The organism is Comamonas composti DSM 21721 (genome assembly GCF_000429845.1).
GTDB classification, from domain to species: domain Bacteria; phylum Pseudomonadota; class Gammaproteobacteria; order Burkholderiales; family Burkholderiaceae_C; genus Comamonas; species Comamonas composti.
Genome location: NZ_AUCQ01000006.1, coordinates 171,996 through 228,057 on the forward strand (window position 1 = coordinate 171,996; position 56,062 = coordinate 228,057).

59 protein-coding genes and 1 tRNA gene are annotated in these 56,062 nt (G+C 62.6%); 17 read left to right on the top strand and 43 right to left on the bottom strand.

Going from position 1 to position 56,062, the window contains the following annotated elements; genetic code table 11:
* Positions 1-36: 36 nt before the first annotated feature.
* The 6 genes from G486_RS0105750 to G486_RS0105775 form a co-directional block, all read right to left on the bottom strand.
* Complete coding sequence (locus G486_RS0105750) at positions 37-843, bottom strand: spermine/spermidine synthase domain-containing protein (RefSeq protein WP_027014679.1); 807 nt, start codon at positions 841-843, stop codon at positions 37-39.
* An 8-nt stretch (positions 844-851) separates the two neighbouring features.
* Positions 852-1,391 carry a DNA-deoxyinosine glycosylase gene (locus G486_RS0105755; RefSeq protein ID WP_027014680.1) on the bottom strand — a complete coding sequence of 180 codons (540 nt, stop codon included), beginning with the start codon at positions 1,389-1,391 and terminating at the stop codon, positions 852-854.
* 65 nt (positions 1,392-1,456) lie between these two features.
* On the bottom strand, positions 1,457-2,362 hold the full coding sequence (locus G486_RS0105760) for a TatD family hydrolase (protein WP_084455069.1): 906 nt from the start codon (positions 2,360-2,362) through the stop codon (positions 1,457-1,459).
* A 111-nt stretch (positions 2,363-2,473) separates the two neighbouring features.
* On the bottom strand, positions 2,474-2,797 hold the full coding sequence (locus G486_RS0105765; protein ID WP_027014682.1) for a thioredoxin family protein: 324 nt from the start codon (positions 2,795-2,797) through the stop codon (positions 2,474-2,476).
* Between the two features lie 140 nt (positions 2,798-2,937).
* Positions 2,938-3,639, bottom strand: a complete 702-nt coding sequence (gene lolD / locus G486_RS0105770; protein WP_027014683.1) for a lipoprotein-releasing ABC transporter ATP-binding protein LolD — start codon at positions 3,637-3,639, stop codon at positions 2,938-2,940.
* Positions 3,632-4,885 carry a lipoprotein-releasing ABC transporter permease subunit gene (locus G486_RS0105775; RefSeq protein ID WP_027014684.1) on the bottom strand — a complete coding sequence of 418 codons (1,254 nt, stop codon included), beginning with the start codon at positions 4,883-4,885 and terminating at the stop codon, positions 3,632-3,634. The genes lolD and G486_RS0105775 overlap by 8 nt, the downstream gene beginning before the upstream one ends.
* Before the next feature lie 192 nt (positions 4,886-5,077).
* On the opposite strand from G486_RS0105775, the gene G486_RS0105780 reads away from it, so the two are divergent.
* From G486_RS0105780 to G486_RS21625, 12 genes are all read left to right on the top strand, one after another.
* Positions 5,078-6,082, top strand: a complete 1,005-nt coding sequence (locus tag G486_RS0105780; RefSeq protein ID WP_027014685.1) for a phosphoglycerate mutase — start codon at positions 5,078-5,080, stop codon at positions 6,080-6,082.
* 2 nt (positions 6,083-6,084) lie between these two features.
* Positions 6,085-7,803, top strand: coding sequence for a single-stranded-DNA-specific exonuclease RecJ (gene recJ, locus G486_RS0105785; RefSeq protein WP_027014686.1), 1,719 nt, complete (start codon positions 6,085-6,087; stop codon positions 7,801-7,803).
* 100 nt (positions 7,804-7,903) lie between these two features.
* Positions 7,904-8,584 carry a CsgG/HfaB family protein gene (locus G486_RS0105790; protein WP_027014687.1) on the top strand — a complete coding sequence of 227 codons (681 nt, stop codon included), beginning with the start codon at positions 7,904-7,906 and terminating at the stop codon, positions 8,582-8,584.
* Positions 8,581-8,946 (top strand): DUF4810 domain-containing protein, encoded by a 366-nt coding sequence (locus G486_RS0105795; RefSeq protein WP_027014688.1) that lies wholly within the window; start codon positions 8,581-8,583, stop codon positions 8,944-8,946. Before G486_RS0105790 ends, G486_RS0105795 begins: the two co-directional genes overlap by 4 nt.
* The gene (locus G486_RS0105800; protein ID WP_027014689.1) at positions 8,946-9,608 is read left to right on the top strand and encodes a DUF799 domain-containing protein; all 663 of its coding nucleotides are present in this window, start codon (positions 8,946-8,948) and stop codon (positions 9,606-9,608) included. Before G486_RS0105795 ends, G486_RS0105800 begins: the two co-directional genes overlap by 1 nt.
* 36 nt (positions 9,609-9,644) lie before the next feature.
* The gene (locus tag G486_RS0105805) at positions 9,645-10,508 is read left to right on the top strand and encodes a 3',5'-nucleoside bisphosphate phosphatase (protein WP_027014690.1); all 864 of its coding nucleotides are present in this window, start codon (positions 9,645-9,647) and stop codon (positions 10,506-10,508) included.
* Between the two features lie 55 nt (positions 10,509-10,563).
* Complete coding sequence (locus G486_RS0105810; RefSeq protein ID WP_027014691.1) at positions 10,564-11,208, top strand: L-threonylcarbamoyladenylate synthase; 645 nt, start codon at positions 10,564-10,566, stop codon at positions 11,206-11,208.
* 666 nt (positions 11,209-11,874) lie between these two features.
* Entirely contained in the window at positions 11,875-12,552 is a 678-nt protein-coding gene (locus G486_RS0105815; protein ID WP_034386747.1) for a site-2 protease family protein, read from the top strand.
* Positions 12,553-12,599: 47 nt separating this feature from the next.
* Entirely contained in the window at positions 12,600-13,904 is a 1,305-nt protein-coding gene (locus G486_RS0105820) for a tryptophan--tRNA ligase (protein WP_027014693.1), read from the top strand.
* A gap of 93 nt (positions 13,905-13,997) precedes the next feature.
* Positions 13,998-14,714 (top strand): response regulator transcription factor, encoded by a 717-nt coding sequence (locus G486_RS0105825; RefSeq protein ID WP_027014694.1) that lies wholly within the window; start codon positions 13,998-14,000, stop codon positions 14,712-14,714.
* A 17-nt stretch (positions 14,715-14,731) separates the two neighbouring features.
* On the top strand, positions 14,732-16,483 hold the full coding sequence (locus G486_RS0105830; RefSeq protein ID WP_084455072.1) for a FecR family protein: 1,752 nt from the start codon (positions 14,732-14,734) through the stop codon (positions 16,481-16,483).
* Positions 16,484-16,785: 302 nt separating this feature from the next.
* Positions 16,786-19,140: a CHASE2 and HATPase_c domain-containing protein gene (locus G486_RS21625; RefSeq protein WP_245587253.1), complete on the top strand. Its 2,355-nt coding sequence runs from the start codon at positions 16,786-16,788 to the stop codon at positions 19,138-19,140.
* A 26-nt stretch (positions 19,141-19,166) separates the two neighbouring features.
* On the opposite strand, the gene G486_RS0105840 is transcribed toward G486_RS21625, so the two are convergent.
* Together G486_RS0105840 and G486_RS21630 are read right to left on the bottom strand one after the other, a co-directional pair.
* Positions 19,167-19,243, bottom strand: a tRNA-Arg gene (locus G486_RS0105840).
* An 81-nt stretch (positions 19,244-19,324) separates the two neighbouring features.
* Positions 19,325-19,771 (bottom strand): DUF1090 domain-containing protein, encoded by a 447-nt coding sequence (locus G486_RS21630; protein WP_084455074.1) that lies wholly within the window; start codon positions 19,769-19,771, stop codon positions 19,325-19,327.
* 517 nt (positions 19,772-20,288) lie between these two features.
* Here G486_RS21630 and G486_RS0105855 point away from each other — a divergent pair.
* Genes G486_RS0105855 through G486_RS0105860 form a run of 3 tightly spaced genes read left to right on the top strand, consistent with a single transcriptional unit; the run spans position 20,289 to position 22,235 of the window.
* The gene (locus tag G486_RS0105855; protein WP_027014697.1) at positions 20,289-21,350 is read left to right on the top strand and encodes a diguanylate cyclase domain-containing protein; all 1,062 of its coding nucleotides are present in this window, start codon (positions 20,289-20,291) and stop codon (positions 21,348-21,350) included.
* 11 nt (positions 21,351-21,361) lie between these two features.
* Positions 21,362-21,571 (top strand): hypothetical protein, encoded by a 210-nt coding sequence (locus G486_RS24400; protein ID WP_211233754.1) that lies wholly within the window; start codon positions 21,362-21,364, stop codon positions 21,569-21,571.
* A 4-nt stretch (positions 21,572-21,575) separates the two neighbouring features.
* Positions 21,576-22,235: a mechanosensitive ion channel family protein gene (locus G486_RS0105860; RefSeq protein ID WP_027014698.1), complete on the top strand. Its 660-nt coding sequence runs from the start codon at positions 21,576-21,578 to the stop codon at positions 22,233-22,235.
* Positions 22,236-22,306: 71 nt separating this feature from the next.
* Here G486_RS0105860 and ppk2 read toward each other — a convergent pair whose 3' ends face one another.
* From ppk2 to G486_RS0106015, 31 genes are all read right to left on the bottom strand, one after another.
* Entirely contained in the window at positions 22,307-23,227 is a 921-nt protein-coding gene (ppk2, locus tag G486_RS0105865; RefSeq protein WP_027014699.1) for a polyphosphate kinase 2, read from the bottom strand.
* Positions 23,228-23,354: 127 nt separating this feature from the next.
* The gene (gene purT / locus G486_RS0105870) at positions 23,355-24,572 is read right to left on the bottom strand and encodes a formate-dependent phosphoribosylglycinamide formyltransferase (RefSeq protein WP_027014700.1); all 1,218 of its coding nucleotides are present in this window, start codon (positions 24,570-24,572) and stop codon (positions 23,355-23,357) included.
* Between the two features lie 181 nt (positions 24,573-24,753).
* On the bottom strand, positions 24,754-25,125 hold the full coding sequence (locus G486_RS0105875; RefSeq protein ID WP_051303189.1) for a hypothetical protein: 372 nt from the start codon (positions 25,123-25,125) through the stop codon (positions 24,754-24,756).
* A 9-nt stretch (positions 25,126-25,134) separates the two neighbouring features.
* The gene (locus G486_RS0105880; protein ID WP_027014702.1) at positions 25,135-25,743 is read right to left on the bottom strand and encodes an HD domain-containing protein; all 609 of its coding nucleotides are present in this window, start codon (positions 25,741-25,743) and stop codon (positions 25,135-25,137) included.
* A gap of 66 nt (positions 25,744-25,809) precedes the next feature.
* Positions 25,810-26,496 (bottom strand): TenA family protein, encoded by a 687-nt coding sequence (locus G486_RS0105885; RefSeq protein ID WP_027014703.1) that lies wholly within the window; start codon positions 26,494-26,496, stop codon positions 25,810-25,812.
* A gap of 91 nt (positions 26,497-26,587) precedes the next feature.
* Positions 26,588-27,649 (bottom strand): 6-phosphofructokinase, encoded by a 1,062-nt coding sequence (locus G486_RS0105890; RefSeq protein ID WP_027014704.1) that lies wholly within the window; start codon positions 27,647-27,649, stop codon positions 26,588-26,590.
* Positions 27,650-27,730: 81 nt separating this feature from the next.
* Entirely contained in the window at positions 27,731-28,618 is an 888-nt protein-coding gene (locus tag G486_RS0105895; protein WP_027014705.1) for an ABC transporter permease, read from the bottom strand.
* Between the two features lie 45 nt (positions 28,619-28,663).
* Entirely contained in the window at positions 28,664-29,446 is a 783-nt protein-coding gene (locus tag G486_RS21635; RefSeq protein WP_034386749.1) for an ABC transporter ATP-binding protein, read from the bottom strand.
* 279 nt (positions 29,447-29,725) lie between these two features.
* On the bottom strand, positions 29,726-30,694 hold the full coding sequence (locus tag G486_RS0105905; RefSeq protein ID WP_245587258.1) for an ABC transporter substrate-binding protein: 969 nt from the start codon (positions 30,692-30,694) through the stop codon (positions 29,726-29,728).
* 157 nt (positions 30,695-30,851) lie between these two features.
* On the bottom strand, positions 30,852-31,766 hold the full coding sequence (locus G486_RS0105910; RefSeq protein WP_027014707.1) for a TauD/TfdA dioxygenase family protein: 915 nt from the start codon (positions 31,764-31,766) through the stop codon (positions 30,852-30,854).
* Positions 31,767-31,905: 139 nt separating this feature from the next.
* Positions 31,906-33,075: a beta-N-acetylhexosaminidase gene (nagZ, locus tag G486_RS0105915; protein ID WP_027014708.1), complete on the bottom strand. Its 1,170-nt coding sequence runs from the start codon at positions 33,073-33,075 to the stop codon at positions 31,906-31,908.
* A gap of 161 nt (positions 33,076-33,236) precedes the next feature.
* Positions 33,237-33,638, bottom strand: a complete 402-nt coding sequence (gene acpS, locus G486_RS0105920) for a holo-ACP synthase (protein ID WP_027014709.1) — start codon at positions 33,636-33,638, stop codon at positions 33,237-33,239.
* A gap of 57 nt (positions 33,639-33,695) precedes the next feature.
* Positions 33,696-34,481: a pyridoxine 5'-phosphate synthase gene (locus G486_RS0105925; protein ID WP_027014710.1), complete on the bottom strand. Its 786-nt coding sequence runs from the start codon at positions 34,479-34,481 to the stop codon at positions 33,696-33,698.
* Positions 34,478-35,245, bottom strand: coding sequence for a DNA repair protein RecO (recO, locus tag G486_RS0105930; RefSeq protein WP_027014711.1), 768 nt, complete (start codon positions 35,243-35,245; stop codon positions 34,478-34,480). The genes G486_RS0105925 and recO overlap by 4 nt, the downstream gene beginning before the upstream one ends.
* A 143-nt stretch (positions 35,246-35,388) precedes the next feature.
* Entirely contained in the window at positions 35,389-36,426 is a 1,038-nt protein-coding gene (era, locus tag G486_RS0105935; RefSeq protein ID WP_027014712.1) for a GTPase Era, read from the bottom strand.
* Positions 36,423-37,106 carry a ribonuclease III gene (gene rnc / locus G486_RS0105940; RefSeq protein WP_027014713.1) on the bottom strand — a complete coding sequence of 228 codons (684 nt, stop codon included), beginning with the start codon at positions 37,104-37,106 and terminating at the stop codon, positions 36,423-36,425. Before rnc ends, era begins: the two co-directional genes overlap by 4 nt.
* Positions 37,107-37,469, bottom strand: a complete 363-nt coding sequence (locus G486_RS0105945; RefSeq protein WP_027014714.1) for a DUF4845 domain-containing protein — start codon at positions 37,467-37,469, stop codon at positions 37,107-37,109. It abuts the gene before it with no gap.
* Positions 37,470-37,523: 54 nt separating this feature from the next.
* Positions 37,524-38,501 (bottom strand): signal peptidase I, encoded by a 978-nt coding sequence (lepB, locus tag G486_RS0105950; RefSeq protein ID WP_027014715.1) that lies wholly within the window; start codon positions 38,499-38,501, stop codon positions 37,524-37,526.
* Complete coding sequence (gene lepA, locus G486_RS0105955; RefSeq protein ID WP_027014716.1) at positions 38,501-40,309, bottom strand: translation elongation factor 4; 1,809 nt, start codon at positions 40,307-40,309, stop codon at positions 38,501-38,503. The genes lepB and lepA overlap by 1 nt, the downstream gene beginning before the upstream one ends.
* A 417-nt stretch (positions 40,310-40,726) precedes the next feature.
* Positions 40,727-42,211: a DegQ family serine endoprotease gene (locus G486_RS0105960; RefSeq protein WP_027014717.1), complete on the bottom strand. Its 1,485-nt coding sequence runs from the start codon at positions 42,209-42,211 to the stop codon at positions 40,727-40,729.
* Between the two features lie 284 nt (positions 42,212-42,495).
* A complete protein-coding gene (locus G486_RS0105965) occupies positions 42,496-43,236 on the bottom strand; it encodes a sigma-E factor negative regulatory protein (RefSeq protein WP_027014718.1) in 741 nt (246 codons plus the stop codon).
* A 65-nt stretch (positions 43,237-43,301) separates the two neighbouring features.
* Positions 43,302-43,931, bottom strand: coding sequence for an RNA polymerase sigma factor RpoE (gene rpoE / locus G486_RS0105970; RefSeq protein WP_027014719.1), 630 nt, complete (start codon positions 43,929-43,931; stop codon positions 43,302-43,304).
* A gap of 103 nt (positions 43,932-44,034) precedes the next feature.
* On the bottom strand, positions 44,035-44,505 hold the full coding sequence (locus G486_RS21640; protein WP_156919910.1) for a hypothetical protein: 471 nt from the start codon (positions 44,503-44,505) through the stop codon (positions 44,035-44,037).
* Between the two features lie 126 nt (positions 44,506-44,631).
* Entirely contained in the window at positions 44,632-45,876 is a 1,245-nt protein-coding gene (gene fabF / locus G486_RS0105980; RefSeq protein WP_027014720.1) for a beta-ketoacyl-ACP synthase II, read from the bottom strand.
* A gap of 36 nt (positions 45,877-45,912) precedes the next feature.
* Positions 45,913-46,152: an acyl carrier protein gene (gene acpP, locus G486_RS0105985; RefSeq protein WP_003058049.1), complete on the bottom strand. Its 240-nt coding sequence runs from the start codon at positions 46,150-46,152 to the stop codon at positions 45,913-45,915.
* Between the two features lie 142 nt (positions 46,153-46,294).
* Positions 46,295-47,041, bottom strand: a complete 747-nt coding sequence (gene fabG / locus G486_RS0105990) for a 3-oxoacyl-ACP reductase FabG (RefSeq protein WP_027014721.1) — start codon at positions 47,039-47,041, stop codon at positions 46,295-46,297.
* Entirely contained in the window at positions 47,038-47,982 is a 945-nt protein-coding gene (gene fabD, locus G486_RS0105995) for an ACP S-malonyltransferase (RefSeq protein ID WP_027014722.1), read from the bottom strand. Before fabD ends, fabG begins: the two co-directional genes overlap by 4 nt.
* Before the next feature lie 50 nt (positions 47,983-48,032).
* Complete coding sequence (locus G486_RS0106000) at positions 48,033-49,010, bottom strand: beta-ketoacyl-ACP synthase III (protein ID WP_027014723.1); 978 nt, start codon at positions 49,008-49,010, stop codon at positions 48,033-48,035.
* An 8-nt stretch (positions 49,011-49,018) separates the two neighbouring features.
* A complete protein-coding gene (gene plsX / locus G486_RS0106005) occupies positions 49,019-50,059 on the bottom strand; it encodes a phosphate acyltransferase PlsX (RefSeq protein ID WP_027014724.1) in 1,041 nt (346 codons plus the stop codon).
* Positions 50,060-50,182: 123 nt separating this feature from the next.
* On the bottom strand, positions 50,183-50,365 hold the full coding sequence (rpmF, locus tag G486_RS0106010; protein WP_012207072.1) for a 50S ribosomal protein L32: 183 nt from the start codon (positions 50,363-50,365) through the stop codon (positions 50,183-50,185).
* Positions 50,366-50,578: 213 nt separating this feature from the next.
* Positions 50,579-51,121 carry a YceD family protein gene (locus tag G486_RS0106015; protein ID WP_027014725.1) on the bottom strand — a complete coding sequence of 181 codons (543 nt, stop codon included), beginning with the start codon at positions 51,119-51,121 and terminating at the stop codon, positions 50,579-50,581.
* A gap of 25 nt (positions 51,122-51,146) precedes the next feature.
* Between G486_RS0106015 and G486_RS0106020 the strand changes: the two genes are divergently transcribed.
* Both G486_RS0106020 and G486_RS0106025 read left to right on the top strand, forming a co-directional pair.
* Positions 51,147-51,746 carry a Maf family nucleotide pyrophosphatase gene (locus G486_RS0106020; RefSeq protein WP_027014726.1) on the top strand — a complete coding sequence of 200 codons (600 nt, stop codon included), beginning with the start codon at positions 51,147-51,149 and terminating at the stop codon, positions 51,744-51,746.
* Positions 51,743-52,519 (top strand): SAM-dependent methyltransferase, encoded by a 777-nt coding sequence (locus tag G486_RS0106025; protein WP_027014727.1) that lies wholly within the window; start codon positions 51,743-51,745, stop codon positions 52,517-52,519. The genes G486_RS0106020 and G486_RS0106025 overlap by 4 nt, the downstream gene beginning before the upstream one ends.
* 298 nt (positions 52,520-52,817) lie before the next feature.
* Here G486_RS0106025 and G486_RS0106030 read toward each other — a convergent pair whose 3' ends face one another.
* From G486_RS0106030 to G486_RS0106045, 4 genes are all read right to left on the bottom strand, one after another.
* Positions 52,818-53,864, bottom strand: coding sequence for a S49 family peptidase (locus G486_RS0106030; protein ID WP_027014728.1), 1,047 nt, complete (start codon positions 53,862-53,864; stop codon positions 52,818-52,820).
* 1 nt (position 53,865) lies between these two features.
* Positions 53,866-54,231 carry a Rieske (2Fe-2S) protein gene (locus tag G486_RS0106035; protein WP_027014729.1) on the bottom strand — a complete coding sequence of 122 codons (366 nt, stop codon included), beginning with the start codon at positions 54,229-54,231 and terminating at the stop codon, positions 53,866-53,868.
* 128 nt (positions 54,232-54,359) lie between these two features.
* Positions 54,360-55,031: an HAD family hydrolase gene (locus G486_RS0106040; protein WP_027014730.1), complete on the bottom strand. Its 672-nt coding sequence runs from the start codon at positions 55,029-55,031 to the stop codon at positions 54,360-54,362.
* Positions 55,028-56,041, bottom strand: coding sequence for an RluA family pseudouridine synthase (locus G486_RS0106045; RefSeq protein WP_156919912.1), 1,014 nt, complete (start codon positions 56,039-56,041; stop codon positions 55,028-55,030). Before G486_RS0106045 ends, G486_RS0106040 begins: the two co-directional genes overlap by 4 nt.
* Positions 56,042-56,062: the final 21 nt, after the last annotated feature.

Consider the following 56,062-nt stretch of genomic DNA (forward strand, 5'->3'; position numbering starts at 1 on the left):
GCGCGGCCCAACTCAAGGACACCGAGGAAGAGCCGCTCAGGGCGTGGATTTCATCGCCGGCCCGAACACCTTGGCCCAGCGCTGGGTCGGCAGATCCCAATAGGTGTTGACCTGGTCGCAGGCCGCCTGCAGCGCCTCGCCCTGCAGGGCTTTGGGCGTTCTCTGGGCCAGGACCACGGTATTGCCTTCGCGCGTGGGCCGAAAGTACCACAGCGCCTGGTTGCCAAAGGCCTGGGCCATTTTCTCCAGGCTGCGCTCGTAGCTGCTGGTGCGGCCGAACAGGTTGACGGTCATGATGCCGTCCTCGGTCAGCAGTGCGCGGCAGTCGGCATAGAACTCGGCACTGTCGAGCACGGGCGCGGCCGCGTCGTGGTCGTAGAGGTCCACGGCCAGCGCGTCCACCGTGCCCAGCCATTCGCTTTTGCGGATTTCCTGGGCTGCATCGGCCAGCACCACCTGCAGCCTGTCGCTGTCGGGCGGCAGCTTGAACCAGCTGCGGCAGACGGACAGCACCTGCGGGTTGAGCTCGATGGCCGTGGTCCGCATGCGCAGCTTCTTGTGGCAGAACTTGGTGATGGCGCCCGCGCCCAGGCCCAGTTGCATGGCATGGCGGCCGGCCACGCTGGCCGGCTCCATGAACATCAGCCAGCCCATCATGCGCTGCACGTATTCGAGTTCGAGCTCGAAAGGCTCGCGTATGCGCATGGAGCCCTGTATCCAGGGCGTGCCCAGATGCAGGTGGCGCACGTCGCCATCGTCGGAGACACTGACTTCGGGCAACTCGTTGACGGGGAAGGAGGATGCGGCTGCGGCCTTGGCCGCGCCTCTGGTTTTGCGTATCACGATAAAAATCAGATCAATTGGTTGGCGGCCAGCGCCTCGCGCCAGGCCTGCAGCTTGCGCTCGAAGGACCAGCTCGCATTCGCCGGGCTGGTGGAAGGCAGCTTGAGGGCGGCCAGGCCCAGGGCCTGGACACGGCCCGCGTGCTTGTAGCTTTCCGCACCGTTGTGCAGGCCCAGGCGCAGCAGCGGGCAGCGTTTGCGCAGGGCCGTGAAGTCGTTGACCTCTGCCGCGCGTATGGCGCTATCCAGACTGCCCTGGCGCTCGCAGCTCGCATACACATCCCACAGGCCCAGGCCGCGCGCCAGCAGCCATTCGCAGCGGCCCGCATAGTCGCTGCGCAGCGGCTGCACATGCGCGGGCCACAAGGCCTGGAGCAGCGGCCAGAACTTGTTTTGCGCATGCGCGTAGTACTGCTGCAGGTCCAGCGAGCGCTGCCCCGGGAAGCTGCCCAGCACCAGGGCCCGCGTGCGCGCATCGGCCACGGGGGCCAGCCCGTGCAGACGCACAGCGGTCGAGGGTTGCGGGGCAGAGCTTGGCATGGCCGGCATTGTCGCCCACCCGCTCGCACGGCGTTCGTGGCGTCTCCCATGCCCCGGAGCGGGGCTGCAGCTTTTCAGGCCGCAGGCAGGCCTTTCAAGGCCGCGCGCGCATTCGCCGAGGTGGCCAGGGCCAGCGCCTGGGGCGTGATGCCGCGCAGGGCTGCGATCTCGGCTGCGATGCGCGGCAGCTGGTCCGGCGCGTTGCGGCCCTGGGCCTGGCCTGTGGCGCGCTGCTCGGCCGTGGTGTAGAGCCAGTGCGGGGGAATGTCCGGGGCATCGGTTTCCAGCACCAGGCTGGCCAGCGGCAGCGTGGCTGCGAGCTCGCGCAATTTGAGCGCGCGCTCGTAGGTCACGGCACCACCAAAGCCGAGCTTAAAGCCCAGATCGATGAAGGCCCGGGCCTGCTGGGCGCTGCCGTTGAACGCATGGGCAATGCCGCCCGCCACGGGCCGCGCGCGCAAGGTCTTGAGCAGGCGGTCGCTGGACTTGCGCACATGCAAGATGACGGGCAGATCGAACTCGCGCGCCAGCGCTATCTGCTGCTCGTAGAACCAGATCTGGCGTGCCTCATCGAGGCCTGCATCAGGGCTTGCCCCCACGCTCGCCCGCTGCGCGTGGCTTGCTGCCCCCCGAGGGGGCTGCTCTTTGCCTTGGGGCGGCCCGGCGGCAAAGAAATCCAGCCCGATCTCTCCCACGGCCACCAGGCGCGGATCGCCACGGCGGCGGGCCAGTTCTTCGCGCAGGGCGGCAATGTCCTCCTCCCGGGCACGCGGCGTGTACAAGGGGTGGATGCCCAGCGCGTAGCTGTCGCCATGGCGGGCGGCGAGCTCGGCCACGCCGGCCCACAGCCCACGCTCCACGGCCGGAATCAGCAGGTGACCGACACCCGCAGCCCGCGCCGCCGCACGCACGGCATCGCGGTCAGCGTCGAACTCCGGCGCATCGAGATGGCAATGGCTGTCTATCCACATTAGAGACATAAGCAAGAGCGCTCTTAAAACAGATGCTGCTTGCGCTTGTCTGTACTGGATTTCAGATGCTTTTCGATCTGAAATGGCTTGAATACATGCGCTTGCAGCTATCAAAAAAAATCAGCCCATGCGCGCCAGCGCGGCCCGCATTTCCTCGCCGACCTGGGCCAGGCCAAAGCTGCGCCCATATTCCAGCACCAGCTTGCCCGCTATGAAAAAACGCAGCACGGGCAAGGTGAATACACCTTGCTGGGCACAGGCCGCGGGCAGGGCTGCGCAGTCCACCGAGGCCAGGGCCACTTCGGGAAAGCCATTCGCCACCATCTCCTGCAGCCTGGGTTTGAGCGCCTGGCAGACGCCGCAGTGCGCGCCGCCCCACAGCACCAGGGCCACAGGCCGCTGCAGCCATTGCGCCAACTCCTGTTCCGAACCGATGCCGTGCATGGCCACCTCCATCATCCAGAGCCTGCCTCATCACAGCCTCCAAAACCGGCGCTCCCCAGCCCAGAGACGCCGAGCAAGAGCCGCCCCGCGGCGAGGGCGCCGCCCCCCTTCCAGGGGAAGCGGCGCAGCCGCTCAGGGGGTCACACCAGCCTCCCTTGATCCAGCCTCACCACCCTGTCGCAGCGCGCGGCCAGGGCCTCGTCATGCGTGACCATCACAAAGGCCGTGCCCTTGTTGCGCGCCAGCTCCAGCATCAGGCCGAAGACCGTGTCCGCCGTGCCCCGATCCAGATTGCCCGTGGGCTCGTCGGCCAGCACGCAGGCCGGGGCCGTGACCAGGGCGCGCGCAATGGCCACGCGCTGGCGTTCACCGCCCGAGAGCTCGGCCGGGCGGTGCAGCATGCGCTCGCCCAAGCCCACGGCGGCCAGCATGGCTGCGGCGCTTTCCATGGCATCGGCCTTGTCCTCGCGGCGTATGCGCAGCGGCATGGCCACGTTTTCCTGAGCGCTGAACTCGGGCAGCAGGTGGTGGAACTGGTAGATGAAGCCCAGGTGGCGGTTGCGCAGCTCGCCCTGCCTCTTGGGACTCAAGCCGTGCAGGCTCTGGCCCTGGAGCACGACCGAGCCGCTGGTCGGCGCATCCAGCCCGCCCAGCAGATGCAGCAAGGTGCTCTTGCCCGAGCCCGAGGCACCGACGATGGCCAGGGTCTCGCCGGCCCGGACCTGCAAGTCCACGCCGGACAGCACCTGCACATCGATACGACCTTCGGCAAAGCGCTTGACCAGACCTTTGGCATCCAGCACCAGGGAGTTTGCGGCGGGCGCGAAATTCTTGTCATTCATAGCGCAAGGCCTCGGCAGGGTTGACGCGGCTGGCGCGCCAGCTGGGATAGATCGTGGCCACGAAAGCCAGCACCAGGGAGATCACGCCTATGGGCACGATGTCGCTGCTTTGCGGGTCGCTGGGCATCTTGCTGATCAGGTAGATGTCCTTGGGCAGGAAGTCGGCATGCAGCAGCTTTTCTATGGCCGGCACGATGACGTCGATATTCACCGCAATGCCCAGGCCCAGCAGCAGGCCGGCCAGCGTGCCGATGACGCCGACCATGGCCCCCTGCACCATGAAGATGCCCATGATGCTGGACGGCGAGGCGCCCAGGGTGCGCAAAATGGCGATGTCGGCACGCTTGTCGGTCACCGTCATGACCAGGGTGGAGACCAGGTTGAAAGCCGCCACGGCCACGATGAGCGTGAGGATGATGAACATCATGCGCTTTTCGAGCTGCACGGCCGCAAACCAGGTACGGTTCTGCTGGGTCCAGTCGCGAATCAGCAGGCGGTCGGTAATCGTGTGCGTCAGCTCCATGGCCACGGCCGGGGCCTCATGCAGGTCGCGCAGCTTCAGGCGTATGCCCGTCGGGCCTTCGAGACGGAACAGGCGCTGTGCATCCTCGTAGTGCATCATCACCAGGGCCGAGTCGTACTCGTAGTGGCCGGAGTCAAAGGTGCCCGCCACCTGCATCTGCTTGAGGCGCGGCACCACGCCCGCAGGCGTGACCTGGCCGCTGGGCGCGACCAGGGTCACCTTGTCGCCTTCGCGCACGCCCAGGGCGCGCGCCAGCTCCACGCCCAGCACCACGCGGAACTCGCCGGGCACGAGCTTTTGCAGCACCTCGCCATTCGCGGCCGCCACATCCGTGACCTCGCCTTCGCGCGCCGGATCGATGCCGCGCACCAGCGCGCCCTTCATGTCCTCACCGCGCGCCAGCAGCGCCTGGGCTGCGACAAAGGGCGCAGCGCCCAGCACATCAGGGTTGCTGCGCGCCTCCTGCATGGTGCGCTCCAGATCCGGCAGGGCCGCGCCGTTGGGCGCAAAGATTTCGATGTGCGAGACCACGCTGAGCATACGATCGCGCACCTCTTTCTGGAACCCGTTCATCACGCTGAGCACGATGATGAGCGCGGCCACGCCCAGAGAGATGCCCAGCATGGACACGCCCGAGATGAAGGAGATGAATCCGTTGCGCCGCGTGGCACGCCCGGCCCGGGTATAGCGCCAGCCCACGGCCAGTTCATAAGGAAATTTCATGGTGCCGCATTGTGGCACTGTGCGCCTGCTGCCCGGAAACAAGTGGCCGTAAGAACATGTTCACGATCTCCTCGGCGCCGCACCAGTGCAAAGGCCCTGAACACGTTCCGGCCAGCTTCAGAGATCAGGCCATCCCGCCCGGAATGCAACGCCATGCGCCCATGGCTTGCACATTGCCCGACAATAAGCCCCATGTTCTTGACTGCACCCCTGGTTTCCTCGGCCCATGTTGATGGGCGCAATCTGGACGAATACATCATCTGCTATGCGGGCGGCCCTTCGGCGAATGCCACGGCCGCCGCCCCGGCCGACGACCCGGCCTGGGCCGGTCTGCAGTTGCCCCACCTCCAGGCCTTGCTGGCCCTGCTGAGCCCGGACACCCTGGACTCGGGCAGCGAAATGGACTTTTCCCCCCCGCATGAGCGCGCCCTGGCACGCACCATGGGCCTGCCCCACGCGCCTGGGCTGATTCCCTGGGCCGCCTGGCGACTGGGCCCGCAAGAGGGCAAGGACCAGGCCTGCGCCTTCATCACGCCCTGCCACTGGCATATCGGGGCCGACCAGGTTCGCCAGGGCGATCCCGCAGGCCTTGAGATCAGCGAAGAGGAATCGCGCCAGTTACTGGCCCTGCTCTCGCCCTGGTTCGTGGATGACGGCATCACACTGGAATATCTGGAGCCCCAGCTGTGGCTGGCACGCGGCGCACTGTTCGAAGGTCTGGCAACCGCCTCGATGGACCGCGTCATAGGCCGCGATGTACGCCCCTGGCTGCCCACGGCCGAGCAGTCACGCAGCCTGCAGCGCCTGCAAAGCGAGGTGCAGATGCTGCTCTACACGCATGTCTTCAATGATGCACGTGCGGCCCAGGGCCTGGCACCCGTGAATGCCATCTGGATCCATGGCGCAGGCAGCCTGCCTGCACAACCGGCGGCACAGACCCGTGTCCAGTGCATAGAGGATTTGCGTGCACCGGCGCTGAATGCCGATACCCTGGCCTGGCGCCAGGCTTTTGCACAGCTCGATGCCACGCTCATGGCGGGCTTGCTGGAGCGCGTGCGCTGCGGTCAGGACCTGCGGCTCACGCTGTGCGGCGAGCGCAATGCCCAGAGCTGGAACAGGCAGCCTCTGGGCTGGCCTCAGAAAATAAAGCGCCTGATCCGGGGCAATCGCATGCCGGATCTGCGCAACACGCTATAAAAATGAAGATCATCGAACGCCAGATTCCCAGCGCGCAGGCCAGTGCCCTGCAACAGGCCGGAATCCACCCCCTGCTGGCCAGGCTGTATGCGGCGCGCGGCGTGTGCTCGGCCGATGAGCTGGACGAAGCGCCGAAGAACCTGCTGGCTCCCTGCGGCCTTCTGGGCATGGACCAGGCTGTGCAACTGCTGGCCGATGCCATCGAGGCCGGCAAGAAGCTGTGCGTGGTCGCCGACTATGACTGCGACGGCGCCACTGCCTGCGCCGTGGCCTGGCGCGGCCTGCGCATGCTGGGCGCGCAAAACCTGAGCTTTCTCGTCCCCGATCGCGTGGTCGACGGCTACGGCCTCACGCCGCCGATTGCTCAGCGCGTAAAGCAGCTGGGCGCCGATGTGCTGATCACCGTGGACAACGGCATTGCCAGCGTGGAAGGCGTGGCCGAGGCCAAGGCCCTGGGCCTGAGCGTACTCGTCACCGATCACCACCTGCCCGGCGAACACTTGCCACTGGCCGATGCCATCGTCAACCCCAACCAGCCGGGCTGTGGCTTCGAGAGCAAGTCCATGGCCGGCGTGGGCGTGATGTTCTACGTGCTGCTGGCCCTGCGCACCGAGTTGCGCACGCGCGGGCGCTTCGACAAGAGCAGCCAGCCCCGCCTCGAAAGCCTGCTGCCCCTGGTGGCGCTGGGCACGGTGGCGGATGTGGTCCGGCTGGACGCCAACAACCGCCGGCTCGTGGCCCTGGGCCTCAAGCAGATACGGCGCGGCCAGATGCAGGCCGGGCTACAGGCCTTGTTCAATGCGGCCGGCCGCAAATGGGCCGTGGCCGCGACCTTCGACTTCGGCTTTGCACTGGGCCCGCGCATCAATGCCGCAGGCCGCCTGGCCGACATGACGCTGGGCATCGAGTGTCTGATCACCGACGATGCAGGCCGCGCAGCCCAGCTCGCACAGATGCTGGATGCCATCAACCGCGAGCGCCGTGAGATCGAAGGCGGCATGCGCGAGCAGGCCTTTTTGCTGGCCGAAGGCCTGTGCACCGACGGCATGACGCCGCCCGCAGCCGTCAGCGTGTTCGACCCCGACTTCCATGAAGGCGTGGTCGGCATCGTCGCTTCGCGCATCAAGGACCGCATGCACCGCCCCTGCTTTGTGTTCGCAGCCAGCGCCGCACCCGGCCGCGAGCATGAACTCAAAGGCTCGGGCCGCTCCATCCCGGGCTTTCATCTGCGCGATGCGCTGGACCTGGTCTCCAAGCGCCATCCGGGCCTGCTGATGCGCTTTGGCGGCCACGCCATGGCCGCAGGCTGCACGATTGCCGAGGCCGATTTCTCGCGCTTCGAGCAGGCCCTGGCCCAGGTGGCCCAGGAATGGCTGGATGCAGCCACGCTCACGCGGCGCCTGGAAACCGACGGCCCCCTGGACCCCTGCTTTCTGAACCCCGAGATCGTGGAGAACCTCAACCTCCAGGTCTGGGGCCAGGGCTTTGCCCCGCCCACCTTCAGCGAGGAGATGCAGGTGCTGTCCCAGCGCCTGGTCGGCGAAAGACACTTGAAGCTGCAGCTCAGCCATCGGGGAGAGATGGTGGACGGCATCTGGTTCGGCCACACCGACCCTTTGCCCAACTCGGCCCATATTGCGTTTCGCCTGGACATCAACGAATGGCGCGGAGAACGCAAGGTGCAGTTTCTGATCGAGGGCATGCATTCCGAGAGCCTTTGAGGCGCAAGCGCTCAAAGGCACGCATGGCAGACGCGGTATTGGGCTCATGCCGTCTGACTCCATGCCTAGAATCCCGCCCAATCAAAAAAGGAATTTGGAAATGATTTGTCGCACCTGGACTTTCACCCTGGCAAGCATGGCACTGGCTGCCGGCCTCGCTGGATGCAGCACCACCGAACAGTCCAGAGCACTGGAGACGAGCAAGCCGGCCTCTGCCGCCAGCAGCTACCAAGGGCCGCGCAGCCCCATCTCCGTCGGCAAGTTCGATAACCGCTCGGATTTCCAGCGCGGCATTTTCTCGGACGGCGTGGACCGCCTGGGCAGCCAGGCGCGCACGATCTTGATCACCCATTTGCAGCAAAGCGGACGCTTCAGCGTGCTCGATCGCGACAACCTCTCGGAGACCAGGCAGGAAGCGGGCTTTAGCAAACAGGCCCAGAACATCAAGGGTGCGGCCTATGTGGTGACCGGCGATGTCAGCGAATTCGGCCGCAAGGTGGTCGGCGACCGCCAGTTGTTCGGCATTCTGGGCCGGGGCAAGGAGCAGGTGGCCTATGCCAAGGTCAGCCTCAACATCGTGAATGTGCAGACTTCGGAGGTGGTTTACTCGGCCCAGGGAGCGGGTGAATACAGCCTGTCAAGCCGCGAAATCGCGGGCTTTGGCAGCACGGCCAGCTATGACTCCACACTCAACGGCAAGGTGCTGGATCTGGCCGTGCGCGAGGCCGTGGACAAGCTGGTGGCCGGCGTGGAGAGCGGCGCCTGGCAGATCGCCCGATGAAATCCGTACTCGCCCGTGCAGCATTCGTGCTTGCCCCCTTGCTGCTGGCGGGCTGCGCCAGCCCCAGCCCGGCGCTGTACACCTGGGGCAATTACCAGACCCAGCTCTACAAGCATCTGAAGGATGACGGCAGCAGCCCCGAGGAGCAGTTGTTCCAGTTGGAGGAGATGCAGCAAAAGGCCAGGGCCAGCGGCCAGGCTCTGCCTCCCGGCTATCGTGCCCACATGGGGCTGCTGTACGCCAAGCTCGGCAATCACCAGCAGGCTGCTTTGCAGCTGTCCGAAGAAAAAAGAGCTTTCCCCGAGTCCGCAGTCTTCATGGACTTGCTGCTCAAGACCTTCACGCCCGCCAAGAGCCGTTAATGCGCACGCCAATCTCCACCAGACTTCTGACTGCGGCCTTGGCAGTCCTTGTGACGGGCTGCGCCAGTGCTCCCGGCTATGACTACTCGGCATTGCGCCAGGCCAAGCCCGCCTCCATCCTGGTGATGCCAGCGCTCAACCAGTCTCCCGATGTCACGGCCCCGGCCGGCGTGCTGTCCCAAGTCACGCTCCCTCTGGCCGAGGCCGGCTACTACGTGCTGCCCGTGAGCCTGAGCATGGACATGTTCGCGCAAAACGGCATGCATACGGCCGAAGATGCCCAGGCCCTGCCCATTGCCAAGCTCAGGGAGATCTTTGGTGCCGATGCAGCCCTGTACCTGGACATCCGCGATTACGGCACCAGCTATGCCGTGCTCTCGAGTGCATCCGTGGTCACCTTGAGCGCCCGCCTTGTGGATCTGCGCACGGGCCGGCAACTGTGGGACGGCAACGCATCGGCCTCCAGCGCCGAAGGCCGCAACACGGGCTCAAGCCTTCTGGGCCTGCTGGTCACAGCCCTGGTGACTCAAATCCTGGAGACCATGAGCGAAAGCAGCCTGGAAGTTGCGGCCATTGCCAATCAGCGCCTGCTGTCCCCAGGCCTGCCTGGCGGCCTTTTGCACGGGCCGCGTTCGCCCGAATACGGTAAACCTGCACCCTGAAAAACTCGGACACGGACCCAAAACTACAATGCTGGGGTGCACAAAACCTATTTGAATGCTGACCTGCATTGCCACTCCGTGATCTCGGACGGCACGCTGACTCCCGAGCAGCTTGCCAGACGGGCTGCAGACCGAGGCGTGCAACTGTGGTCCCTGACCGACCATGACGAAATCTCGGGCCAGGACAGGGCCATGGCTGCGGCCCGGGAATGCGGCCTGGACTATCTGACAGGCACGGAAATCTCGGCCAGTTTCGCCGGCAATACGATCCATATCGTAGGCCTGGGGTTCGATCATAGAAATCCGGCGCTGCTCGAAGGCTTGCACTCGATCCGCCACGGACGCGCGCCGCGGGCCAGGCAAATGGCCGAGGCACTGGAGCAGGCCGGCATACCGGGCAGCTATGAGGGCGCACTGCGCCATGCAGGCAACCCCGAGCTGATTTCACGCACCCACTTCGCCCGCTTTCTCGTCGAGGCAGGGCATTGCAGCGATACCTACGAGGTCTTCAGACGCTATCTGGCCGAAGGCCTGCCCGGCTATGTGCCCCATAGCTGGGCACGGCTGGGCGATGCCGTGCGCTGGATCACGGGTGCCGGCGGCGTGGCCGTGATTGCCCACCCCGCACGTTACGAACTCTCGGCCAATGAGGAATATGCGCTGTTCTATGAGTTCAAGACCCATGGCGGCCAGGGCGTCGAAGTCGTCACCGGCAGCCACAGACCCAGCGAATATGCGACTTATGCCGACATGGCCCGCGAGTTTGGCCTGGCGGCCTCGCGCGGCAGCGACTTTCATAGCCCCGAGGAGTCCCATACCGACCTCGGATCGCTGCCCGCCCTGCCCTCGCAGCTCACGCCCGTCTGGGAGTTGCTAGAGAAACGCGTGATCCGCGCCTGAGCTCCTGTGGACGACTCCTCCCGCTCATTTGCATCCACCCACTCCCCCACATGCCATGGTCCAACGCTTTGAAGTCCATCCCGAAAACCCCCAGCCCAGACTGCTCAAGCAGGCTGCCGACATGCTGCGTCAGGGAGCCATCCTGGCCATTCCCACGGATTCGAGCTATGCGCTGGCCTGCCACCTGGATGACAGAGCCGCCGTCGAAAGACTGCGCCGCATACGCCAGATCAATGACAAGCACCACCTGACCTTGCTGTGCAGGGATCTGTCAGAGCTGGCCAATCATGCGCGTGTGGACAATCGCCAGTACCGGCTGCTCAAGCTCGCAACGCCCGGGGCCTATACCTTTATTCTTGAAGCCTCCAAAGAGGTGCCCAAACGCCTGAGCCACCCCTCTCGCAAGACCATAGGCCTGCGCGTGCCCGAGCACAAGACGATCCAGGAGCTCTTGACCCAGTTGGGCGAGCCTCTGATCGCCACCACCTTGATCCCTCCGGGCGAGGTCGAGCCCTTGCATGATGCCGATGACATCCTGGCTCACTTCCCACATGAGCTCGATGCCGTGATCGATGCCGGCAGTTGTCCGGCCCAGCCCACCACGGTCATTGACCTTGTTCCCATGTCCCTGGGCAATGCCCCACAGGTGCTGCGCCAAGGCCGCGGCCCACTGGATGCTCTGGGTCTGAACCTGGATTGAGCGCGACTCTCGCCGCTCCAGACACCTTGCCTGGCCGTTCGACTTGAACCGGCCGAGGCAAGACATCTGCCCCCGATCTTCGGCTACCAGGTTGAACCGATGCCATCAACGGCGCCAGGCCCCTGAACAGACCTACTGACCAGGCCTCGATCCAGGCTGGACATGCTCCAGATCTCGATAGCTGTACGAGCCATCCAAGCCGCCGGTGGCTCCATGTCGAGTTCTTGACACAGATCACCAGGGGCTTTTGTCCAAGCAATCAAAATAATTTGTAACTATTGGTGCACAAAAATTCAACTGCAACAGACAGCAGGCCTCGAAGTATCAAGGTGGATGTCCATGTCGATGAACAACCAACACACGCCCTTGAGCTTTCCTGCCCGAACCATCTTTGCCCTGCGTCACCATCTGGCAATGTAGGATAAACCTTTCACAATAAACGTCAGCATGCTGATAATGCCACCCTATGGGAAGCCAAATTACTTCCCGAATCTTGCTGACGGTTTCGTGTCTCTTTTGAAATAAAACAAATAATCACAATTGAGTAACAATATTTAACTTTCGCATAAAACCAATTAATCAAAAGCAAGTCCTCACCCTCAGAAAGAAGCGCAGACGCTGGATATACGTCGGCTTCTCGAAGCAAGGATCTTGTTGTCTGAGACAATGCCTGCCGTGGATACAAGCAACCTAATACAGACTGTTCTCATATACGCCCTGCCCGTTTTGTATGCAATTACCGTGCACGAGGCGGCGCACGGCTATGCTGCACGCCATTTTGGCGACCATACGGCTGCAATGATGGGGCGAATCACGCTCAACCCGGTCAAGCACATCGACCCCATCGGCACCATCCTGATGCCGATACTGCTGTACTTTGCGACCTCCGGTGCGTTTCTGTTCGGCTATGCCAAGCCCGTACCCGTGCGCTTTGACCAATTGCGCAACCCCAAGCGGGACATGATCTGGGTGGCCCTGGCCGGCCCTGCATCCAACTTCGTCCAGGCCGTCCTCTGGGCTGCACTGTTTTGGCTGTTGCAAGCCCTGGGAGTCAAAGAGCGCTTCTTCCTGGAGATGTGCAGCGCAGGTGTCTTGGTCAATCTGATCATGTGGGCCTTGAACCTGTTCCCCATTCCTCCGCTCGATGGTGGCCGCATTCTGATCGGCCTGCTTCCATGGCGCCAGGCCCAGCTTCTGGCGCGCATAGAGCCATGGGGTTTCTTCATCGTCATGGGCCTGGTCATCGCAGGCCTGATGGGCAGCCTCTGGCTTCAGCCACTGGTCTACCTTGGCCATACGGCGATCAATCTCATTTTGGCCCCGCTGATCTGGCTATTGCGCTGAGTGCGCAGAGTCACGTTTTGCTTCGAGCTTTGTTACGATTCTTTTTCATGAGCAGCACACGTTTTCTTACAGGCATCACACCCAGCGGCACCCCCCATCTGGGCAATTACGCAGGCATGCTGCGCCCAGCCATCGCAGCCAGCCGCACTCGCGAGGTCGAGAACTTCTACTTTCTCGCCGACTACCACGCACTCATCAAGTGCCAGGATCCTGCGCGAGTGCAACGCTCCACGATAGAGATCGCAGCCAGCTGGCTCGCCGCAGGTCTGGACCCCAAGCATGTCACCTTCTATCGTCAATCGGATATTCCAGAGATACCCGAGCTGTGCTGGCTTCTAACCTGTGTCACCGGCAAGGGCCTGCTGAACCGCGCCCACGCCTACAAGGCCGCCGTAGACAAAAACCAGGCATCAGGCATCGAGCCTGACGATGGAGTGACTGCAGGCCTCTTCATGTACCCAGTTCTCATGGCTGCGGACATTCTGATCTTCAACGCCCACAAAGTGCCTGTGGGCCGGGATCAGGTGCAACACATAGAGATGGCGCGCGATATGGCATCGAGCTTCAACCATCTCTACGGCAGCGAGTTCTTCATCCTGCCCGAAGCCCAGGTAGAGGAAAACGTGGCGACCTTGCCCGGTCTTGACGGACGCAAGATGAGCAAGAGCTACAACAACACCATTCCTCTGTTCGCTTCACGCGAGCAGCTCCGAAAGCTCATCAACAGCATCACCACCGATTCGCGCATGCCGGGCGAGCCCAAGACGGTCGAAGGATCCGCTCTGTTTCAGATCTACCAGGGCTTTGCGAGCGAAGCAGAAACCGAGGACTTGCGCCAAGCCTATGCCGACGGCATCGCCTGGGGCGATGCCAAGCAGATGCTGTTTGAGCGCATAGATCATGAGCTGGCGCCCATGCGCGAACGCTACGAGCATCTGATTGCCCATCCCGAAGAGCTTGAGGCGATCTTGCAGGCCGGAGCCGTCAAGGCCAGGCGCCTGAGCACGCCTCTTTTGCGCGAGCTGCGCTCGGCTGTTGGCCTGCGCAGCCTGGTTCAGGCGTCCACGTCAAGCAAGCCCAAGGCGAGCAAGCAGGCCCTGCCTCAGTTCAAGCAATATCGCGAAGCGGACGGCCGCTTTTACTTCAAGCTGCTAGCAGCCGATGGCCGGCTGCTGCTGCAAAGTCTGGGCTTTGATGCGCCCAAGCTGGCAGGCCAAGCCATAAGCCAGCTGCAGCGCGAAGGAGCCCAGGCCTTGAAAAATCTGCAGCCACACCTGCAGGCCATTGATGGTACGGATTCGCAGCAGATTCTGGCAGCCTTGGAACTGCTGAGTCAGTCTTGCGAAACCTGATGCCTTAAGAGCAAGTAGCGTCGGAGAAGCGGCAGGCAAAGCACTTCCGCCCCGATTGGTGTTTTAGCAACACAGATGTGAGAGGAAAAACGCATGCGCATAGCTGTCCTGGACGATGATCCCCTGCAACTAGAAATGCTGCGCCAAGTCGCACAGGCAGCAGGACATAGCTGCCTCACCTACCAGACCGGTAGCGCCCTTCAACTGGAGCTCCGCCGCGAAAGCTTCGACCTGCTGATTGTGGACTGGCACCTGCCGGACATGAACGGCACGGACGTGGTTCGCTGGGTTCGCGAACATGTCAGCCGCGACATGCCTGTCATCATCGTGACCCATCGCAGCGAAGAGGCCGACATCATCGAAGGCCTGTCCTGTGGGGCAGACGACTTCATGATCAAGCCCGTGCGACAAGGCGAATTGCACGCGCGTATTGCAGCACTGCTTCGCCGGGCCTATCCGACCTGCATACAAAGCGTGCTTGAGTTCGGCCCCTACCGCTTTCTCACGGTCAACAACAGCCTGGAGGTCAACGGCGAGCCGGTGGAAGTCACGCACCGCGAATATATGCTGGCACTGACACTGTTCCAGAACCGTGGTCGCCTGCTGTCACGCGATCACTTGCGCGAAGCTGTCTGGGGGCATAACGCCGAAGTGCAGTCCCGCTCCCTGGACACACATATATCGCGGCTGCGCTCATTGCTGAACTTGCGAGCCGGCCAGCCTTATTCAATCAGTGCGGTCTACGGGTACGGATACCGCCTGGACGTCCCTGACGAAGCCATGTCGGCCTCTAACGTTGCAGCCTTATGAGACCTTCCCCTGGTTGCATGCCCCATGCCTCCTCCACCCTCCAATTCAGGCTGAGCAGCAGCCTCTCGATCTGCACTCTGCTGGTATTGGGCTTGTCGGTGGGTGGCACTGCGCATGCTCAAATCACCCCACAGCCGCTGAACAGCCAGACGGATGGGGAAGTCATCGCACACCGAATCTCGCCAGGCGATACTCTGAGCCAACTCGCAGACCGCTACCTCGGCGATCATCAGCTCTGGCCGCTGCTGCAGCAAAGCAATAACAACGTCAATCCCTATCGCCTGAAGCCTGGATCGGCCCTGACAGTTCCCATGCGATTGCTGCACATGGCCATGGCCTCGGTGGAGTTCGTACAGGGAGATGCTCATGCCACACGATCCAGCATTGAAGCCAATGCCCTGCCTGTCTCAGCTGAGCCGCTGCACAAAGGTCAGAGCCTGCAGGAAGGTGATCGCCTGCGTCTGGCTGAGAATGCATTTGTCGCCATCCGTTTGGCCGACGGCTCGCTGGTTCGCATTCAATCCGAATCCGACCTTCAGCTCAGACAGATGCGTCAAAAAGGGCGAGCAGGCAACCTGGAGTCGGTTCTGGATCTTCGCTCAGGCAGCGTAGAAGTCTCGTCCCCTCCCATGCGCAACCCGCCTCCACGCCGCCTGGAAGTACGCACTCCCGCTGCCACCACAAGTGTCAGAGGCACGCATTTTTCAGTGCACGCCAATCCATCCGGCACCACCAGCGCCACGGTCGACAAAGGACTGGTTCTGGTGTCCTCGGACAAAGCCGAGCATAAGCAAGCCCTGCTGCGACCGGGCCTGCAGCTCGTGGTTGCGGCCAATGGTCACCTGGAGTCGCCTCGACACATGCTGACCGCACCTGACCTGTCGAATTGGCCTTCACTGACAGAAGACTCGCAATGGCTCAGCCTTCCCCTTCCCTCCGTTGAAGGAGCCGTGGCCTACCAGGTTCAGTTGGCCCAGGACGAGGAGCTCAGCACCGTGCTGCGCAGCGACGTCTTCAAGACATCGCCGATACGCTTCACCGACATCGATGATGGCGAATATCTGCTCTCGGTACGAGGCCTCGATACCCAGGGCATTCCTGGCCAGCCCAGCCACCGCAAAATACGCGTCAAGGCCCATCCCATTGCACCGCTATACGAAGCACCTGTGGCCGGAGCCACGATAGGCATTGGAGAGAGTGGCTTGCGCTGCACCAAGGTTGCGCAGGCCAGCCGCTACCGCATCCAGGTCGCGGCTGCAGGAGGTGCCCAGAGCTTCGTCCCACTGATAGATGTCTCGGATCTCACCGACTGCGAACTGGCAGCCTCTGCGCTAGGCCAGTTGCCTGCCGGCGACTATCTGTGGCGCACGGCCAGCCTGCGGAAACTAGCGGACGGCAGCTTCGACCAAGGGCCTTTTGCCACGCCTCAGGCCATGCGTCTGGCCTCAGTTCCAAGCAGTGCACTGCAGTTCAGTGAAGCTCAAGACCATATCTATTGGAATGGCGAAGCCAGCCATAGCTACCGCGTGATGGTTGCCACAAATGCGGAATTCTCCAGCCTTCTGGTCGATACCTGGGTCGACAAACCGCAGTGGCGTACGGCAAACCTGCCCTCGAACCAGTATTTTCTGCGCCTACAAGTGAAAGACGGCAACGGACTCGTCAGCGCCCCATCACCCGCTTACACGTTCCAGGTCGGCGACTGGATCGTTAGCTCCGATGGACAACGCTGGAACACTGGCAGCGGGGAGATACTGCAACGCCAGTAAGGTTGGTACGACGTATCCGTCAATACGTCGTACCCAAAACAGGCCTCCAAGACTTGCACATCCTCTTTGCCAATCCAGGAAGCTTGCGAGCAGCCGGTGTTTGCATCAGACCGCATTTGAAACCAACAGGTATCTGGATACTAGACAACGACTGAAAAATACCAACTGGACCTTCTCAGGTCGCAACAGCCCACGTGCCACATAACCCGCCACAGCATGTCCCGCCAGCTCCCATGGCCTCTCCTGCTCCAGCCCTTCCGCCAACACGCAAACGCGGCATGTCTCTGGGTAAGGAATGGTTGTTGCTTGCAGTCAGTCTGTTGTCTTTGGTGTATTGGCTCAGCGGCCCAGGCCAGCTTGAGCGCATCAACAGCCTGGTTCAGGATACGGTCAGTTGGCTACACCAGCCCAAGGCATCGTCTCATATCATCATCATTGCCATAGACGATGCCAGTATTTCTGCCATAGGGCGCTGGCCGTGGCGCCGTGCCCTCCACGCAGGCCTGATCGAACACTTGAGTGCGGCCCAGCCTCGTGCCGTTGGACTCGATGTCGTGTTCAGCGAAGATGACTGGGACTATCCAGCCGACGACTGGCTTCTTGCTCAGGCCTTGCTGCATAACGGTCGCGTCGTTTTACCCGTGGTGCGCTCAGAAGGGCTCACCTCCAGCCAGGCGACCGCACCGCTACCTTCCTTGCGTGAGGCCGTCGCTGCGCTAGGCCATACCCAGCTGGCCGTGGACGCTGATGGCGTGGTACGCAGCTTTTATGCGCTGGAGGGCCCTGCATCCAATCCCTGGTGGCATATGGCCCAGGCGCTGCAGTGCGTTGGCAGGACCGGCCATGGCTGCGCTCCCGCACACCTTCCCGAAAGCGAGGCCGCTTCCTCTCGCTGGATTCGCGCTCAGCACTCCATCGTGGCTTTTGCACATGCGCATGCAGACCACGACCGAGAGTGGAGCTCACCATTCACCACATATTCCTACATCGATGTGCTGCGGGGAAATATTCCCAACGCGGTCTTTCGCGACAAGTATGTGCTCGTAGGCACCACGGCCTCCGGCCTTGGCGAGAAGCTCTCGGCCCCCTTGAGCATAGGAACACGTCCCATCTCCAGCATAGAAATGCTGGCCCATGTGCTCAACGGCAATCTTCAGGGTCAGCATTTGAGAGCCTCCTCGGCAACTCTGGACAGGATTCTCAACCTGACCCCTGTCCTGCTGGCCTTGCTGGCTCTGGCCTGGGTCGGCCCATCGGGTGGCATGCTCGCCTGTGTACTGCTAACGCTGATCAGCCTTCTGCTCGCGGGGCTGGCACCGCGGCTATGGCTGATCCAGACTGCGCCTGCTGCAGGCCTGGTGGACCTGGCTGTGGCGTATCCACTTTGGAGCTGGCTGCGATTGCGGGCAGCTGCAAGTTTCTTGCAGTTGGAGCTGCAAGACCTGCAGGGCCAGGGTCTGCCGGCCATGCCAAATACGCCCAGACGTGGCGACTTGATGGACCACCGAATCACGGCTGTCGAGCAAGCCTCACGCCAGCTGCGTTCGCTGCATCACTTCGTCAGCGAAAGCCTGCGCCAACTACCCTCGCCAACGTTTGTCTGCGATCGACAGGGCTGGGTTCTGCTGACCAACACCACAGCTCATGCCTATGCCCAGGCCCGCGGCTGGAAGCTGCAAATCGGCGACTCGCTACCGCAGTTGCTCAAGGACCTCAAGACGCCTGCCACCGATACCACGCCTCCCCAGATCCTGTTGAGCAGCGCAACCCTGGAAGGAGGGAGCTTGCCACGCCATAGCGAAGTGCAGGATGCCCAAGGCCACAGCCTGATCGTTCTAGCCCAGCCCTTCGATGCACCGCCAACCCAGGGCTGGCTGATTACACTGGTAGACATCAGCGAACTGCGCAGTGCCCAGAATCAGCGCGATCAGGCCATGCAGTTCATCTCCCACGACATACGCGCGCCGATCTCGTCCATCATCACCTTGCTGGAGATGCAGCGCCACGCCCCACATACCAGCGAAGCTACACGCACTGCCTTGCTCTCACGCATAGAGGGCTATGCACTGTCTTCGCTCCAGCTTGCGGACGACTTCGTACACCTATCCCGCGCCCAACAGCAGGTCATACGCCGAACCTGCCTGGATCTCGGCCATCTGCTGGAGCAAGCCATAGATCAGTGCTGGCCCCAGGCCACCGCCAATCAAATACAGCTACTGTCCATGCCCCTGGAGCAGGAAGCCGAGATCTTGGGCGATGCGGGGCTGCTGCAGCGAGCCATCGTCAATCTCATCAGCAATGCCATCAAATACGGTCACCCCACCGACCCGAAGCAGCCGGCCGTGGTCGAATGCATGCTGCACGACGAAGGGCAGCACTGGCGGCTTACCATCCGCGATCATGGTCCGGGCATGGACGCCCAATCCGTGGCCCGCTTGAGCCGGCCATTCGAGCGCCTCGAACAGCATCATGGAATGGATGGTGTCGGCCTTGGCCTGGCCCTGAGCCGTACGGTAGCTATGCGTCATGGAGGTCAGCTGGAAATCAGCAGCATCCAGGGCAAAGGCAGCTGCTTCAGCCTGCTCCTGCCCCAAGCAAGCACCCAGCAGGAGGATCCGGAACACCGCACTGAGGCGGTGCCAAAAGAAAAGCCTTGAAGTCCAAAGACTCCAAGGCTTGAATATGGTGCGGCTGGCAGGAATCGAACCCACGACCCCTTGGTTCGTAGCCAAGTACTCTATCCAGCTGAGCTACAGCCGCAACGCTTCGCATTGTAGCAGCCGTCCAGGGCCGTTTTGAATGAAATGCAAAAAATTGGATTGATCCCAAAAAAGAGAGAGCTCAACGCCGCAGCGACAGGGTATTGGCTGAAGGGGAGGAAGTGGCACCGGCCTCACCACGCATGCTCTCCAAAGCCTTTAATTCATGCTGCAAGTCCACCAGAGTCTCCAGTTCGCGCTGAAGCTTGGCTTCCCGCTTCTTGACCTTGTCACTGCGCCCCTCGGCCCGATACTCACGAATTTCTTCCATGAGCTCATCGACCTCCTTCTGCTGCTCTTCGACCTGCTTCCGTTTGCTTCCAAGCACGCCCTCATCATTGCAGCGGCTTTGAACTCTGGCCAGCGCCCTATTCAGCCCACGCAGACGATAGACGTTTCCGTACTGCCTTGCGTTTTCCATCTGCCACTTCAACTCTTCGACCTTGCGCTCGCACAAAGAGCTTTGGGCATGGGCATTGAACACCATGGCACTCAAAAGCAGCAGCAACATATGATGAATCGTCCTCATCGCACCTATCCTTTCAAAAACCAGACATCAGGAGTCTTGCGCCTGATGTCAGACAAGTGTCTAGGAAAAATCTTATTCCCGCTCTGCAGCCCGGCTTATCGCCACAGCACAGATCGCAGCCGGCGGCCCCAAAGCCCGCCCCCATGCCAAGCTTATGAGCTGACTTTCCAAGACTGAGTTGCATGCCAGCGCCTTGCACTGTGCCCAGCAAGCATTCATCGGTAATGCCGATGTGCAATCCACCCAGACCTGGTTGGGCGGTGCTGCCATTTCGGACTACGGCTTGAACACGTTCAAAGCCAACCGCTGGATTGCAGGCTTGGTGCGCTATACAGTCAGTTCCGGGGCAAGAGTTGTGAATGGTTCACAGCACTCGTGCTCGGTTTTTTAGCAGCGATGCGCCTGCCCAAACTCGGCAGCAAGGTGGAAAACTTAATCAGGATTTGCACGTATGCACAAGTTGTTGAGGCCTGTGTATACAGGAAATCTTCGCCGGCATATCAACAAAAGCCTATCCATGTCTGCAAAGCCCCTGCCCCCTTTCGACACAACCAGCATGCCCCCGGCCATTGAGGCGACCTGCGCCCGCCTTGCCTCGCCAGACACAACGTCACCCTTTACCGTACTGGTTGTCGAAGACCAGGCTGCCGTGCGTGCAAGCCTTGTGTCCGAACTGCGGCTGGCTGGCATTTCTGAAATAGTCGAAGCCGACAACGGCCAAGCGGCACTGGAGCTGTTCAAGAAGCACCGTCCGGACCTGGTTCTCCTCGACATAAGACTGCCTGGCGAAGATGGCTACTGGGTAGCACGACATCTGCGCGAGGCCGAGCCTGGAGAGTGGACGCCGATCATTTTCCTCTCGGGGCTCAACAACGATCTCGACGTCTGGCGTGGCATAGAGGCCGGCGGTGACGACTATCTGGTCAAGCCCGTCAAGCCCATTGTTCTCGTCGCCAAGCTGCGCGCCATGCGTCGGCTGCTGGATATGCGCCGCCGGCTGACTGCCATGTCGGCCGAGCTGCACCAGGCCAACCTCAAACTCAACGCCATGGTCGAGCTCGACATGCTGACCGGCCTGGTCAATCGCCGGGGCCTGGACCGCATTCTTCACCAGGAAATCGCCGCCGCTCGCCGCAGAAACGAGCCCTTGACACTCATGCTCTGCGACCTTGACCACTTCAAGTGCTACAACGACACCTACGGCCATGTGCAAGGCGACGAATGCCTGCGCAAAGTCGGCACCCTGCTGCGCGAGATCTGTGTACGCCCGCGTGACGTTGCTGCACGCTATGGCGGAGAGGAGTTCGCGCTCATTTTGCCGTTCACACCACGCTCCGGCGCCATGACCTTTGCTCGTGCTCTCGGGCAGATGCTGCGCCGCCTGGCCTTGCCCACTCCCAACGGCTCGGTTCTCACCCTGTCGGGCGGCATCACCACCTGCATCCCCGACGAATACACCAGCACCGAGTCCATGCTGATGCGCGCCGACCAGGCCTTGTATGCGGCCAAGGCCCAAGGGCGCGACCGCTTCTTCAGCTTCGAGATGCAGATGGACACCGTTGAGCAGCGGCGCATGTGATTCCCAGGGTCGTGCTCACGATCTCCATGCCGGCGCTGCGCCGAGAAGATCGCAAACATGTTCCAAGCCGGCTTGGCGCACATCTTTTTTCGCCTTTTCTCGCGCAAAAAATCGGGGTTGCGAAGTACGGCATGCTGCACGACCGTACGATGGCGGCTATTTATCTGCTGCGATCCATGTGTTCGTCAATGCACCTTCACCCCGTTTTTTCAAGTGCCTGAATTTATGCGCCGTCTCCAATCCCATTTGCCCGAGTGGATGCTCGAATGGCTCGAGCTCATAGTCCCCGGAGCCCAGATTCTTCTCATCGTTTTCGCGGCCTGGCTGCTCAACCGCATGGCTCGCCGCCTCATCGCCCGTGCAGCCAGCCACTACGACCTGCCACACGAAATCACGGTGACCTTGCGCAGCCTGTTTCGCTGGATTCTGATCGCGGCCACCATCCCTCTGGTTCTTGAACGTCTGGGCGTCTCAGCAACGGTGCTGTGGACAGCCTTCACAGGTTTTGCCACCGTGGGCGCGGTTGCCTTTTTTGCAGCATGGAGCGTGCTGTCGAATCTGTTTTGCGCCCTGCTCATCATCATCGTCGGGCCTTTCAGGCTGGGCGACTACATCGAGGTACTGGACACGGCCGAAAAGCCGGGAGCCAAAGGCCGTGTCGTGGATTTCAACATGCTCTACATCACTCTTGAGGATGCGCATGCCCCAGAGGGCACCCCGAATCTGCTGCAAATCCCCAATTCGCTGATTTTCCAGCGCGTTCTGCGCCGCTGGAAGGGCGGCTTGCCGGTTCCCGAGTTCCACGGCCCCGCCCCGGCCGTGGCCTCCGACACAGCAATCGCTGCGCCCCCCGAAGCCGCCACTGCGCCAAAGGCCCAGGCCTGAAGCAGCGCTCCACATGCCGCAGCCGGGCTGCGCCGCAATGCCGCCCAGGCTCTTTTCAGCCAGCCTGATTTTCAATAGTGCTGGGGCACCAGCATGTCGTCGGAGACTGGATGGCGGATGTAATCCGCATGCCGCACGCGCTCGGGCAGGGTGATTTCGGGGCGCTGCACCTCGCTGTAGTCGAACTGCGACAGCAGATGGCGTATGCAGTTCAACCGTGCCTGTTTTTTGTCGTCGGCGGGCACCACCCACCAGGGCGCTTCGGGGATGTGGGTGCGCTCCAGCATGGTCTCTTTGACACGGGTGTAGTCTTCCCAGCGGCGGCGCGACTCCAGGTCCATGGGTGACAGCTTCCACTGCTTGAGCGGGTCGTGGATGCGGCCCAGAAAGCGCAGGTGCTGTTCCTCGTCGGTGATGGAGAACCAGTACTTGATCACGCGTATGCCCGAGCGCACCAGCATGCGCTCGAACTCGGGCACGGAGCGGAAGAACTCCTCGTACTCATCGTCCGAACAAAAGCCCATCACCCGCTCCACGCCGGCGCGGTTGTACCAGCTGCGGTCGAACAGCACCATCTCGCCCGCGGCCGGCAGGTGGGGTACATAGCGCTGGAAGTACCACTGCGTGCGCTCTCTGTCATTGGGCGCGGGCAGGGCCACCACGCGGCATACGCGCGGGTTCAGGCGCTGGGTGATGCGCTTGATGACACCGCCCTTGCCTGCGGCATCGCGCCCCTCGAAGAGGATGACGGCTTTTTGCTTGGTACTGGCCACCCAGTCCTGCAGCTTGACCAGTTCGCCCTGCAGGCGAAACAACTCCTTGAAATAGGCCACGCGCGTGGCATGGCTGCCGACCGCAGCAGGTGGCGCACCCGGCGTCAGGGGCAGCCCGCCCGTACGGTCTTCAATCTCCAGCTCCAGCTCTTCGTCCAGGCTGTCCAGCAGGTCGCTCTCTATGCGACGCAGCAGTTCTTCGCGGTTGTCCCAGTTCATTGCCTACCTTGTTGGCTCGCCGCGCGGGGGCGCGACAAGCCGCCGAGCCTAGTGCCTGTCTGCGTCAGTTTCATGACAAGCCATGCTTCACTCCTGCCGCCCTCGGCTCTCCACATGCGCAGGCAGCTCAGGGCTTGCGCGGCCTGACCTTGCTGGCCGCGAGCTTGGCATTGGTGCGGGCCTGCTCCACATCGGCCGCACGCGCCAGGGCCACGCCCATGCGGCGCTTGACAAAGCTTTCGGGCTTACCGAACAGGCGCAGATCGGTACCGGGAATGGCCAGGGCCTCGTCCACGCCATCGAACACCAGGCCTTCGGCATCCTGGCCGCCATAGATCACGGCACTGGCGCCAGGGTTGCGCAGGCTGGCGTCCACAGGCAAACCCAGAATGGCGCGCGCATGCAGCTCGAATTCGCTTTGCCATTGCGTAGCCAGCGTCACCAGGCCGGTGTCGTGGGGGCGGGGCGAAACCTCGCTGAACCAGACCTGGTCACCCTTCACAAACAGCTCCACGCCAAACAGGCCCAGGCCGCCCAGGTTGTCGGTCACGGCCTTGGCGATCTGCTGCGACTTCAGTTGGGCTGCGGCCGACATGGGATGGGGCTGCCAGCTTTCCACATAGTCGCCGGCCTGCTGGATATGGCCCACTGGCGCGCAGAAATGGGTTGCGATCTGGCCATCGCGGCCCTTGGCCCGCACGGTGAGCTGGGTGATTTCGTAGTCGAAGTCGATAAAACCTTCGACGATGACGCGGCCCTTGGCCACGCGGCCACCGGCCATGGCACAGGTCCAGGCGGTGGCCACATCGGCCGGGCCGTCGAGCTTGCTCTGGCCCTTGCCCGAGCTGCTCATCACCGGTTTGACCACGCAGGGATAACCAATGGCGGCCTGACCGTCGCTCCCGTCAATGGCTGCCTGCAGCTCGGCCAGCGAGTCGCAAAAGCGGTAGGGGCTGGTGGGCAGGCCCAGGGTTTCGGCGGCCAGGCGGCGAATGCCTTCGCGGTCCATGGTCAGCCGCGTGGCGCGGGCCGTGGGGATGACGGTGACCACACCTGCGGCCTCCAGCTCCTCCAGCATGGGCGTGGCAATGGCCTCGATCTCGGGCACCACCAGGTCGGGCGTGGTCTCTTCAATCAGCGCCTTGAGCTGTGCCGGGTCGCTCATGGTGATGGTGCGCGCATGGTGGGCCACCTGGTGGCCGGGCGCATTCTCGTAACGGTCCACGGCAATGGTTTCCACGCCCAGGCGCTGCAGGGCGATCAGCACTTCCTTGCCCAGTTCGCCGCTGCCCAGCAGCATGACTTTGGTGGCTTGGGGGGTGTAGGGGGTTCCTAAGGTGGTCATGAAAAAATCCAGCGGTTGGCGTGAGAACGGCGAAACCCTGGATCATAGGTGCCCACGATGGCCCATGGAGGCCCACGGCCCATGAGCCGCTGGGCCTACCAGCCCTCGCCCAGCAAGATGCTATCGAAATAAAAGCGGCTGATGCTTGATGGCAAAGCGCTACAGCCTTTTTCAGCACGCATCAGCGCATGACGGAATAGTGTTTGATCCGGCAAGGCCCTCGGTCTTTGCATTCCCCATCCAGATAGCGAAACCGCACCCGCACGGTCTGTCCAGGTTTGGGCCATTGGCGGCGCGGCAGCATGCTTTGGTAGTCCTCGGTTTCAGGGCGAAAGCTCAGGGCCGTTCCCTCTTGCGGGCATTCCGCAGCATTGGGCGTGCTGCTTTCCTTCACCCGGGTTTGCAGCTCGGCCGGGTTGTTTTGCTTGTCTCGCAATTGCACCTGCAGATCGCAAATCTTCCACTCTGCGGCCTGAGCTGACGGGCTCAGGCTGCACACCATGGCGATGAAAAAGCCCGCCACCCATGGCTGTCGTGTGAGACGTTCCGGCATGGTCTCTCCTTATTTCACATGCAAGGCCTGCTCCAGATTGCGCCGGGCTGCGGCCTCCAGGCGCTCGCGAAATACCGGCGTGCTGTAGATGGCATCACGCTCCATGAAAGACTGCAACACGGCGCGGCGTTTGGTGCGGTAGATCAAGGACGGCACCCAGCGGTACTCCGCGCGTATCTGCTGCTCGTACTCGGCAAAGCGCGGGGCATCGGCAGCCAGAATGGCCAGGTCGATATCCACCAGCAACCGGGCATCGGGCTGCTGCGGCTGGGCCGCATGGCAGGTGGCCATGATCAGGCTGTGTACGCGCTGCACCGCTGCCTCGTCTACCTCTTGCGCCCGCATCACCTTGGCAGCCCAGTCGGCACTTTGCAGCTCGTTGTCCTTGGCCTGGGGCTGGTAGACCGCATCGTGAAACCACAGCGCCAGCTCCAGCTCGCCTGGGCGCTGCGCCTGGATCAGCACGGGCTCCAGCAGTGCCAGCATTTCCTGCACATGCTGCAGCGTGTGGTAGCTGCGCTGTGCCTCTTGGTAGGCGGCCAGCAGGCTGTCCAAAACAGCCTGGGGCGCAGGCATGCCCAGCGCGGCCCAGGCGCGTTGCCAGGATCGGACCAGCATGCCGGTGTCGGCTACATGCTGACTTACCGGCTGGCTCACAGTACTGCGCCGCGCAGGCCAGATCATTCAGGCCTCTGCGTCCAGGTATACATGGTCAAAAAAGGCACGCTCCAGCGCCACGGCGCGGGCGAAGAAGCTTGCGGCCTCGGCACTGGCCGCTGCGTCCAGTTGCCGGCCCACGCGGTCCAGTTCGCTGCGCAACCAGCCCACAAAGTCGCGGAAGAAGTCATTGGCGTGCAGCGTGATCCACTCCGCATGTTCAAAGCGCGCAGGCAGCGGCAGCTGTTGCTTGGCGGGCTGGTCGGCCCAGTCCAGGTACAGGCCTTCGGCCACGGCCAGCACGGCAATGCAGTTGGCGTAAGAAAGGCTTTGTGCGGCCTCGTACATCAGCTGCTGAAAAGCCTGTGTCTGGGGGGTGAGCACCGGTGTCAGGCGCTGCTCCTGGTCCACGCCCAGCACGTCAAAGCTGCGCAGGAAATAGGTGTTCTCGTCGCTGGTGATCATGGCCGCGAACTGCGACAGGCGCACGCGCGGCGCAAACACATCGGCACTGGCAATGGCCGCGCCCAGCAGGGCCACAAAGCGGTTGATGAACTGGTAGTCCTGCACCAGATAGTGGCGCAGCACGGCGTCGTCCAGGCTGCCGTCAAAGATCTCATCGACAAAGCGGTGCTGTACGCAGGCATTCCAGTCGCTGATGCTGGCCAGGCGCAGTTGTTCGGAAAAGCCTGGGGAAGTCTGATCGGAAGTCATCAATAGGTTCTCAAAAAATCCAGGTCCTGAATTCAGGGTTGAAGAGACTGCCTGCACAAGGCTATTGCGTGCGTCACCGCATCCCAACGGCTCATGCTGGCTCGCCCAGGGAAATACCGATGTCACGCGCCATCGTGAGCAGGCCATGCCCTTCGGGAATGGTGCGCTGGGTATTGGCCACGCTGGCGATCTCCACGCTGCCTATCCTGCCGCTCTGCAAGGTCACCATGTGGCCGAACTGCCCGGCCAGCACCAGCCGCGCCGCATGGTGGCCGAACTGCGTGGCCAGTACACGATCGAAAGGCGTGGGGTCGCCACCGCGCTGCACATGGCCGAGCACCGTGGTTCGCACCTCGCTTCTGAGCAGAGGCTGCAGGCGCGCGCGCAACACATGGCCTATGCCGCCCAGTCGCACGGGATCCGGGCTGTGCTCCACGCGTTCGCGCACCGTGAGGCTGGCACCGCTTTCCTTGGCCCCCTCGCCTATGCAGATGATGGTGTAGCGCTGGCGCTGCTCGCGCTTGCGGCAAACTGCGGCAATGCTCTGCAGGTCGTAGTCGATCTCGGGCAGCAGGATGATGTCGGCCGCACCCGCAATGCCGGACTCCAGCGCCAGCCAGCCGGCGTGGCGGCCCATGGTCTCGACAATCATCACCCGGTGGTGGCTGTTGCCCGTGCTCTCGATGCGGCGCAGCGCCTCGGTAGCCGTTGCCACGGCCGTGTCAAAGCCAAAGCTGCGCTCGCAGTAGGCAATGTCGTTGTCTATGGTCTTGGGCACGCCCACGCAGGCAAAGCCCGCGCGCTCGGCCAGGCCGTGGGCCAGGCTCATGGTGCCGTCGCCGCCAATGGCCACCACCACGTCCAGGCCCAGCGCGCGCACATTGCGTGCCACCTGCTCCGCCGTGGGCTCGTCGCGCAGCGGATTGGCGCTGTTGCTGGTGCCCAGCACCGTGCCGCCCATGTGCAAAATACCCGAGACCTGATCCCACTCCAGCGGCTTGACACGAGGCTGGGCCTCCATCAGGCCTTCAAAACCATCGGCAATGCCCAGCACCTCACACTGGCCATGGTTGATCAGGGATTTGGTGACCGCTCGGATCACCGCGTTCAGGCCTGGGCAATCGCCGCCGCCGGTTAGCACGCCAACGCGCATCTGTGTCTTTCTTGTCGGACAAGACCGCATCATCCCATAGACAAGCCATGACAAGACGCCCGACAGCACCTGCTCTGCGTGCTAGCGCTGCGTCCCCCAGCGCCTCACCGTGAGCCGCTCCAGCGTATGAAAGCCCAGCACCTCGACCAGCAGCCCGATGACGATGACGGTCAGTAGGCCCGCGAACACCTTGTCCGTATAGAGCTCGTTGCGGTTCTGGAAGATATACCAGCCCAGGCCGCCCTGACCCGAGGACGCGCCAAACACCAGCTCGGCCGCGATCAGCGTGCGCCAGGCAAAGGCCCAGCCTATCTTGAGGCCGGACAGAATCGCGGGCAGCGCGGCCGGCACCAGAATCTGCAGCACATAGCGCAGGCCCTTGAGGCCGTAGTTGCGGCCGGCCATGCGCAAGGTCTCGGGCACGGCCTGAAAGCCCGCATACGTGTTCAAGGCCATGGGCCACAGCACGGAATGCACCAGCACGAACAGCAGGCTGCCCTGCCCCAGGCCGAACCACAGCAAGGCCAGCGGCAGCAGGGCAATCGCGGGCAAGGGGTTGAGCATGCTGGTCAGCGTGGCCAGCAGATCACGCCCCAGCTGGGTGGAGACGGCCAGCGAGGTCAGCACCAACGCCGCCGCCATGCCCAGCACATAGCCCTGGGCCAGGACCCACAGCGACCTCCCGGACTTGGCCGGCAGCTCGCCACTGCCCCAGTCTTCGGTCAGGGCCTGCAGCGTGGCGGTAAAAGACGGCAGCAACAACTCGTTGTCCTGCCACAAGGCCACGGCCTGCCACAGGCCGGCCAGCATGGCCAGGATCAGCGTGCGGCGCACGGCCGCCATGCTCCACAGGCGCGCCAGCCAGGGCAGGGAGCGCACGGGGTCGATGCCGTCCAGGGGGACGAGTTCGCGCTCGTACTCGGCGCGTATGGGCGGGGTCGCCACAGGGGTCTGGAACGAAGGGCTCATGGGCTTGCAATCGGGCCCGGCCGCAGCGCAGCCAGGGCCATGAAATCAGATCGAGGTCGCCTGCTGCTCGAACAGCAAGCGATGTATGCGCTGGGCTGCAGCTTGAAATTGCGCACTGCCCTGGCTGGAGAGGTCGAACTCATGGCTGTTGAGCTCGGCGCGCACGCGCCCCGGATGGGGCGAGAGAATCGCGATGCGGTTGCCCACGACCAAGGCCTCCTCAATGGAGTGGGTGACGAAGACCAGCGTAAAGCGCAGCTCCTCCCACAGCGCCAGCAGCTCCTGCTGCATCTGGCGGCGCGTAAGCGCATCCAGCGCCGCAAAAGGCTCATCCATGAGCAGCACGCGCGGCTGCATGGCCAGCGCACGCGCAATGGCCACGCGCTGCTTCATGCCCCCCGAGAGCTGATGTGGATGTACGTCGGCAAAAGGCGCAAGCCCCACCTTGGCGAGCATGGCCTGCGCACGCTCGCGCGCCTCGGCCCGGCCCGCACGGCCCGAGGCCAGCAGCGGGAACATCACGTTCTCGCGCACGGTCTTCCAGGGAGGCAGCTGGTCGAACTCCTGGAACACCGCCACCCTGTCCGGCCCCGGCCCATGCACGGGCTGGCCGTCGAGCAGGATCCGGCCTTGCGCAGGCCGCAGAAAACCGCCCAGGGCCTTTAGCAGGCTGCTCTTGCCGCAGCCCGATGCACCCAGCAGCACAAAGCGGTCGCCCTCGAACACATCCAGGCTCAGCCTGTGTGTGGCGCGCACCTTCTGACGGCTTGTGGCGTAGATCAGGCTCACGTCCTGCACCTGCAGCAGCGGCTGTATGGCAGCCGGCATTGGTGGCACTGGGTTCGCTTCCAAATCAGGAGCACTCTGCGCCTTACCAGCAAGCGCTACTGGCGATCCAAACTGAGATCTCGGCGATTCCTGCCTGGAGCCCGAGACCCGCGCCAGCGACGACCGCTGCCAGGCAGCACGGGCATTGCCCCAGGCGCTTTTGAGCCCATCCCAGCCGGCCGGACGGCTTTCAAGGCCGCTCTGTCCGGATATCAGATTCGTCATATTCATCTTCTCCCATCGCTCACGCATGGCGCAGCACGCCGCCCGACATACGCCTCAGCTTCCATTTCCCGCATGCGCCTCTTCAAAGAAATAATCCTTCCACGAGTCAGCCTGCCTCTTGAGCACACCCAGCTCATGCAACTCCTTCGCATAGACAAAGGTGCGATGCGGCACGATGGTGAAATCGTTCTCCGGGTCCTCGAGGATGCGGCGCACGAAGTCAGGCGACAGCCTGGACTTCTGCACACGGATAAAGGTTTGGGCCGCCTGCTCCTTGTTGCCCCGGATCCATTGGGCCGCTTCGTCCAGCGCAGCGTAGAAGGCCTTGTAGGTCTTGGGGTTTTCGTCGTGGAACTTCTGCGTGGTGTAGAGCACGTTGAAGCTTGCCGGCCCCCCAAGAATGTCGAAGGAGCTCAGGATCTTGTGCACGCTCTTGTTGGCCTCCAGCGCCTGGTAGTAAAACGGGGCGCTGGAGAAATGCGCAGTCACCTCCGTGCCCCCCGAGATCAGGGCGGCCGTCGCATCCGGGTGGGCCAGGCTGACCGAGATATTGTCAAAGCGCTTGAAATCGGCCTTGCCGAACTGCCTGGCGGTCTCGATCTGCAGCGTGCGGGACTGAAAGCCCACACCGGCCGCAGGCACGGCAATACGGTCCCTGGGACCCAGGTCCTTGAGCGTTTTGACCTCCGGGTTGTTGGTGATCAGATAGTTGGGCAGCGAGCCCAGCGCAGCCACGGCCTTGACGTTCTGGCGCCCGCGCGTGCGGTCCCAGAGCGTGAGCAGCGGCGGCACGCCTGCGGAAACCACGTCCAGCGAGCCCGCGAGCAAGGCCTCGTTCATTGCGGTCGCGCCCGAGATCGCCTCCCACTGCACTTTCACATCCAGGCCTTGCTGGCGGCCGTGCTTTTCTATCAGTTGCTGGTCGCGCACCACGTCCAGGATCAGATAGGCAATGCCGAACTGCTGGGCAATGCGGATACTGCCTTCGGCATGCACGCCGGTGGCACTGCCAAGCAGGGCCATGCCCAGCAAGCCTGCGATCAGCGGCGTGCGAAGCACACGGGGAAAGAGAGATGAATTCATGGCTGAGTCAGAAAGAAAGCAGACGGGACGGCCCCTGAATCCAGGGAGCGCCAGAGAAATCGCCGGGCCGTTGCGCGGCCCCGGCGCGAGAGACGGTTCAGGCCACGGGCCTGGCGCCCTCCACCGTGGTGCGATAGAGCTTGCGGCGCAGATGGGACGGCGTGCCTGCAGCCAGATGCAGCACCGCACGGTTGTCCCAGAACACCATGTCATGCGGCTGCCACTGGTGGCGGTAGACAAACTGCGGCTGCACGCTGTGCGCAAACAGCTGCTGCAGCAGCGTGCGGCTTTCGCCCTCGGACAGGCCCAGGATGCGGCTGGTGAAATGCTCGCTCACGAACAAGGCCTTGCGCCCATTGCCCGGGTGGGTATGCACCACCGGATGCACCGCAGGTCTGACCTCGGCGATCTGGGCCTGCGTGAGCGCCGGGCGCCAGGGACTTTTGGAGCGCAAGGCCTCGTAATGCAGCAGATAGCTGTGCTCGGCCTGCAGGCCTGCAAGGCGCTGCTTGAGCGTGCCGGGCAAGGCCTCGTAAGCCGCATGCTGGTCGGCAAACAACGTGTCCCCGCCTTCTTCAGGAAGCTCCTGAGCATGCAGCAGGCTGCCCAGCGAAGGCTTTTCCTTGTACGAAAGATCCGAATGCCAGAGCTGGCCTGCATCGCCCAGGCCCAGGGGCTGGCCTTGTTCATCGCGCAGATTGGAGACCTGCAGGATCTCGGGGTGGCCCGGCAGCTGGAACTGGCGCAGCACATGGATTTGCAGCGGCCCCCAGAGCCGGCTGAAGGCGACCTGCTCGGAAGGCGTGATGCGCTGGTCGCGGAACACCAGCACATGGTGCTCCCAATGCGCGCTCTGCAGACGCTCGAAATCGTCCCGGGACAAGGGACGCGACAAGTCCAGCCCCACGACTTCGGCCCCGAGCCCGCCCGCCGCACCGGGCACGGGACGGATCACAAAATCCTGTCGTCGGGGTGAAAAAACATGGTCTCGTGCGGCGAGAACGGCAGACATCGCAAAACTCCTTGGAACAGCACCTGCTGCGGCGTGCAACAGGAAATGAAGGCCAGTCTAGGAATCTTGCGGAATGCCGGGAACGAAGAAAATTTTCCTTGCTAATGAAAAAAACGTGCTTCGCCCCGAGCCGCACCGATCAAGGCAGCAGATCCAGCGCCTGCAGGTACGCAGGCTGGCGCATCAAATCGTCCCAGGCCTGGGGCACGGTATCGGGCAGCAGGGCCAGGCGACGGGATTCGGAGTCTTCGTCCGGCACCCAGCGGCCATCACGCAGCGCAGCGTCCATGCCGTCGAGCAACTGGTCCACATGCTCGCCAAAACCCAGGCTCTGGTTGCACAGCAGCACCATGTCGCAGCCGGCGTTCAAGGCCTGCAGCGCGGCCTCGGTGTAGCTGATGAGCTGGCCATTGATGCGGCGTGCCCCCTCCATGCTCAGATCGTCGCTGAAGATGGCGCCGTCATAGCGCAGGCGGCCGCGCAGAATGTCTTTGAGCCATTTTTCGCTGAAGCCTGCGGGGCGGGCATCCACCTTGGGGTAGATCACATGGGCCGGCATCACGGCGGTGAGCACGCTGGACAGCCAGGGATACGGCGCAGCGTCTTCATCCAGAATGGCCTTGAGGCTGCGCTTGTCGACCGGAATGTCCACGTGCGAGTCGGCCTGCACAAAGCCGTGACCCGGGAAATGCTTGCCACAATTTCCCATGCCGGTTTGCAGCAGGCCATGCATCAGGCTCTTGGCCAGCGCGGCCACCACGCGCGGGTCACGGTGAAAGCTGCGGTCGCCGATGACGGAGCTCCGGGAAGCGCTGGGCCGCCCCAAGCTTCCCGGGCCCCCTTGGGGGGCAGCCAGCGCCTGCGCTGGCGTGGGGGCCAGATCCGAGTAATCGAGATCCAGCACCGGCGTGAAGCTGAAGTCCACGCCGCAGGCGCGCAATTCTGTGCCCAGCACATAGCCGGCCGCTGTGGCCGCATTCATGGCGCGCATGGCACCCGCGCCTTCGCGGTATTTTTTGCCCTTGCCGTCATCCATCCACATCTCGCCCAGGGCGCGCATGGGCGGGATATGGGTGAAGCCATCGGTGCGAAAGCGCTGCACGCGCCCGCCTTCATGGTCCACGCAGATCAGCAAGTCGGGCTGCACGGCCTTGATGTCGGCGCACAGCTGCACCAGGGCCGCACGGTCGGCCCAGTTGCGCTTGAACAAAATAATGCCGCCCACCAGCGGATGGGCCAGCCGGGCACGGTCCACATCGGTCAGGGCGGTACCGGCAATGTCGATGATCAAGGGGGCGTGCAGGCGCATAAATGCTTTCAAAAAACAGATGGCTTAGCTTAAAGCCTGGTGAAATTGGTGCAGCGCAAGCACTGCACGGCCCCTGCCAGAGGCAGCCAGCAAGGGCCGCCCCGCAGCCAAGGTTGCCGTCCCCTTGTTTCCCTCTTTCAGGGGAGGGCGCCGAAGGCGACTCAGGGGGGGGAAGTTTTCTCCACTACGCAGAAGCTGGCCGCGTAGTCGGATTCGTCGGTGATCGTCAGATGCGCGCGCAGGCCGCGCTGCTCGAACCAGGTCTTGAGCTCGCCATGCAGAACCAGGCTGGGCTGGCCGCTAGGCAGCTTGATGACTTCGCAGCTGCGCCAGGTCATGGGCATGACCATGCCCATGCCTATGGCCTTGGAGAACGCCTCCTTGGCCGAAAAGCGTGTGGCCAGAAAGCGCAGGCCGCGCGCAGGCCAGCGCGCGCTGCGTGCGCGCCAGGTGATGAGCTCGCCTTCGGCCAGCACCTTTTCGGCAAAGCGCTCGCCATGACGCTCCAGGCTCTTGGCGACGCGGCGTATGTCACAGATATCGGTGCCTATGCCGTAGATCATGATTCAGCCTTAAAAGTGGCTGTAGCGCCCATGGATAAAGCGCTAGCAGCTCCTGTTTCAGGAGTTCCTGCGCAAGACCATGCCCTGGTCTATGCAGTGCTGATAGGCGCGCACGGTCTCGGCATAGCCGAGCTCCAGCGCATCGGCGATCAAGGCGTGGCCTATGGAGACTTCGAGCAGGCCGGGCACGCGCGCCACGAAGTCCGCAAGGTTGTCGCGATTGAGGTCATGGCCGGCGTTGATGCCCAGCCCCGCATCCCAGGCAGCACGGGCTGCGGCCGCATAGGCCTGGAGTTGCTGCTCCTGCGCGGGCTGGCCCCAGGCTGCGGCATAGGGCTCGGTATAGAGCTCCACGCGGTCGGCGCCCACGGCCCTGGCAGCGGCCATTTGTTCGGGGATGGGATCCATGAACAGGCTCACGCGCACGCCCAGTTGCCTGCACTCGGCGATCAAAGGGCGCAGGTGCTCGGCATCCTGCGGAAAGCTCCAGCCATGATCGCTGGTGAACTGGTCCTCGCTGTCAGGCACAAAGGTGGCCTGGTGCGGACGTGTCTGGCGGATGAAGTCCATGAGGTTCTGCGTGGGATTGCCCTCGATGTTGAACTCGGCCGCAGGCCACTGCTGCATGAGCGCGTGCAGCTCGCCCACATCCTCGGCACGGATGTGGCGCCCGTCGGGGCGCGGGTGAATGGTGATGCCCTGGGCGCCGGCTTCCAGGCAGATGCGTGCGGCACGCGTCACGCTGGGTATGCCCAGGTGGCGCGTGTTGCGCAGCAGCGCAACCTTGTTGACGTTGACCGACAGGGCCGTGCGCTGTGCAGCAGAGGTGGGGGCTTGGTTCATAGCGATTGCAAATCCATCATGAGCTGGCGGGTGCGCAGCAAGGGGCTGCCGCAATGGTATTGCAGCAGCGCCCTGAGCAGGGGCTTCAATACCTGGTTCATCTCGGACTGGGCCAGGATCTGCAGCGTGGACACGAAGGCCTGGCGCTGCTGCAGGCCGCTTTCGATGGCGCACCACTGCTGGCCGCTGAGCGCGGCACGCTCGCCGGGCTGGGCCTCGCGCAGGCCGGCCTCGGCCACCAGCGCATAGCGCTGGCCAGGGTCGAGTGCCGACAGCGTGGCGCTTTGCGCATCGAGTGCGGGCAACAGGCCCAGCTCGCGCAGCAGCAGCAGCTCGAAGCTGCGCAGCACGGGCTCCAGCGCCTCACCATGCTGGCCGGCAAGCACGCGCACCACGCCCGCGTAGATGTCGAACAACTGGGCATAGGGATCGTCACGCGCCAGCAGGCGCATGAGCAGCTCATTGAGGTACAGGCCCGAGAGCAGCGCATCGCCCGAAGGCATGACATGGCCGCCCACCCACTCCGCACCCTTGAGCGTATGGACTTCGGCATGCCCTTCGCCCCCCGAGGTGTAGTTGAGCCGCAGGGGCTGCAGCGGCAGCAGCACGGGACGGAAGTTGGAGGTGGGCCGCTTCACCCCCTTGGCCGCCAGCACCACACGCCCGCGATGGCGCGTGAAGACCTCGAGGATCAGACTGGACTCGCTCCAGTCATAGCTGTGCAGCACATAGGCCGGCTCGTCGCTGACGCGCTTGGTCGCCACGTTTTCCTATCTTGTGGTCAAACGAGCGCAATCACTTGCTGCAACCGTTTCGCCGCCGGGCCGCCCCAAGGCGAAACTCGGCGCAGCCGGTCGGGGCCCCCTTGGGGGCAGCGGCTACACGCAGTGAGCAAGCGTGGGGGCCTTTATTCATAGCCGAAGGACTTGACGCGGGCCTCGTCATCAGCCCACCCCGATCTCACCTTGACCCAGACTTCCAGAAACACCTTGGCATCCAGCAGCTTCTCAAGCTCCTGACGGGCCTCGGTGCTGATGCGCTTCAAGCGCTCGCCCTTCTCGCCGATCACCATGGCCTTGTGGCCGTCGCGCTCGACGACGATGGTGGCCGCCACGCGCATGAAGCGCTTGTACTGCTTGCTGGGCTCTTCCTCGAACTTGTCTATGACCACCGTGGAGGTATAGGGCAGTTCATCGCCCGTGAAGCGAAAGAGTTTCTCGCGCACGGTCTCGGAGGCCAGGAATTTCTCGCTGCGGTCGGTGAGCTCGTCCTCGCCGTAGAACCAGGGCTGCTCGGGCAGGTATTTCTCGCAGATGCCGAAGAGCCGCTCTATGTCGCTCTTGCTCTTGGCCGACATGGGCACGAATTCGGCGAACGGGTGGCGCTCCTGCATGCTCTTGAGCCACGGCGCGATCTCGGCGCGGCGCCCCACCTGGTCGAGCTTGTTGGCGATCAGCAGCGTCGGTATGCCGGGCTTGAACAGGCTCAGGACCTTGGCATCGGCCAGCGTGAACTGGCCGGCCTCGACCACGAACAAGATCAGGTCCACATCACCTATGGCGCCCATCACGGTCTTGTTCAGCGACTTGTTGAGCGCGGTGGAATGCTTGGTCTGGAATCCCGGCGTGTCCACGAACACGAACTGCGTGGCAGCGCGCGTGCGTATGCCCGTGATGCGGTGGCGTGTGGTCTGGGCCTTGCGCGAGGTGATGGAGATCTTCTGACCCACGAGCGCATTCATCAGCGTGGACTTGCCCACATTGGGCTTGCCCACGATGGCGATCAGGCCGCAGCGCTGGGGGCCGGTGACGGGCAGGGCCTTGTCGCTGGCACGCGACTGCTGGGCGTCGGTACGTGCGGACGCGGCTCCGGGCTTGGCCGCAGTCAGCATGGCATCGATGTCGGCAGCGGTCTGGGCCGGCGCCGAAGGCTTGTCTTGGTTCATTTCTGTCTTGTCTTGAGTGTTTGCAGCATGGCTGCAGCAGCGGCCTGCTCGGCCGCACGGCGCGAACCGCCCTGCCCCCTGGCCGAGAGCTTGAGTTCGGCAATCACGCATTCGACTTCAAAGCACTGCTTGTGAGCCACTCCCGTGATTCCCGTCACCAGGTATTGGGGCAGCTTCATGCGCCGGCCCTGCAGCCATTCCTGCAAGGCCGTCTTGGGATCTTTTTCGGCAGCACGCATCTGGGGGCTGATGTCTATGCCTTCGAACAAATGCCGCACCACGGCCTGGCCTGCGACAAAGCCGGCATCGAGGTAGACCGCGCCAATCACGGCCTCCAGAGCATCGGCCAGGATGGAGGGGCGCTGGCGGCCGCCGGACTTGGCCTCGCCCTCACCCAGGCGCAGCAAATCGGGCAGTCGCAGCCCGAGCGCAATCTGGTGCAGTGTCTCCTCCCGGACCAGGTTCGCCCTCACGCGCGAGAGGTCGCCTTCGGGCAGCGTGGCCAGGCGCTCATAGAGCAGACTGGAGATGGAGAGATTGAGCACGGAGTCGCCGAGAAACTCCAGGCGCTCGTTGTTGTCCGCTGAAAAGCTGCGGTGTGTGACCGCACGCTGCAGCAAGGCCGGGTTGGCAAATACATGCTGCAGCCTTTGCTGCAAAGCATTCAAAAGTTCATGCACCTATGAGGCCTGTTTCTTGAAACGGTATAGCAGGTAGGCCGGGCCTACCAGGGGAATCTCGCGCGTGTATTCAAAGCCCACTTTCACACGCTCATTGACCTTGGTCACGATCAGGTCCGCGCCCGAGATGGAACTGATGTCGTCAATCGCGGCTGCGCGATCAAAGACATTGCGCACATCGACCACCGAGCCGCCTTCGGCCTCGGCCTTCTTGACGGCCTTGGTGATGGCCTGATATTCGAGAAAGACCGGCAGCGATTTTGCGCCAACCGCGATCACGCACACACCAAGGGCGACCATAAACACCAGTCCCAGAAAGGACAGTCCACGCTGACGCGAACGTCTAGCAGTCAAAGCTTTCATGTTTCTTCTCCTCCTATGGGTTGGCTTGCAAGCCGGCCTGGCCGGCCCCTGGTTTTACTTGAAGCCGCCGATGCGGCTGAAATCACCAAAGTTCATCCAGACGAAGAAGGCCTTGCCGACGATGTTCTCGTCGGGCACAAAGCCCCAGTAGCGCGAGTCCAGCGAGTTGTCGCGGTTGTCGCCCATGACGAAGTAATGTCCTTCGGGCACCTTGCAGCTCACGCCCTCCACGCTGTAGCGGCAGTGATCCTTGAATGCAAAGTCGCCAGCACCCTGCACAAAGGCCGGAGCGCCAGGATTGATGATCATGCGATGCGGCTTGTCGCCGAGCTTTTCTTCAAATTGCTTGAAGTAGGCCATCACGTCGCGGTCCAGGAAATCGGGCAGCTCGCTTGCGGCAACGGGCTGGCCGTTGATCGTCAGGCGCTTGTTCAGATAGGCGACTTCATCGCCGGGGACACCGATCACGCGCTTGATGTAGTCCAGGCTGGGCTGGGGCGGATAGCGAAACACCATCACATCGCCGCGCTCGGGACTTCCCAGATCGACCACTTTCTTGTTGATCACAGGCAGACGCACGCCATAGGTGAACTTGTTCACCAGGATCAGGTCACCGACCAGCAGCGTGGGAATCATGGAGCCCGAGGGAATCTTGAAGGGCTCGAACAAGAACGAGCGCAGCAGAAAGACCACGGCGATCACGGGAAACAGGCCCGCCGTCCAGTCCAGCCACCAGGGCTGCATGAGGATGCTGGCCTTGGCCTGCTCCGACACCTCGATGTCGATCTTGGCAATGCCCTGATGGTCGAGTTCGGCACGGCGTGCAACAGCTGCCTGCTCCAGGGCCTCGGCGGCCTGGCGCCGGCGAGGCAGGAAATACAGGCGCTCGGCAATCCAGTAGCCGCCCGTGACCACGGTGGCCAGGAACAGCAGCAAGGCGAAGTTGCCGTCCATGGCTCCCATGTACCAGGCGCCGATGTATCCCACGAACGCGGCCAGCACGGCCGCCGTAATCCATTGCATTGCTTGCATCAGTCCTCCACTTGCAGGATGGCCAGGAAGGCCTCTTGCGGAACTTCCACCGAACCGATCTGCTTCATGCGCTTCTTGCCGGCCTTTTGCTTTTCCAGCAGCTTGCGCTTGCGCGACACGTCGCCGCCATAGCACTTGGCGAGCACGTTCTTGCGCATGGCCTTGACGGTTTCGCGCGCAATGATGTTGGCGCCAATCGCCGCCTGTATGGCCACATCGAACATCTGGCGGCTGATGATCTCGCGCATCTTGGCAACCACGGCCCGGCCCCGGTAGGTGGCCTGCGAGCGGTGGACGATGATGGACAGGGCATCGACCTTCTCGCCGTTGAGCAGGATGTCGACCTTGACCACATCGGAGGCACGGTACTCCTTGAACTCGTAGTCCATGGAGGCATAGCCGCGCGAGACCGACTTGAGCTTGTCGAAGAAATCCAGCACGATCTCGCCCAGGGGCATTTCGTAGGTCAGCATGACCTGGCGGCCGTGGTAGGCCATGTTGATCTGCACGCCGCGCTTCTGGTTGGCCAGCGTCATCACCGGCCCCACATAGTCCTGGGGCATGTACAGGTGCACCACGACGATGGGCTCGCGGATTTCCTGTATGCGCCCCACATCGGGCATCTTGGAGGGGTTTTCCACGTCGATGAGCTCGCCGTCGCCCTTGATCACTTCATAGACCACGCTGGGGGCGGTCGTGATCAGGTCCTGGTCGAACTCACGCTCCAAGCGCTCCTGCACGATTTCCATGTGCAGCAGGCCCAGGAAGCCGCAGCGAAAGCCAAAGCCCAGAGCCTGCGACACCTCGGGCTCGAACTGCAGTGAGGAGTCGTTGAGTTGCAGCTTCTCGAGCGCATCGCGCAACTGGTCGTATTCCGAGGCCTCGGTGGGATACAGACCTGCGAACACCTGAGGCTTGATTTCCTTGAAGCCCGGCAGGGCCGTGCTGGCCGGCCCGGCATTGTTGGGCAGCTTTTTCTCCAGCGTGATGGTGTCGCCGACCTTGGCCGCCTTGAGCTCCTTGATACCCGCGATGATGTAGCCGACCTCGCCGGCCTTCAGGGATTCGCGCGGCAGGTTGGCCGGTGTGAACACGCCCAGGTTGTTGGCCTCGTAGGCCGCGCCCGTGGCCATCATCTTGAAGCGCTCGCCCTTCTTGAGCTCGCCGTCCTTGATGCGCACCAGCATGACCACGCCCACATAGGGATCGAACCAGCTGTCGATGATCATGGCGCGCAGCGGGCCTTCGGGGTCGCCCTCGGGTGGCGGCACCTTGGCGACCACGGCCTCGAGGATCTCGTCGATGCCCATGCCGGTCTTGGCCGAGCAGGGAATGGCGTCGCTGGCATCGATGCCGATCACGTCCTCGATCTCGGCCTTGGCGTTGTCGGGATCGGCCTGGGGCAGATCCATCTTGTTGAGCACGGCCATGACTTCCACGCCCAGATCCAGAGCCGTATAGCAATTGGCCACGGTCTGGGCCTCGACGCCTTGCGAGGCATCGACGACCAGCAAGGCGCCTTCGCAAGCCGAGAGTGAGCGGCTGACTTCATACGAGAAGTCCACGTGGCCCGGAGTGTCGATGAGGTTGAGGTTGTAGACCTTGCCGTCCTTGGCCTTGTACTGCAGGGCCGCAGTCTGGGCCTTGATGGTGATGCCGCGCTCCTTCTCGATGTCCATCGAGTCCAGCACCTGGGCCTCCATGTCACGATCGGCCAGGCCGCCGCAGCGCTGGATCAGCCTATCGGCCAGGGTCGATTTCCCATGGTCGATATGCGCAATGATGGAAAAATTTCTGATGTGCTTCATCAACGAGAAAGTCGTTCAGTAAAAGTGAAATGGACGCAGCGGACGCACAAGAAAAAAGGGCGCGTCCACGAATGACGCGCCCCGAACCAACAATCTCTGGCAACTGCGATAGTTGGGTCTTTATTGTAGGCAAATTGGGCCCAAAACCAAGCCCGATCAAGGCCCTCAAGGCTTTTTCACCACGCCCGAAAGCCAGGAATCCACAGCTTATCAACAGATTGAATCAGCAGTTTTTCGTCTGCCGCTCGCTGAATCGGGCTACGTTTTGCACTGCAGGAAGTCCTGACCTAACCGGTTTCTGACGCGTCATAACGTCACACATTAGCGAGGCATTCTACCCAATGCCGCCCCTCAAGAGCCCGCTCCGGCATGGCAGCCATGGGTATTGGCCACCACGCCAGGCAGGCAGGCGCTTTGTCAGCGGCTGGGACGCACCAGCACGTACTGGGTCCATTCGCCACGGCGCACCAAAAGGTTCACGGGCTTGGACTTGTCGGCCTTGGCCCAGGCTGCTTCAAAGCTCTTGAGGCTGGTGACTTCGATGTTGGCCAGTTGCAGGATCACATCGCCCTCGCGCAGGCCGGCACGGGCTGCGGCATCGGCGGCGTTCACGATGACCACGCCGCCCTTGATGCCCAGCTCCTTCTTCTGCGCCGTCGTGAGCTCGCCCAGGGTCAGGCCCAGGGGTTTGGCCTCCAGGCTCTTGCTCTTGTCGCCATCGGCCTTGGCCTGCTGGGCGTCATCGGGCTCGACCTCGCCGATGACCATGGTCAGGTCCTTGGAGGCGCCCCTGCGGAACACGGTCAGCGTGCTGCGCGTGCCAGGCTTGGTATTGCCCACCAGGCGCGGCAGATCGGCAACCTTGTCGATCGCGCGCCCGTCGAACTTGATGATCACGTCACCGGGCTCGACACCGGCCTTGGACGCGGGCGAGTCGGCCTCCACGGCCGAGACCAGCGCGCCCTGGGACTTGCCCAGCCCAATGGATTCGGCGACCTCCTTGGTCACGGGGCCGACTTGCACGCCGATGCGTCCACGCGTGACCTTGCCCGTGGCGCGCAGCTGATCGCTCACGCGCACGGCCTCGTCCATGGGGATCGCAAAGCTGATGCCCATGAAGCCGCCCGAGCGCGAATAAATCTGGCTGTTGATGCCCACGACCTCGCCGCGCATATTGATCAGCGGGCCTCCCGAGTTGCCGGGATTGATGGCCACATCGGTCTGGATGAAGGGCAGATAGTCGCCCGTATCACGCTGTTTGGCGCTGACGATGCCGGCCGTGACCGAATTCTCCAGCCCGAACGGAGAACCAATGGCCATCACCCATTCACCGACCTTGAGGCGGTTGACATCGCCGATCTTCACCGCAGGCAGGCCCTTGGCATCGATCTTGACCACGGCCACATCGGTGCGCTTGTCGCTGCCCACAATCTTGGCCTTGAATTCACGCTTGTCGGTGAGCGTGACGATGACCTCGTCAGCACCTTCGACCACATGGGCATTGGTCATCACATAGCCATCGGCCGTGAGGACAAAGCCCGAACCCACACCACGCGGCTGCTCCTCAGCTTCGGGCTGCTGCTGGCGCGGAGCGCCTCGACGCGGCATATTCGGCACCGGCAGGCCGAAGCGGCGAAAGAACTCCAGCATGTCTTCATCCATGCCCAGGGCAGAACCTGCATTGGGAGTGACCTTCTCCAGCGTCCGGATGTTGACCACCGAGGGCCCGACCTGCTCCACCAGGTCCGTGAAGTCGGGCAGGCCGCGCACCATGCTCGCAGCGGGTGCGGCAGCCTGGGGCTGCGCCTGGGCTGCCCCTATGGGAAGCAGCAAGGCCCCGCAGGCCCCCAGGGCCAGCGCAAGGACCTGCAGCCTGGGCATCTTGCTTGCAACTGTGGTCATGATCATCCTTTCCATGTCTGTTGTTGATTGCACCTGCAGCCAGGGCCGGGTGCATGCACAAGGGCTTGGCCTGCATTCTGGCCCAGCCCATGAGGCATTCGTGTTTGAGAAGACATTGCGGGCTGCGAGTTCCCGGTTCTCAGCCTTGTGGCAGCATTTTCTGCCTGGCTCGCAAGAACAGCGCAGCTCCTTGAAAGATAGCTGCTAGCGCTTGCTATTCAAGGGTTTCATGCATGAATAATCTTGAAACCAAGATGGAGCAAGCGCTAGGCGCTCATGTATTTTCAGGGCCTGGATGCGCGCGAAGCAGCAAAGTTGGCGTTTCGCAGAAAGCTGGCCGGCATTTGCAAGGTGGCCGGGCCGTTGAACTCAGGCTGGGCAGCCAGCAGCTCGTCGAGGCGGGGATCGCGCAACATCACGCTTTGCCCGTAAGGGCTGGCCACGGCCACCACCGAGGAGGACTGGGCAATCGAGCTCAGGGGCAGCTCTGCAGAAGCCCGGGCTTGAGCGGGGGCCTGGGCTTGAGGCTGGGCGGGCTGGCCTGCACTCGCATCCAATGTCGCCACCACCGAGGTTTGCTGAGGCGAGGGGCTGCTCAGCATGACGCTCCAGCCTATGGCCGCCACGGCGGCCACCGAGGCAAAGCCCGCCGTCATCTTCCAGCGAAAAACCGAGGCGTTGGCCGCATCGTGCACGGCGGCTCCGTTGACCACGGCATGCAGGCGCTCAGGCCAGGCCACCTGCTCAAGCTCAGGAGCGGCTGCCAGTTGCGCCGCTCCGGGGCGCCGGGCCTCCTTAGCGAGCGCCGCGCGCACGCCGCCAAGCACATCGCTTTGGCAGTGGTGGGCCAGCTCCGGCGAGCGCAGCACGTCGCCCACCAGGTGGTACAGACGCCATTCCTGCTGACCCTGCTCGCTTTCCGCATAGCCGAGGACGGCCTGCAGCTCGGCTTCGGACAGCTCCCCATCGGCCAGGGCCGACAATTGTTCGCGGCTGAGTTCGCGCTTGATCAATTCATCGTTCATGGAGTCACCTGCTTGTCCATTTGAGACATCACCTCTGAAATCATCCACCGCCCTACCACGCCCAGTCACCAGCGTTTGCCCGACTGACGCTCCAGCAAGGGCTTGACCTTGACCGAAATTGCCTCCCGAGCCCGGAAAATGCGCGATCGCACCGTGCCTATGGGACAGCTCATGGCCGTGGCAATTTCCTCGTAGCTCAAACCCTCGATCTCGCGCAGCGTCACAGCCTGGCGCAAATCCTCGGGCAAGGCCTCCATGGCGGCATTCACCGCCTCGGCGATTTCTTTCGCCGCAAGCACGGTTTCGGGCGTTTCCTGGGTGATTAGTTCCTGTCCCGGCCTGGAAGTTTCATCATCGTCATCCCCAGCATGCAGCGCGGCCTCGGTGATCAGCGGCGAGCGCTTCATGTCCAGCAAGGCCTTCTTGGCCGTATTCACGGCAATCCGGTAGAGCCAGGTATAGAACTGGGCCTCGCCACGGAACTGGTGCAGCGCGCGATAGGCCCGGATGAAGGTTTCCTGGGTGATGTCCGGAATCAGATCGACATCACGCACCATGCGCCCCACAAGCCGTTCGATGCGGCGTTGGTATTTGATGACCAGCAGCTCAAAGGCCCGCATGTCCCCTGCATTCGCGCGCTCGACCAGGCTCAGGTCGCTGTCGGCAGAGGAAGGCGTAAGGTCTTTAGATGTCATGAAGTCGGTTCGAGCAGGCCTGCAGGTCAAAACAAAAAGCCGGCCAGACCTGAAGAAGGCTGATGGCCGGGGCCTTGCGGGCAATGCAACCGTACTTGTTACTTTATTGCAACTGCTGGCAAAGTCTGGGCGGGAAATATACCGCACGCCGCAATGGCCCCCATTGATGGGGGCTGAGCTCCTGCGCCAGCCACAGCCAGCGCGGGCTCCTGAGCCAGGGGAGCCAGGCCTCCCGGGCTTGAACATTGGCCTGCAGCCAGAGCCAGGCTCCGCCATCGGCCCAGACCTGCAGCAGCACGGGCCTGGCCTGCTCATCGACCTCCAGCCACCATTGCCGGCCATCCCAGGTCAGTGCCCCCCGGGCCAAACCCTGCCAGCCGTGATGCAGGCTCCAGGCCAGAAGCAAAATCAAGACCAGCCCCGATGACTGGCGCGCCAGCCCCGCCCCCGGCTGCAAGCCCCAGAACAGAAGAAGCCCTGCGGCAGCCAGCCAGAGCACGCACAGCAGCCTGGCCAAGGCCCTTGGGCGTTCGAGCGGATAGCGAAGAGCAGGAGGTGCTTCACGTGTGGACATGCAGCCCAGTGTCGCAAATCCAGAGCCTTGCGCCCAGTCCCGCCAAGATGCGAAAAACCCGCCTTCTCCAGGAGAGAAGCGGGTTCGGGAGTTTGGACGAGCCGCGTTGCGGCTCGCAAACAGGCATTAGATGCGCTTGAACACCACGGTGCCGTTCGTGCCGCCAAAGCCGAAGTTGTTCTTGACGGCGATCTGCAACTTGGCATCGCGTGCCGTGTTGGCACAGTAGTCCAGATCGCACTCCGGATCCTGATTGAGCAGGTTGATGGTCGGAGGAATCTTCTGGTGATGCAGAGCCAGCACCGTGAAGATGCTTTCTATGCCACCAGCGCCACCCAGCAAGTGCCCGGTCATGGACTTGGTGGAGCTGACCACCACGCGCTTGGCATGCTCGCCCAAAGCCGCCTTGATGGCATTGGTTTCGTTGAGATCCCCGAGCGGGGTGGAGGTGCCATGCGCGTTCAGGTAATCGACCTCGTCGGCATTGATGCCGGCGTTGCGCAGGGCTGCCAGCATGGCGCGGCGCGGGCCGTCCATGTTGGGTGCCGTCATGTGGCCGGCATCGGCACTCATGCCGTAGCCGCCGAGTTCGGCGTAAATCTTGGCTCCACGCGCCTTGGCGTGCTCGTACTCCTCGAGCACCATCACGCCGGCGCCCTCGCCCAGCACAAAGCCGTCACGGTCCTTGTCCCAGGGGCGGGAAGCGGTCTTGGGGTCGTCGTTGCGCGTGGACAGCGCACGCATGGCAGCAAAGCCGCCCACGCCCAAGGGCGATACCGTGGCTTCGGTGCCGCCGGCAACGATGATGTCGGCATCGCCATATTCGATCAGGCGCCCAGCCTCACCTATGCAGTGCAGGCCTGTTGTGCAGGCCGTCACCACGGAGAGGTTCGGGCCCTTGAAGCCAAAGCGCATGGAGACATGACCGGCCACCATGTTGATGATGGAAGCTGGCACGAAGAACGGAGTAATCCGGCGCGGACCGCGCGCGGCCAGCTCCGCATGGGTGTTCTCGATCAGCGGCAAGCCGCCGATACCCGAGCCGATCACGCAGCCTATGCGCGTAGCAAGGTCTTCGGACAAGGCCTCGCCCATGGGCAGGCCTGCGTCCCGCACGGCTTGCTCCGCAGCCGCGATGCCGTAATGGATGAAGCTGTCCATGGAGCGCGCATCCTTGGCGCTCATATAGGACTCCACATCGAATCCCTTGACCTCGCCCGCAATCTTGCAGGAAAAGTTCGAGGCATCGAACTTGGTGATGAGGTCAATACCGGACTGACCGGCCAAAAGATTGGCCCAGGCTTGCTCCACCGTGTTACCCACGGGAGTGATACAGCCCAGGCCGGTCACGACAACGCGACGACGGCTCATGCGTAAAACCTTATGCTGATCGCTCGGGATAAGGCCTTAGGCCTTTTGGTGGGTATTGGCGTAGTCGATGGCGTTTTGCACCGTCGTGATCTTTTCCGCGTCTTCGTCGGGGATCTCGATGCCGAATTCATCTTCCAGGGCCATCACCAGCTCTACCGTGTCCAGGGAGTCGGCACCCAGGTCGGCCACAAAGGCCTTTTCGTTGGTGACTTGAGACTCTTCCACGCCGAGTTGCTCGGCAATGATTTTTTTGACACGTGCTTCGATATCGCTCATGGTTTCCCTCAGGGGGTTGTGAATGAACCCGCGATTCTAGCCGGTTCGGGCAGTGAGCCCTTTTCGGCCGGCCGTCGCGAGGAAACGGCCTTAGGGGTTGCAGGCTTGGGCAGCTTCTGGCATATGCCACCCAAATTTGCAATTACATATACATGCCGCCGTTGACGTGCAGCTCCTGACCCGTTACATAGCCTGCTCCCGCAGAGGCCAGATAGGCCACGGCATGGGCTATGTCGCTGGGCTTGCCCAGGTCACCCATGGCGATCTGGGCCTTCAAGGCCTTTTTCTGCTCTTCAGGCAGCTCGGCCGTCATGTCGGTGGCAATAAAGCCCGGGGCCACGCAGTTCACGGTGATGCCGCGGCTGCCCAGCTCCTTGGCCAGAGCACGCGTCATGCCGGCCACACCGGCCTTGGCTGCCGCATAGTTGGCCTGACCGGCATTGCCGGATGCGCCAACCACGCTGGTGATGCTGATGATGCGGCCAAAGCGCTGCTTCATCATGGGTCGAATAACCGCACGGCTTACCCGGAATACGGCCTTGAGATTGGTGTCCAGCACCGCATCCCAGTCCTCATCCTTCATGCGCATGGACAACTGGTCACGCGTGATGCCGGCGTTGTTCACCAGCACATGCAGGCCACCTTCGTTCTTGGCAAGTTCTTCCACCAGGGCCTCGACAGCTGCGCCGTCCGTGACATTGAGGTTGACGCCCCGGCAGCCGGGAAATGCAGCCAGGGCCTGGCTGATCTTTTCGGCGCCGCTGTCGGTGGTGGCCGTGCCGACCACCTTGTAGCCGCGCTGGGCCAATTCGCTTGCAATCGCAGCGCCTATGCCGCGCGAAGCCCCGGTCACCAGGGCAACCAGAGGAGTGTTTTGCGTCTCAGTCATGCCAGCAATTGTTTCACGTCGGCCAGCGTGGCCGTGTCATAAAGGGCTGCAGCCGTCAGGTCGGCGTCAATACGCTTGGTCAGACCCATGAGCACCTTGCCCGGACCACACTCGACCAACTGCTGTATGCCAAGGCCCTTGATGGCCTGCACGCACTCGACCCAGCGCACCGGACCAAAAGCCTGGCGATACAAGGCTTCGCGTATGGCATCGGCATCCTGCTGCACTGCGACGTCAATGTTGTTGATCACAGGAATTTCAGGGACGGCGAGCACGGTTTCGGCCAAGGCCGCCTTGAGCTTTTCAGCTGCCGGCTTCATCAGGCTGGAGTGAAAGGGTGCCGATACAGGCAGGGGCAAGGCGCGCTTGGCGCCTGCGGCCTTCACCGCTTCGCAGGCCTGCTCCACGGCCAGCTTGCTGCCCGCAATCACGGTCTGGGCCGGATCATTGAAGTTCACCGCCTCCACGACTTCAGAGCCTCCCAGCTGTGTCGTGACTTGCGCGCACACAGCCTTGACCTTTTCCGCATCCAACCCCAGCACGGCCGCCATGGCACCCGTTCCCACGGGCACGGCCTCCTGCATGGCCGCTGCACGCAGGCGCACCAGCGGTGCAGCCTGGGCCAGGGTCAAGGCCCCCGAGGCCACCAGAGCCGAATATTCACCCAGGGAATGTCCTGCCACAGCATCAGGCAAAGCCCCACCCTCGGCCCGCCAGACACGCCAGGCCGCGACACCGGCCACCAGCATCACGGGCTGGGTATTGGTGGTCAGGGCCAAAGCTTCCCTGGGTCCTTGCTTGATCAGCAGCCCCAGGTCTTCTCCCAGCGCTTCGGAAGCCTCGGCCAGGGTCTGAACCACGACGGGGTGATCACCCCAGCCATCGAGCATGCCCACCGACTGCGAGCCTTGACCAGGAAAGACAAAAGCGAATTTCTTCATGGTTTCTCAATCAAAAGCGCCTGTAGCGCCCACACATCAAGCGCCAGGCGCTACAACTTCAAGAGCACGGCGCCCCAGGTGAAGCCCCCGCCCACGCCTTCCAGCAGCAGGGTCTGACCTGGCTGGATCTGACCCGAGCGCACGCCATGATCCAGAGCCAAAGGAATGGAAGCCGCCGAGGTATTGCCATGCTCGCCCACGGTGACGATGACTTTCTCCATGGGCAGCTTGAGCTTCTTGGCCGTGCTCTGCATGATGCGGATATTGGCCTGATGGGGAATCAGCCAGTCGATATCGGCATCCGTGAGACCAGCCTTGTCCAGCGTAGCGCGTGCAGCTTTTTCGAGCACGCCCACGGCCAGCTTGAACACGGCCTGACCATCCATCTTGAGCAAAGGATCACCCAGCACATTGCCGCCCGAGACATTGCCGGGCACGCACAGAATCCCCACATGCTTACCGTCCGCATGCAGATCGGCCGCCAAAATACCGGGCTGCTCCGAGGCCTGCAGCACCACGGCGCCGGCACCGTCGCCGAACAGCACGCAGGTCGTGCGGTCGCTGAAATCGAGTATGCGGCTGAACACCTCGGCCCCCACGACCAGGGCACGACTAGCCGCACCCGTCTTGATCATGGCATCGGCCACCGTGAGCGCGTAGACGAAACCGCTGCACACGGCCTGCACATCAAACGCAGGACAGCCATGGGCTCCGAGCTTGTCTTGCAGGATGCAGGCCGTCGACGGGAAAATCATGTCCGGCGTCGAGGTCGCAACAATGATCAGATCGATATCCTGGGGCGTGCAGCCTGCGGCCTCGATCGCCTTCTTCGAGGCCTCCAGCGCCAAGTCGCTGCTGGCCACATCGGGAGCGGCGAAGTGACGGGCATGGATGCCGGTGCGGCCAACGATCCATTCATCCGAAGTCTCTATACCGCGCTGAGCCAGCTCGGCGGCCAGGTCCTCGTTGCTGAGGCGGCGCGGCGGCAGATAACTGCCCGTGCCTGTGATGCGTGAATAGCGTCTCATCTTTTGTATTAAGAAGCCGCCGTTCCTTGTTCCGCCTGCGCTGCCAGCAGCAAGGGCAGTGCAGCGGTGATGCGGGTGCGGACACGGTCTAGCAGGTTGTTGCGGGCCGCATCATACGCGCGGTTCAAAGCGTGCTCAAAAGCCAATGCGTCTGCGGAACCATGGCTTTTGAACACCAGCCCCTTGAGGCCGAGCAGTGCAGCGCCGTTGTAGCGCCGGTGATCAACACGCTTCATCAAGGCAGTTAGCACGGGATAAGAGATGATAGCCGCCAGTTTGGTGAAGATGTTGCGCTTGAACTCCTCCTTGAGGATGCCTGAAATCATCGAGGCAACGCCTTCGGTGGTCTTGAGGGCCACATTGCCGACAAAGCCATCACACACCACGATATCGACCACGCCCTTGAAGGTATCGTTGCCCTCCACATTGCCGTGGAAGTTCAAATGCCCTGCCTCGCCCGCTGCACGCAACAACTCACCCGCACGCTTAATGACTTCGCTGCCCTTGATCAGCTCTTCACCGATGTTGAGCAACCCCACTTTGGGGGCCTCGGTGTTCTTGAGTGCAGACACCAGAGCCGAGCCCATGACCGCAAATTGCAGCAAATGCTCGGCCGTGCAGTCCACGTTGGCCCCAAGGTCCAGCATGGTCGTATCACTGCCCTTGGCATTGGGTATGCCAAAGGCGATGGCGGGGCGGTCTATGCCCTCTAGCGTCTTGAGCAGATAGCGGGAAATCGCCATCAGCGCACCCGTGTTTCCGGCCGAGACTGCCGCAGCCGCCGCGCCTTCCTTGACCTGCTGCACGGCCACACGCATGGATGAATCTTTTTTCTTGCGCAGCGCCACTTCAACCGAATCATCCATGCCGACGACCTCCGTAGCCGGCACCACGGTTGCACGCTCATGCTTGAAATTGGCCAGCGCCAGGGGCTGCCCCACCAGCAGCAAGCGGGCATCCGAGTGAGAGTCAAGAAACTTGCGGCATGCCGCAAGCGTCACACGGGGGCCGTGATCGCCCCCCATGCAGTCAATCGCCAAAGTGATCATGGACTACTGGCAAGCCTGCTGCCTGGCTTGAGTGTGGAGATATGCAGCGATGGGGAAAGCCCGAAAAAACAAAAGCCCGCGCTACCAAGCCTGTAGCAGCGGGCTTTATGGAAGCCGTCTGGATCAGGCTTCGGACTTGTTCTTCAGAACCTGGCGGCCACGGTACACGCCGTTGGGGCTGATGTGGTGACGCAGATGGGTTTCGCCGGTGGTGGGCTCCACGGCGATGCCAGGCACGTTCAGTGCATTGTGCGAACGGTGCATGCCGCGCTTGGAGGGAGACTTTTTGTTTTGCTGAACAGCCATGATGGCTCCTGTGTATCTTGAAAGGGTTGGTAAAAAACGCGATCAGCCCATTAAAGACACGAGGGGATTCGCGCGAAGCCGCAGATTATAGCGCAAATGCCTTTTCTGCCCCCAAGGTCTTGATAGTGACTTTTCACTGATGAATTCATTGCACGAATTGTGCAAAAGGACCACAAGGCCCTGCAACTGACGCAGCCCCACTCCAAGCAACGCTTACTTCTTCAAGTCAAGTTCGCGCAATGCCGCAAACGGATTGACCTTTTCGGTATTCGCCTGCTCGAAATCGGCGTCGCTGGAGCTCATGCGCGGCTCGCCAGGGCAACTGTCATGGCGCGGCACAACCGGCAGCTCCATCAACAACTCGTCCTCCACAAGTTCGAGCAGATTGAACTCACGGCTCAACGCCAGCACGTCCTCTTCGCTGTCATTGTCCTCTTCTTCGGCCAAGGCCTCATCGGCAACAAAGCGAAAAGACCTATCCACCTCAAGGGAGATAGGCGCCAGGCTCAGGCAGCGCTGACACACCATGGGGACAACCGCCTGGGCCTGCAGATGCAGCCAGACATGGCCCGGTCCGCCAGTTTGCTCCTGAAGCTCGCCCTCGGCCCGCCACTGCACCTCAGGCACACCCGCCCCCCCCTGGGCTTCAGCAGCCAGGCGCGGCAGCGCGCCCAGCGGCGCCTGTCCCTGCAAATGACCGGCTGACTGCGCAAACGCATGTACATCGAGACGGCTCGCATTAAATTCCTTGCTCATCGGGGCAGTGTAAGAGAATCCGGGCATGCAAGATTCACATCCTTTCTCGCGAACACTGATTCTGGGCTCCACCTCGCGCTACCGGCGCGAGCTGCTTGAACGCCTGCGCCTGCCTTTCGAGACCGTCTCGCCCGAAGTCGACGAAACGCCCCTGCCCGGCGAAGCCCCGCGCGCGCTGTCTGCACGGCTGGCCCTGGCCAAGGCCCGCGCCGTCGCAGCCCTGCACCCGCAGGCTCTGGTCATAGGTTCGGACCAGGTCCCCGAACTCGATGGCCTGCCCTTGTCCAAGCCCGGCAACCATGAGCGCGCGACCGAACAGTTGCGCCTGATGAGCGGAAGGCAGATGAACTTTCATACCGCCGTCAGCCTGGTCTGTCTTGAGTCGGGCTTCGAGCAAAGCGATGTGATCACGGTACAGGTGCGGTTTCGGGAGCTCGGCGACGCCGAGATAGAGCGCTATCTGCGCGCCGAACAACCCTATGACTGTGCGGGCAGCGCCAAAAGCGAAGGCCTGGGCATTTCGTTGCTGGATGCCATCGTCAGCGATGACCCGACGGCGCTCATAGGCCTGCCCTTGATTCGCACCAGCCAGATGCTGCGCGCCGCCGGAGCCATACTGCCATGAGCAACAAGCACGGACGTCTGTATCTGGTGCCTGCGCCGCTGGACTTTGGCTGCGAAGAGCAGATCGCACTCACCGAAGTTCTCCCCCAGGGCACGCTGCGTGAAGCCGCCCGTATCGGCCACTGGATTTGCGAAAACGCCAAAAGCTGCCGCGCCTATCTCAAACGCGTGGGCGAAATCCATGCGCTGACCCAGCCCTTGCAGGCCCAGCAGATCACCGAGTTGCCGCGTGCAGCACACAAAAAGGGCGACCACGGCGCCAAGGGCAGCGCCGTCTTTGATGCCAAGCCCTTGCTGGCCCCCTTGCTCCTGGGCCATGACATGGGTTTGATCAGCGAAGCCGGCATGCCTGCCGTGGCCGATCCCGGAAGCTCCATCGTGCGTGCCGCGCATGAGCTTGGCGTTGCCGTCATTCCGCTCGTGGGCCCTGTCTCCCTGCTCATGGCCCTGGCAGCCAGTGGGCTCAACGGCCAAAGCTTTGCTTTCGTGGGCTATCTGCCACAAGCTCCAGCCGAACGTGGCCAGCGCATCAAGGAACTCGAGGCCCTGGCCCTGCGCCAGGATCAGACCCAGCAGTTCATCGAAACGCCCTACCGCAACCAGGCCTTGTGGCAAGCCCTGCTGCAGAGCTTGCAGCCCAACACCCGCCTGGCCCTGGCCAGCGGCATCAGCCTGACCAGCGCGCGCCTGCAAAGCAAGCTGGTGCGCGAGTGGCGCCAAAACCCCGAGCCTCCCGACAACCGCGTGCCCACGGTTTTCTCGATAGGAAGGTAGCCCCCTGAATCGCCAAGAACGTGTTTACGATCTCTTCCGAAGGGGAGCGACAGCATCACTGCGGGACGGCTTTTGCTCGCGGCCTCTGACGTTCAGCCACGCCGACTTGTACGCTGCGCGCCCTTGGCCTTGCCACACAGTCTCTCCAGGATTGATACCAGATAACTTTGCTTGCAAGGCCCGGCGCCATGGATGACGCACACAAAAAATCCCGCTTCGCGATGCAGCGGGATTTGCTCATAAAAAAATAGCTGCAAGCGCCTGATAGATAAGCGCTGCAGCCATTTTTTCCTTTGCATCAACGCAAAGCCGGCAGGCTGGTGTTGGCACGCATGCTTTGCACCGCTGCGCTGCCCACGGCCGCGCCAAAACGCTTGGCCAGGCGCTCGGCCACATTGTCACGACGCGTATAGTCCACGACCTCCTCGGCCTTGACGACTTCGCGCGCCACATAGTCCAGACTGCCGATCTTGTCGGCCAGCCCCATTTCCACGGCCTGCTGGCCGGTCCAGAACAGGCCGCTGAAGGTTTCCGAGGTCTCGTGCAAGCGCTCACCACGGCCGGTCTTCACGACATTGATGAACTGGGTATGGATTTGCGAAAGCATCTCATGGGCATGCTCGCGCTGGGACTCGCTCATGGGGCTGAAGGGGTCGAGAAAGCCCTTGTTCTCCCCGGCCGTGAGCAGACGCCGCTCCACACCGACCTTGTCCATGACGCCGGTAAAGCCAAAGCCATCCATGAGCACACCAATGCTGCCGACGATGCTGGCCTTGTCCACAAAGATCTCGTCGGCAGCGGCCGCTATGTAGTAGGCGGCCGAGGCGCAGGTCTCTTCGACCACGGCATACAGCGGCTTGTTGTACTTGGCCTTGAGACGCACGATCTCGTCATTGATGATGCCCGCCTGCACGGGGCTGCCCCCAGGCGAATTGATCAGCAGCACCACGGCGCGTGCCCCGGCATCCTCGAAAGCACTGCGCATGGCGGCAACCACGGATTCGGCACTGGCATCCGCCCCCGAGGCGATCTCGCCCTTGACCTCGACCACGGCAGTATGCGGCGTCGTGGTGGTTGTGGTGCTCGCATCCTTGAACATCAAGGCCCAGAAGATCGCCACCGCCAGGGCGACCCACAGCAGGCGGCCAAACAGGCGCCAGCGGCGGCTTGCGCGCTGCTCGGCAATCGTGGCGAAAACCAGCTTCTCCAGCACTTCACGCTCCCAGCCTGAGGCCGAAGCATTGCTGGCCGCAGGCGCGGCTGGTGTCATCTGGCTCCACAAATCGCCTCCGGGTGGAGGGCTGGGAGGAAAGCCGGGAGTTTGCGGGGGATTCGGTGAGGTCATCTCAGAACTCGACAGGTTTCAGGTTGGGGGCAGTATGCCAGTGCACCAGGCCCCGGCTTTCGCTCAGGCCTATTTTGACCAGCCCGCCACGGCAGGGTCCGCCAGCGCAGGCACCGCTGTCGGGCGCATAGGCTGCGCCATGGGTGGCGCACAAAAGCCAGCGTCCGCTGTCATCGAAAAATCGGTTGGGCTGATAGTCCATTTCCATGGCCACATGGCTGCAGCGATTCAGATACGCGTAGACCTGCCCTTCGAAGCGTATGGCAAATGCACGGCAGGCCTGCCCCGCATATACGACATCAAAGCCCCAGGCCAGGCCGCCTTCAAGCAGATCCTGGCTGGAGCACAAGAGGATTTCTTCACGCATTCAAAATGCCAAAACCGAGCAGCATGCCTGCTTTGACTGACAGGCGCATGACGAACAACGCTTGTTTGCAGTCTCAGAGCGTGTTCATCTCTACGCAGGCGCTCCGCGAGGAGATCATGAACACGCTCTCAGCCATGAGCCAGCAGCCATTGATGCATATCCGCCACGGAATCCGAGATATGCAAAGGCTGCAAGGCCTCAAGCCCTTTACGTCCATGCGCGCCATAGGTCACGGCCAGGCTTGCACAGCCGGCATTGCGGGCCAGTTCCAGATCATGCGTGGTGTCGCCAATCATGAGCAGGCGCTCAGGCTCGACGCCGAATTCAGCCATGAGCTCCTGCAGCATCAGCGGATGGGGCTTGCCTGCGGTCTCGTCGGCTGTGCGCGAGCCGTCGAACAGCCCCTTCAATTGAGGATCGCGCAGCGCATCATTGAGCCCGCGACGGCTTTTGCCCGTGGCCACGGCCAGCAGATGGCCGCGCTCGCGCAGCTCGTGCAGCATGGGCAACACGCCTGCAAACAGGCTGATGTCATCCTGGTGCTTGAGAAAGTGGTAGCGGTAGCGGTTGCCGAGCTCGGGATATTTTTCGGGCGGCATATCGGGCGCTGCCCTGGCCAGGGCAGGCATCAGCGCCATGCCGATCACGTAGGCAGCAGCCTCGTCACTGGGCGGCTGGCCGCCCACATCGGCCACGGCCTGCTGTATGCATTTGACGATCAGGGCCGTGGAATCCCACAAGGTGCCATCCCAGTCGAAGGCGATCAGATCAAAACGGCGAAATTTCGGAGCAACAGTCATGAATTCTTGGGTTCGAGAAATTGCAGAAGTTCCTGCGGCAGTTCGGCCAGCAGCTCCTTGCGCTCACCACTGGCCGGGTGCGTGAACTGCAGACGCCAGGCGTGGAGAAACATGCGCCTGAGGCCCAGTTTCTGCAGGCGGCGGTTGAGATCGAAGTCGCCATATTTGTCGTCACCAACGATGGCATGGCCCTGGCTGGCCAGATGCACGCGGATCTGGTGCGTGCGCCCGGTCTTGATCGTAACCTCCAGCAGACTCATGGCTGGCAGCCCGATCTCGGGCCGGGCCGCCAGCGTCGAGCGCACGCGCACCAGGGTGATGGAGCGCATGCCATCGGGGTCGTCGGCCGTGGTCACGCGCACGCGGCGTTCGCCGTCGGCCTGCAGATATTTATGCAGCGGCAGGTCGATGACCTTCTTGTTCGCAGGCCAACTGCCCTGGACCAGGGCCAGATAGGTCTTGCCGGTCTCGCGTTCGCGGAACTGATCCTGCAGATGCGTGAGCGCCGAGCGCTTTTTAGCGACCAGCAAGATGCCCGAAGTCTCGCGATCCAGCCTGTGCACCAGCTCCAGAAAGCGGCACTGAGGCCTGGCCTGGCGCAACTGCTCGATCACGCCAAAGCTCACGCCCGAGCCCCCATGCACGGCCACGCCGGCTGGCTTGACCAGGGCAATCAGATGCTCGTCCTCGAGCAATGAGGGGAAGTCCTTGGCCGGCGCAGGACGCTCGGCCTTTTCCAGCACCCTGTCCGAGATGCGCACCGGCGGCACGCGCACCACATCGCCTTCGGCGATACGGGTTTCGGCGCTGGCCCGGCCCTTGTTCACGCGCACCTCGCCGCTGCGGATGATGCGGTAGACATGGGTCTTGGGCACGCCCTTGAGGTGGCGCAAGAGAAAATTATCCAGCCGCTGTCCGGCCGAGTCGGCGTCTACGTCGATGAGCCGCACGGCCGCCGCCGGGTTCGGGGTCAGGTTCTTTGACGGTTTGCCCTCTATAATGTGTTTCACCTGTGCCGAGCTTTTTGTAAG

Bases quoted from the DNA above. Each gene is read 5' to 3' on its own strand.
- G486_RS0105755 (WP_027014680.1), bottom strand. From the start codon at position 1,391: ATGCCGGCCATGCCAAGCTCTGCCCCGCAACCCTCGACCGCTGTGCGT.
- G486_RS0105760 (WP_084455069.1), bottom strand. From the start codon at position 2,362: ATGTCTCTAATGTGGATAGACAGCCATTGCCATCTCGATGCGCCGGAG.
- G486_RS0105765 (WP_027014682.1), bottom strand. From the start codon at position 2,797: ATGCACGGCATCGGTTCGGAACAGGAGTTGGCGCAATGGCTGCAGCGG.
- lolD (WP_027014683.1), bottom strand. From the start codon at position 3,639: ATGAATGACAAGAATTTCGCGCCCGCCGCAAACTCCCTGGTGCTGGAT.
- G486_RS0105775 (WP_027014684.1), bottom strand. From the start codon at position 4,885: ATGAAATTTCCTTATGAACTGGCCGTGGGCTGGCGCTATACCCGGGCC.
- G486_RS0105780 (WP_027014685.1), top strand. From the start codon at position 5,078: ATGTTCTTGACTGCACCCCTGGTTTCCTCGGCCCATGTTGATGGGCGC.
- recJ (WP_027014686.1), top strand. From the start codon at position 6,085: ATGAAGATCATCGAACGCCAGATTCCCAGCGCGCAGGCCAGTGCCCTG.
- G486_RS0105790 (WP_027014687.1), top strand. From the start codon at position 7,904: ATGATTTGTCGCACCTGGACTTTCACCCTGGCAAGCATGGCACTGGCT.
- G486_RS0105795 (WP_027014688.1), top strand. From the start codon at position 8,581: ATGAAATCCGTACTCGCCCGTGCAGCATTCGTGCTTGCCCCCTTGCTG.
- G486_RS0105800 (WP_027014689.1), top strand. From the start codon at position 8,946: ATGCGCACGCCAATCTCCACCAGACTTCTGACTGCGGCCTTGGCAGTC.
- G486_RS0105810 (WP_027014691.1), top strand. From the start codon at position 10,564: ATGGTCCAACGCTTTGAAGTCCATCCCGAAAACCCCCAGCCCAGACTG.
- G486_RS0105815 (WP_034386747.1), top strand. From the start codon at position 11,875: ATGCCTGCCGTGGATACAAGCAACCTAATACAGACTGTTCTCATATAC.
- G486_RS0105820 (WP_027014693.1), top strand. From the start codon at position 12,600: ATGAGCAGCACACGTTTTCTTACAGGCATCACACCCAGCGGCACCCCC.
- G486_RS0105825 (WP_027014694.1), top strand. From the start codon at position 13,998: ATGCGCATAGCTGTCCTGGACGATGATCCCCTGCAACTAGAAATGCTG.
- G486_RS0105830 (WP_084455072.1), top strand. From the start codon at position 14,732: ATGCCCCATGCCTCCTCCACCCTCCAATTCAGGCTGAGCAGCAGCCTC.
- G486_RS21630 (WP_084455074.1), bottom strand. From the start codon at position 19,771: ATGAGGACGATTCATCATATGTTGCTGCTGCTTTTGAGTGCCATGGTG.
- G486_RS0105855 (WP_027014697.1), top strand. From the start codon at position 20,289: ATGTCTGCAAAGCCCCTGCCCCCTTTCGACACAACCAGCATGCCCCCG.
- G486_RS0105860 (WP_027014698.1), top strand. From the start codon at position 21,576: ATGCGCCGTCTCCAATCCCATTTGCCCGAGTGGATGCTCGAATGGCTC.
- ppk2 (WP_027014699.1), bottom strand. From the start codon at position 23,227: ATGAACTGGGACAACCGCGAAGAACTGCTGCGTCGCATAGAGAGCGAC.
- purT (WP_027014700.1), bottom strand. From the start codon at position 24,572: ATGACCACCTTAGGAACCCCCTACACCCCCCAAGCCACCAAAGTCATG.
- G486_RS0105875 (WP_051303189.1), bottom strand. From the start codon at position 25,125: ATGCCGGAACGTCTCACACGACAGCCATGGGTGGCGGGCTTTTTCATC.
- G486_RS0105880 (WP_027014702.1), bottom strand. From the start codon at position 25,743: ATGCTGGTCCGATCCTGGCAACGCGCCTGGGCCGCGCTGGGCATGCCT.
- G486_RS0105885 (WP_027014703.1), bottom strand. From the start codon at position 26,496: ATGACTTCCGATCAGACTTCCCCAGGCTTTTCCGAACAACTGCGCCTG.
- G486_RS0105890 (WP_027014704.1), bottom strand. From the start codon at position 27,649: ATGCGCGTTGGCGTGCTAACCGGCGGCGGCGATTGCCCAGGCCTGAAC.
- G486_RS0105895 (WP_027014705.1), bottom strand. From the start codon at position 28,618: ATGAGCCCTTCGTTCCAGACCCCTGTGGCGACCCCGCCCATACGCGCC.
- G486_RS21635 (WP_034386749.1), bottom strand. From the start codon at position 29,446: ATGCCGGCTGCCATACAGCCGCTGCTGCAGGTGCAGGACGTGAGCCTG.
- G486_RS0105905 (WP_245587258.1), bottom strand. From the start codon at position 30,694: ATGGCCCTGCTTGGCAGTGCCACCGGCGTGCATGCCGAAGGCAGTATC.
- G486_RS0105910 (WP_027014707.1), bottom strand. From the start codon at position 31,766: ATGTCTGCCGTTCTCGCCGCACGAGACCATGTTTTTTCACCCCGACGA.
- nagZ (WP_027014708.1), bottom strand. From the start codon at position 33,075: ATGCGCCTGCACGCCCCCTTGATCATCGACATTGCCGGTACCGCCCTG.
- acpS (WP_027014709.1), bottom strand. From the start codon at position 33,638: ATGATCTACGGCATAGGCACCGATATCTGTGACATACGCCGCGTCGCC.
- G486_RS0105925 (WP_027014710.1), bottom strand. From the start codon at position 34,481: ATGAACCAAGCCCCCACCTCTGCTGCACAGCGCACGGCCCTGTCGGTC.
- era (WP_027014712.1), bottom strand. From the start codon at position 36,426: ATGAACCAAGACAAGCCTTCGGCGCCGGCCCAGACCGCTGCCGACATC.
- G486_RS0105945 (WP_027014714.1), bottom strand. From the start codon at position 37,469: ATGAAAGCTTTGACTGCTAGACGTTCGCGTCAGCGTGGACTGTCCTTT.
- lepB (WP_027014715.1), bottom strand. From the start codon at position 38,501: ATGCAAGCAATGCAATGGATTACGGCGGCCGTGCTGGCCGCGTTCGTG.
- lepA (WP_027014716.1), bottom strand. From the start codon at position 40,309: ATGAAGCACATCAGAAATTTTTCCATCATTGCGCATATCGACCATGGG.
- G486_RS0105960 (WP_027014717.1), bottom strand. From the start codon at position 42,211: ATGACCACAGTTGCAAGCAAGATGCCCAGGCTGCAGGTCCTTGCGCTG.
- G486_RS0105965 (WP_027014718.1), bottom strand. From the start codon at position 43,236: ATGAACGATGAATTGATCAAGCGCGAACTCAGCCGCGAACAATTGTCG.
- rpoE (WP_027014719.1), bottom strand. From the start codon at position 43,931: ATGACATCTAAAGACCTTACGCCTTCCTCTGCCGACAGCGACCTGAGC.
- G486_RS21640 (WP_156919910.1), bottom strand. From the start codon at position 44,505: ATGTCCACACGTGAAGCACCTCCTGCTCTTCGCTATCCGCTCGAACGC.
- fabF (WP_027014720.1), bottom strand. From the start codon at position 45,876: ATGAGCCGTCGTCGCGTTGTCGTGACCGGCCTGGGCTGTATCACTCCC.
- acpP (WP_003058049.1), bottom strand. From the start codon at position 46,152: ATGAGCGATATCGAAGCACGTGTCAAAAAAATCATTGCCGAGCAACTC.
- fabG (WP_027014721.1), bottom strand. From the start codon at position 47,041: ATGACTGAGACGCAAAACACTCCTCTGGTTGCCCTGGTGACCGGGGCT.
- fabD (WP_027014722.1), bottom strand. From the start codon at position 47,982: ATGAAGAAATTCGCTTTTGTCTTTCCTGGTCAAGGCTCGCAGTCGGTG.
- G486_RS0106000 (WP_027014723.1), bottom strand. From the start codon at position 49,010: ATGAGACGCTATTCACGCATCACAGGCACGGGCAGTTATCTGCCGCCG.
- plsX (WP_027014724.1), bottom strand. From the start codon at position 50,059: ATGATCACTTTGGCGATTGACTGCATGGGGGGCGATCACGGCCCCCGT.
- rpmF (WP_012207072.1), bottom strand. From the start codon at position 50,365: ATGGCTGTTCAGCAAAACAAAAAGTCTCCCTCCAAGCGCGGCATGCAC.
- G486_RS0106015 (WP_027014725.1), bottom strand. From the start codon at position 51,121: ATGAGCAAGGAATTTAATGCGAGCCGTCTCGATGTACATGCGTTTGCG.
- G486_RS0106020 (WP_027014726.1), top strand. From the start codon at position 51,147: ATGCAAGATTCACATCCTTTCTCGCGAACACTGATTCTGGGCTCCACC.
- G486_RS0106025 (WP_027014727.1), top strand. From the start codon at position 51,743: ATGAGCAACAAGCACGGACGTCTGTATCTGGTGCCTGCGCCGCTGGAC.
- G486_RS0106030 (WP_027014728.1), bottom strand. From the start codon at position 53,864: ATGACCTCACCGAATCCCCCGCAAACTCCCGGCTTTCCTCCCAGCCCT.
- G486_RS0106035 (WP_027014729.1), bottom strand. From the start codon at position 54,231: ATGCGTGAAGAAATCCTCTTGTGCTCCAGCCAGGATCTGCTTGAAGGC.
- G486_RS0106040 (WP_027014730.1), bottom strand. From the start codon at position 55,031: ATGACTGTTGCTCCGAAATTTCGCCGTTTTGATCTGATCGCCTTCGAC.